The following is a 42,367-nucleotide window of genomic DNA, read 5'->3' as shown; positions in this document are numbered from 1 at the left end:
GAGAGGACAGGTAGCCAAATAATGGCTACCTTCCTACTCGATTGTTATAAGAAGTTTTTATATTCGGTGCATAGCTAAGGAATAAATTGATTTCCCAATAAAAATGAGGCCCGTTGTGCTAGAATCAATAGAGGGTAGAATGATAATTTATGCCGCTGCTGAGTTCAAAGTAATTTGCAAAATAAAAAAAAAGGAGCTTGTGGAAGCATGGCTTTGTATGAATCTTCTTTCCTGTTTTTCCTCCGATGATTGGTCCGATTAAGTAGTTCGTCGATTAAAATCAGCTTTGCGCTTTATTATTACGCAACTTTGCCAAAATAGGGGGCAAAGGGATTTTTATATCACTTTATAAGCCTAGGAATACGCCGTTTTAAAGATGAAAGTTTGACAAGGTGTTTTAAATGATTTTAGATCTGTAAGTGGGTACAGAAGCTGTGAAAATTTGCGATTCTTTGGCAACTTAATCTATTAAAATTAAATATATTTATAAACTTAGGGTTTTATTTACACATCTTTTATGAGTGGCTTAAAGAGGGAATTTGACGCATGGATAGGGAGCGAGTCCCAGTTCTTTAATTTATTGGGGCAAAATGCCTTCGATGGTTTATGGTATTGGGATCTTAAGAATCCTAAGCTTGGCTACTTAAACGATAAACTTTGGCATCTACTAGGCTATGATACTGCCCCGGTAGAAGACCAACCCTTTCAATGGTCCTTACTTTTGGATCAGGATAACCTTCAGCTAATCTTAGAGGCCTATCAAAAACACCAGAGTAACCCCACACAGTTTCCATTTAACGTAGATGTTGTCTGCAAACATGCAAGGGGGCACACCTTGATGGTGAATTTTAAGGGAGCCATTGCATACGATGAGGCGGGGAAACCCAACCGGTTAATGGGGATGGCCATTTGTTTGGATAAATACTTGGAATGTAAGAAGCAGCTCACACAAAAAAACGACCAGTACCATAATGTTATAAAAGGGGCAAAGCTGGGGATTTGGGAAGGAAATCTAAAAACGGGTGCTGTAGTGTGTAATGAGAGATGGGCCGAAATGATTGGTTATACCCTTGAAGAATTAGCACCAACGACCGTCCAGGTTTTCCATAATCTTGTGCACCCAGAGGACAGAAAGGATGTTAAATTAAGTCTGGAGAATCACATAAAGCAAAATGGTGCTTACGAATTGGAGTATCGCATGCGTCATAAAATGGGGCATTGGGTTTGGATACTTTGTCGTGGGGAAATCACTAAGTATGACGCTTACGGGCAAGCAGAAGTGGTTTCTGGGATGCACTACGATATTACCCAAAGAAAGAAAAATGAACTACTTCTGGCAAAATACAAAGACCTCTTGGAGCGATCCAATGAGGCAGCAAAAGTGGGGCATTGGGAAATAGATCTTCAGAACAGCAAAATTTATTGGTGTAAGGTCACCAGACAAATACATGGGGTCTCTGCAGATTATAACCCCTCTATAGAAAATGGGCTAAGCTTTATAGTGGAAGGAGAAAATAGGTCCCGAATAGATGCGCTCATAGAGAAGGCGATGGAGAAACCTATAGAGTTTGAAGAATTGGTCCGTTTAAAGGCCAATGATGGAGTGGTGAAATGGGTGCGCATTATAGGGCTTTCCGAATTTTCCAAGGGAAGTTGCCGAAGGGTATATGGGCTTTTGCAGGATGTAGACCATATAGAAAAGGCGCAGTTAAAAATAAAACTTAGGGAAGAGCAGTTTAGACAAACCTTTAATCACTCTACCATAGGGATGGCTTTTGTAAGTAAGGATGTTAAATTGATGCACGCCAATCCTAGTTTTTGTAGCATTTATGGGTATACTGAGGCAGAGTTACAGCAAATGAATCTGACGGATGTATCCCACCCAGAAGATTTAGAACGCTATAAGGATCGGATAGGCGAATTGATACAGGGCAAACGTCAACATATAGAAATGGATTATAGGTTTATCCATAAACAAGGAACGGTTGTCTGGACCCATACTTCCATGTCTGCCATAACCAATGAAGAGGGGGAGATTATGCATTTTGTTTCCCAGGTGCAGGATATTAGCAAGCGGAAACAGAATGAACTCTTATTGCAGCACAATGCCGAACTTATCAGTAGGATCAATGATGTAGCTAATATCGGGATTTGGGAAATGGATATTGATGAAAACACCCTGTATTGGAGTCCAATGATTAAAGAAATGGCCGGAGTGCCAGAGGACTACGTTCCCACCTTGGAAGATGTTTACGATTTCTTTAAGGAGGGGGAGCATCGGGAAACGATGAAAAAGGCCATGAAAATGGCCATGGAAGAGGGAAAAGGCTTTAATCATGTGCTTCAAGTGATAAATACTACCGGAAAAATCTTTTGGTCTAGAACCATTGGGATACCCGATTATAAGAACGGAAAATGTACGCGATTGTACGGCTTCTTTCAGGATGTGGATAAAGAAACGGTGGCAGCAAAAGAATTGGCCATTAAGGAAGAGGAGTCGCGACTCACTTTTGAACATGCTCCTTTTGGGATGGCTGTCATAGACCTAAAAGGGAGGCTGCAAAGGGCCAATATTACCCTTACCAACATCATGGGCTATTCCGAATCGGAAATGAAAGAATTGTCTTTTTACGACGTTACCCATCCAGACGATATAGAAAGGACGGCAGAGCTGATGGCCGAACTTATGGAAAGAAAAAGGGATTCCTATAAGATGGAAAAACGGTATATTCATAAAAATGGACAAGTTATTTGGGCCAATGTTTCCCTAGCTGCCGTAAAAAATGAAAAAGGAGAGGCGCTACATTTCGTCTCCCAAGTAGAGGATATTACCCAACGGAAAAAGGATCAAATTCTCTTGTTAAATTATAAGAATCGCCTAGAGCAGTCCCATGTAATTGGAAGATTGGGGTCTTGGGAAATGGATCCGGAATCTAAAATTGTGGTGTGGAGTGATAACCTAAGACGAATATTGGAGGTAGATGACTACCTGCCACAGGGAATAGAGTATGTAGTTAACACCTTTGTGCAGGAAAAGGATCGGGCAATGATGTTCAAGACCCTGCAATACGCGATCGATAATGGGGAGAAGTTCGATTTTGAGTTGGAGTTGAAGACAGGGGTAGGTAACCTGAAGTGGATGCGGATGATTGGGGTTCCCGAATTTAAAAATGCGAAATGCGTACGCTTATCAGGCTTGGTGCAGGATATTAATGAAAATAAGCGAACGCAACTAGACCTTATTTTTAGCGAGGAGGTTTTTAGAAAGACTTTTGAGCATGCCGCTATAGGAATGATGGTGCTTAATTTGGACGGGGAACTGCAGAAAGTAAACCCTAAAATCTGTGAGATCCTAGGATACACAGAGCCGGAAATCCTGAACAAGACCATTTTTCAGCTTACCCATGAGGAGGAACGGGAGATGACCTTTGGCTTATTGCAGGAAATTTCAGAGGGGAAACGGGAAAGCTATAGAGTAGAAAAGCGGTACATCCACGCGAGTGGAAGGTATGTTTGGGTGCAGGTTGCCCTGGCGGCGGCGAGGAATGATTCTGGAGAATTTACCCATTTGGTGTCCCAAATTCAGGATATTTCAGACAAAAAACTACTGACCGATAACCTTACCGAACACAATAACCGATTGGTGAATTTTGCACATATTGTATCCCATAACCTAAGGTCCCATACCAGTAATATTTCTATGTTGCTAGATTTGGCAGAGCAAGACGATGAAGCTATATCTGAAAACGAGTATTTTAAAAATATCAAAATGGTTTCGGATAGTATGAATGATACCATCTGCCATTTAAATGAAATAGTAGAGATCAACTCCAAAGTAAGCAATACCCTAAGTTCCCAAAATTTACTGGTAAACGTACAAAACGCAGTAAATTCCATAGAGTCCTTGGCCAAACAAGCGGGGTCCAAGATAGAAATCAACGTGGATAAAGATATTAATGTACTGGCGGTACATGCCTACTTGGAGAGTATTATACTCAACTTCTTAACCAATGCTATTAAATATAAATCTCCAGATCGTCCACTCCTGATTGTGATTACGGCAGGTATGGAAGGAGACTTTGTTTTCTTAAGTGTCAAGGATAATGGATTGGGAATTAACATGGAACGGCACGGTTCTAAATTGTTTGGAATGTACAAAACCTTTCATGATCATCCCGATGCCCGTGGTATGGGGCTATTCCTCTGTAAAAACCAAGTAGAAGCCATGGGGGGTAAAATTGTTGTAGAAAGTGAAGTGGATAGGGGGACGAACTTTATAACCTATTTTAGACATGAAAACAGTTAAAAAAGTCTGTATTATTGATGACGATCCAGTCTTTGTTTTTGGTGCAAAAATATTGCTCAGGAAAAATGACTTTTGCTCGGATGTTAAAGTCTATAAAAATGGAAAAGAAGCATTGGAGCATATTATGCCAGGTGGTGAGGAAAATGAGGATGCTCCCGATGTTATCTTCTTAGATCTGAATATGCCGGTAATGGACGGCTGGGAATTTCTGGATGAAATAAGTAAATTGTCTAAAATAGACAAGAAACCAATTTTTGTAGTAAGCTCTACCATAGACCCCAAGGAGGTGCAAAGGATTAAGTCCTACGATGTGGTTCATGATTTTATTGAAAAACCACTTTCAAAGGAAAAAATTAGGCTGCTAAAAGATAAATTGAAAACCGCTGAGAAATAACCTTGGTGGTAGTTATAAGTATAGCGTATTCATTTCCAGCTTAAAGCCTTGATGCTCAATGCTTAAAAAAAACAGCTGGATTCTTCCCCTTTTTCCAATCTTTTCCAGATTAAATTAAAAATCTTTGTTAGGTTAGTAATTTTAAAGGTGCTGTGGTATTTTAGTATGCTTAAAATTAGGATCCTAGGGGATTTTCCGGAATTGCCTATGGTCCGTTATGAACTATAAATCTGAGGAGCTTAGGTGGTTTTACACGCGTCCTCCCATAAAAACAATGTGAGCGTAATGCGATATTTTTTAATGTTATTGATTATTGTTTCTTGTAAACCCACCTATGAAGAACCAGTAATATCTCTGGAGGATTATATCTTGGAAGATGGCTTTGTACTAGAAGCGGTGGCTTCGGAACCACTACTGGTGGCTCCCGTGGCGATGGATTTTGACGAGAGTGGAAGGATTTGGGTTGCCGAAATGCCTGGGTTTATGCAAAACCTAGAAGGTACAGGCGAAGAAGAGCGTTCGGGTGCTATAAAAATATTGGAAGATAAAGATGGGGACGGAGTAATGGATCATGCCATTCCCTTTTTGGATAGTTTGGTGATGCCAAGAGCGTTGGCCCTAGTTTATGGAGGGCTGTTGTATGTAGAATCTCCCAACTTGTGGTTTGTGGAAATAGCAGGAGATAAGCCTGTAAATAAGGTCTTGGTAGATTCCTTATATGCCACGGTGGGCAATCCGGAACATCAGCCCAATGGTTTAAGGATGAATGTGGATAACTGGATCTATAATGCCAAATCCAATTTCAGATACCGGCGAAAAAACGGAGAATGGATAAAGGAGCCTACTACCCTTAGAGGCCAATGGGGAATTAGCCATGATAATTTTGGCCGACTCTATTACAATAATAATTCTACCCAGTTAATGGGAGATCACGTTTTGCCCAATAGGCTGGTCCGCAATAAATATATGGTGCCGAAACACGGGGTAGCTCAGGTGCTCACCCTGGACCAACGGGTATACCCAGTTCATGCCGCATCGGTAAATAGAGGCTATGAGAAAGGGGTGCTTAACCAAGATAGCCTGTTGATTAATGTAACTGCTGCTTGCGGTCCCCTGGTGTACAGGGGCGGAATGTTCCCAGAGGACTATGATCAAAATGTCTTTGTGTGTATTCCAGAAGTGAATGCCATAAAAAGGAATGTTCTTAGCTTTAATAATGGGAGGGTAACCGCCAAGCAAGCGTGGGAAGGGAAAGAGTTTTTGGCCTCCACAGATGAGGGGTTTAGACCTGTTAATCTCGCCAATGGCCCGGATGGGAATATGTATGTGGTAGATATGCACCGTGGGGTAATTCAACATTACGCCTTCCTAAGCCCTTACCTTAAAAAGGTCTCGGCAGAGAAACAATTGGATACCATATTGGACTATGGAAGAATTTTGAGAGTTAAAAATGCAAATAAACCCGATGGTAAACCTGTAGACCTCAGTAATATAGAGGGGGAAGAGCTTGTGTCATTATTGACCCATGCCAACGGTTGGGTGCGGGACCGAGCCCAGCAATTGTTGATACACAGAAATAACAAGAAGCTTGTCCCGTCTTTACAGCACCTTTTAGGGAATGAAAATGAACCTTTGGGGCAAATACACGCGCTATACACCTTGGAAGGCTTGGAGGAACTTAATTTCGGGTTGCTACAACAGCTGGTGTTGAATTCCGGAGCAGAGGTAGCCGCACATGGTCTGGTGCTCATGGAGGGGTTTGCGAGCGGTAAAAACAAGCTGGAAGCTCATCGACTTTTCAAGGAGCTGCTTGGTCGTGAGGAAGCTGTCCTTGACACCTACCTTGCTTCTACACTGGGAGTTTGGGCCAAGGAAGACCAAGCTTTGTTCTTTCCATTACTTCATAGTTTAGCCCAAAAATATCAGGATAATAAGGTGGTGCAGGAGGCCATAGTTAGTGGATCTGAAGCGGTGTTAGATTCTTTGGATGCCTATGTGCTAAGGAAGGGAATGGAGGCGACCTCTGGTATAGGCTCCCTGTTGGCGGCCACCAAGGAGCGAAAAATTAAGGAGCGTCCAAACTATATCTATTCCGAGCAAATGCCTAAAACCGACTCTAGGACAAAAGGGGCGATGCTCTTTAGGCAAATTTGTGCTGCTTGCCATGCTCCTAGTGGGGAAGGGATTACCGGATTGGCTCCGTCGCTGACTAGTTCCAAGTATATTTCCAAACATGTGGAGCAATTGGGGTTAATTATATTGCACGGTTTAAAAGGACCCTTGGAAATAAACGGGGAAATATATGATGAGAACCACCAAATGCCAGGTCTTATGAATAACAGCAATATTTCGGATCAGGATATAGCCGATATTATTTCCTATGTCACCAATGCCTTTTCCAATCATCCTAGGTCGCTTAATGCATCCAAGATTAAAACCCTGCGAGACCAAAAATCAAAAAGCGGGATGGAATATACCGAGGAGGAGCTAAACCAATTGATCGAAGAGGCGCGTTAAATGAGAATGTATTTTAAAACCTTGGCGGAAATTTTATAAATAGCATAACCGTAAACACCGGCATTAATACCTATATATTATGAAAAACTTTCTAGAGGATGACTTTTTACTGCAGAGCGATTTTGCTAAGCGATTGTACCATGGGTATGCCAAGGATTTACCGATTATAGATTATCACAACCATTTATCTCCCAAGGAAATCGCGGAGAATTATCAATTCAATACAATTAGTGAGGCCTGGCTGGCTGGGGATCATTACAAATGGAGGGCTATGAGGACCCTGGGGATCCATGAAGACTATATTACTGGGAAAGCAAGTGATAAGGAAAAGTTTTTAAAATGGGCCGGTACCGTTCCGTTTACCGTCAGAAACCCATTGTACCATTGGACGCACTTGGAGTTACAGCGTTATTTCGGAATACATGAGCTTTTAGGACCGGATACGGCCGAGGAAATTTATGAAAATACCAATGCGCAATTGGCGCAAAAATCGCATTATGCCCAAGGGTTGCTACAGCAGCAGCAAGTAGAATCCCTGTGTACAACAGATGAGCCAATTGCTTCTTTGGAATATCATAGAATTATTAAGAAGCAAGGGGTTTCACCAAAGGTCTTTCCCACGTTTAGGCCAGATAAGGCCTTTGCCTTAGAGGGAGGCGATGACTATGTTCTGTACTTGGAGCAATTGTCGGAAGTATCTGGGATTGCGATCAAGAATTATGAAGATTTATTGGAGGCCTTGGATAACCGAATTCAGTTTTTCCACGACCAGGGCTGCAGGTTGGCAGACCATGGGTTGGAACAACTATATTTCTTTGAGGAAGGCACCTACAACATACAGGAATGCTTCTTAAAGGTAAAGAATGGAAGGCCTATCCCACAAGACCAGGTAAACTACTTTAAATCTCAAGTATTGCTGTTCTTGGGGAGAAAATACCATGCAATGGGATGGGCGCAACAGTTTCATCTGGGGGCTATTAGGGATAATAATAAAAGGCTGTTGTCCCAATTGGGCCCAGATACGGGATTCGATTCTATTGGCGACTTTTCACAGGCTAGGGCGTTAAGTGGTTTTCTAAATGCCTTGGATAGCACGGACCAATTGGCAAAAACCATCATTTACAACCTCAATCCGGCGGATAATGCGGTTATAGCTACTATGGTTGGGAATTTTAATGACGGTTCGGTAAAAGGGAAGGTGCAATTTGGTTCCGGTTGGTGGTTCTTAGATCAAAAACAAGGTATGGAAGAGCAGATGAATACCTTGTCTAATATGGGCCTTTTAAGTTGCTTTGTGGGTATGTTAACAGATTCTAGAAGTTTCCTTTCCTTTACTAGGCACGAGTATTTTAGAAGAATATTGTGCAACCTTTTGGCACAGGATGTGGTAAATGGGGAATTGCCTGCTGATGAAAAATGGTTGGGCAAGATTGTTTCGGATATCTCCTATTACAATGCCAAATCCTATTTCGATTTTAATAAATAGCTTGTTTTCCTAGCCTACGCTAGGGGGCGCTTTGAATTGTTATAAAAAAATGCACACCAGAAATGGTGCGCATTTTCATTTGTTAAATACTGTTTATACGGTGCGAAACTAGGGTTTGCCTATAGGGCTGTCATCTGCTTTTAGATCCCCAACTACATATTGCAAGCCATCCAAGAAGAACTGTAGCAATGCCGGATTGTCCATGCTTTGAGCGTTATGGGAAGGTGAACTGTAAAACACCCTGCCTTTTCCATGGCGTTTTATCCAAGATACATAAATGGTGTTGTTTTCTACTTTGTGGCGTACATCTTCCAGTTTATCTGCCTCTATATACAGAAGCGGCCTAAAATTATAGTCGAAATAGGCATTCTTAAAAAAGTAGGGTTCGTCTACATGGGTAAAACCCTTGCCGTTGAAAGCCTGTACCAAAGGGTGCTTGGGATCTACCTCCTTCAGGTGCATTTCTTGCTGCTTGGGATGGTAATCAAAACTACCTCCGGTCATTTTGCTAAAGGCTACGGAGTTATTCTGTACGGTAATTGCTCCGTGTAAGATCATTAGACCGCCACCCTTGGCCACAAAATCCAATAAGTTTTGTTCATAAATAGCTGCTCGTTGTTCTATGACCTTATCCGGAAGGCTGCTGTTCTTTTTAAGAAGATCCCAGAACAAGTCGCGCTTAGGTCCGGCCGGATTAGAATTGTTCAGAATGATAGCGTCGTATTGCTTTAGGTTTTTTTTATCGAAACTACTTATGTCATAAGCTATAGTTGCCTCAAATGCACCAGTTTTCCTTGCTAATATTTTTAGCATTTCATTGTTGTGCGGGGTGGTCCAATGGTAGAAACCGGTGTGTTGCGAAAATACAAGTACCTTTTTTGTACTGGCTTTAACACGTGGGGAAGAAGGAGCTATGCTTTCTATTTTGGCGAGCCATTCATCCGTTACCGGAAAGGACTCCAAGCTCTGGGCCCAAAAGGAGCCTGTTAAGAGAGCGCATAGACAAGTGATAATAGTTTTTTTCATGATTGTTATTTATTGTTTAAGGTAGATTCGCGAATAATTAGTTGGTGTCTAAGGGTAATGGTGTTGGCCAACTTAAAATTGATACTTCCTTTTAGTTGACTGATTACACTTTGGCCAGCCAAGACGCCCATCTCGTATCCAGGATAATCTATGGTGCTCAAGGTGGGGGTTACCAGCTCCGAAACGGGATCGTTATTAAACCCGATTATTTTTAGGTCCTCTGGAACTTTATAACCTCCCTGTACCAGCGCCTTAATTAAATGCGCTGCAAAGGTATCACTGGCTACAAAAAGCCCATCAATCTTTCTGTTGGTGCTTTTTAGATGCGCTACGATCATCCCTATGGAATCTCGACTCAAATCCGATTCCAAGTAATAGGAAGCGTCAACCGTAAAATTGTTTTTTAAATGGGCGTCTTTAAATCCCTTAAATCGGTCAGAATATACATTCCTTTGTGGATTGCCTCCTATGTATAACAGGTTCTTGCAGCCTTGTTGTATCAGATGTTCCGTAGCTTCCTCTCCAGCTAATCTATTGTCTATTATTAGAGTGGCGCAGTTGGGGATATGGTGCACACGATCTAAAAATAATAGCGGAATATTGTGCTGGATAAAAGGAGTGAAATGTTCAAAGCTAGAGGTGTCGTATGCCAAGGATACTAATATGGCATCTACGCTACTGCTAAATAAGGTCGCAGCGTTAAGCTTTTCCTTCTCCATGGACTCTAAAGACTGACTGATAATTAAATTATATCCTGCTTCATTTACCGTTTTCTCTATCCCTGCAAGCATGGAAGACATGAAATAAGAGTCTAGCTTAGGGACAATGATCCCTATAGTGTTGGTTTGTTGCTTGCTGAGGTTAGCTGCAAACTTATTGGACTTATAGCCTAATTCGTTGGCTTTGGCAATTACCCTTTCCTTAGTCTTTTTGCTAATGGATGGATGGTCGTTAAGACTTCTACTTACTGTTCCTGGGGATACATTAAGCATTTTAGCCAAATCATAGATGGTAATCCTCTTATTCATGTGGTTTATTGAAAAGTTGCGCAATTGTTGCAGTAAAAGTAAGCAATATTTTTATACCTTAGGCATCATAAAAGCTACTATATGTTATGGTTTCATAGGATAAACGCTATAATTTGCGATATTTTAGGATATAATAAAAGAGGTCGGTAAGGATTTTTTATGCAATCGGTTGCGTAAGAGGATGGAGCTTGTAATGGGGAGAGGATAATCAAGACTTTGTGCCTAGAATACAACAAGAGAAGGGGTCTAATGGAATTAGTAGCTTTATGGAAATGTTCTATAATTAACCCATTAAAATGAAACAAGTCATTATTGCTTGTGTATTGATAATCACCCTATCCTGTAAAGACAACAGCGTCTATAAGTTTGCCGTACTCAATAATGAAGGCGTTTTACATACCTCCCCGATCGCTTTGGATTTGGAGAAATTGGGGAACAATTCTCTGCACGATCCAGAAAACTTGATACTGCTAAATGAGGGGCGTATAATCCCCTTCCAATTAGACAAGAATAGGAGTAAACTGTGGTTTGTTCACACTGCCGAAAATGGGGAGCAGTATACGCTTAAACAGGTAGTGGATGAAAACGAACTAGATGCAGGAGTAAGGGTCATTAAGAGTAAAGGAGATCTTAATTTAACAAAAGGGACTTTACCTTTATTAACCTATAGGTTTGGAATGACTTATCCCCCAGAGGGAGTAGATTCGGTCTTTGGGAAATCTGGATATATTCATCCCTTACTTTCCCCCTCTGGGGACACGCTTAGTCGTATTCAACCTCCAGACCACTATCATCATTATGGTATCTGGGGTCCGTGGACCCGAACCCGGATTAAAGGGGAGCAGGTAGATTTTTGGAATTTGGGAGAGAAGCAAGGGACGGTGCATTTTAAAGAGTTTAATGAACTGTACCAAGGCGCTATCTATGCGGGGTTTTCAGCACAACAACAGCACATCAACTTAACGGCAACCGAGCCAGAAAAACAAATAGCCCTAAACGAAAATCTAGCGGTAAGGGTTTGGGATTTGGGTAGACCAGATCACTATATGGTAGATTATACCACAACTTTTAATACCCCACTAGGGTCTGGAATTCTTTTTGAAGCCTATCGCTATGGGGGTGGACTCGGAATGCGTTTTACAGAACGTTGGCATAAGGACAATGTTACGGTACTCACCTCGGAGGGGAAGGACCGACTCACGGCAGATGGGACCAATGCCCGTTGGTGTATGGTGACAGGTGCATCTGCCAATGGTAAAGGTACCAATGGTATTTTGTTTATGAGTTATCCAAAAAATAGGGCCCATCCAGAACCTATGCGGGTTTGGCCCATAGATGGGAACGGTGGTCGTGGGGATATGTTTTTTGAGTTTTGCCCTATCAGACATGAAGAGTGGACCATAGAACCAAATAAAGAGTATACATTAAATTATAGAATGCTAGTGTTTGAGGGTGAATTGACCAAAGGGGAAGCGGAAGCTTATTGGCAGTCATTTGCAAATCCGCCACAAGTAGAAGAAATAACAAACTAAATTATAATTACCAATGCAAAGAAGAAGTTTTATTAAGAAATCGTCCTTGGGTACAGCGGCGGCAGTGGCATTTCCCACTATAGTTCCCGCAAGTGTATTCGGGAAAAATGCTCCTAGTAACAAGATAAATATTGGGCAGATTGGTTGTGGAAGAATTGCGCGCGACCATGATATCCGCGATACCATCCGTTACGAGCAGACGCGTTTTGTAGGCGTCTGTGATGTGGATGCCAATAGGGCTGCCGATGCCAAAATATTGGTAGATAATTTCTATAAGCAGAAAACGGGACAGGATAATTATATGGATACCAAGGTTTACGACGACTATAGGGAGATGCTCCTCAATAAAGATATAGACGCCGTAGTGATAAGTACGCCCGATCATTGGCATGCCCAACCCGCTATGGAAGCTGCCTTGGCAGGAAAGGATATTTACCTACAAAAACCCACCTCCTTAACGGTTAGGGAGGGGCAGCAGCTTCGAGAAGTAATTCAGAAAACTGGAGCCATTCTACAGGTTGGAACCCAACAACGGGCAATGCCCCAATTTAGAATTGCTGCAGAGTTGGTGCGTAATGGGAGGATAGGAAAGTTGCATACCGTTAAGATTGGACTGCCGGGGGATCCAGCCGGAACAGAGGCACCCCCAATGCCTATACCTTCAAATCTTAATTTTGAGGCATGGCAAGGTTCAACACCAGAAGTGCCCTATACCGAAATTGGCGTGCATCCGCAACAAGGATATGGCAGACCTGGTTGGCTCCGAATTAGGAGCTATGGGGCAGGGATGATCACCGGATGGGGACAGCATCATTACGATTCGGCAGCTTGGGGAATGAATACGGAATTAACTGGGCCAATCTCTGTGGAGGCCTTGGCCGAATTCCCGAAATCTGGTCTTTGGAACGTGCATGGCGATTTTTTTGTGAAACATCAGTATGAAAATAATATTACGGTCTATACCAGTGGAGGGTATCCCAATGGGATAAAATACATTGGTGAGGATGGATGGATATTTGTGTCCAGAGGGGCTTACCAGGCCTCTGCCTCCGACCCTGTGGATAAAGAAAAAAGCAACAAGGCATTAAATGCCTCAGATCCCAAGATTTTGGAATCTGTAATAGGTGAGAATGAAACACATTTATATAAAATAGAAGATCAACACGGAAATTGGTTAGACTGTATTAAATCTAGGGAAACTCCCATCTCTCCTGTAGGAAAAGGACATAAGGCCTGCGTTACCTGCTTAATTAGTGACATTGCCATGCAATTTGATAGAAAGCTAGAGTGGGACAACGAAAAAGAAATGTTTATAAATGACGATGAAGCCAATGCCTTATTACAGAGGGAGCAAAGAGCACCCTACGGAACCAACTATGTAAAGGTGTAATAACCTAAATCCAATTTATCGCAAATTGTACCTCCCTATTGCTACATTCTACCAAACAATGGAGGGGGTAATTGCGTTTATACTTTAAGCTATGAAATACTGTACTATTAGCTTTTTCCTAATTCTTTGTCTAAGCTGCGGGGAAAGCAAAAAAGAAAAACAATTAACCGAGGAACCCGATACGGAAAAGGTGAGGTTGATGACCTTGGACCCTGGGCATTTCCATGCCGCACTGGTGCAAAAAACCATGTATCCAGAGGTAGACTCCACCATGTATGTCTTTGCCCCAGAAGGGCCAGAGGTAAAAGATTTTTTAAGTAAGATAGAAGCTTATAATTCTAGAGCAGATTCCCCTACGGATTGGCAGGTAGAAACTTTTTTGGGAGACGGTTATTTGAAAAAAATGATAGCCGAGAAACCGGGGAATGTTATGATCGTCGCTGGGAAGAACTCCAAAAAGATCGACTATATTCTTGCCGCAGTGAAAGCCGGAATTAATGTTTATGCAGATAAGCCATTGGTGATAAATCCAGAAGGATATCAAAAACTGGAGGAGGCGTTTAAGGTGGCCAAGGAAAATGGGGTGTTGATCTATGATATCATGACCGAACGTTTTGAGGTGACTACGGATGTACAGCGACTTTTATCTGCTTCTCCCAAGGTATTTGGGAAGGTGATAGACGGAAGCCAGGAAACTCCTGCTATCAGTAAGGAAAGTGTACACCATTTTTATAAATACGTTTCCGGGGAGCCCCTAGTACGTCCGGCATGGTTCTTTGATATCAACGAAGAAGGGGAGGGGATGGTAGATGTAACCACGCATTTGGTAGATCTGGTGCAATGGGAGCTATTCCCCGAGCAAATCATCAACCAGTCCGATATAGAGATGGTAAGCGCCAAGCGCTGGTCTACAGATCTTACTTTGGAGGAGTTTAGTAAAGTGACTGGTTTGGATACTTTTCCAGACTACCTTAAAAAAGATTTGGTGGGCGACAAGCTAAAGGTGTATTGCAATGGGGAAATGATTTATAAGATTAAAGGTAAATACGCCAAGGTTTCGGTGATTTGGAATTACCAAGCTCCCGAAGGTACTGGTGATACCCACTACAGTATAATGAGAGGAACTAAAAGTAATCTCATTATAAAACAGGGAGCAGAAGAAGATTATAAGCCAACCCTGTATGTAAGTCTCAAAGAAAAAGGGAATCTAGAAGCTGATATTAATGCGGCATTGCAGGAAGATATTGCTAAAATATATCCAGGAAATACTGCAGAAAAAGTAAATAACCTACTATACAAGATTCACATCCCAGCGAAATATAAAATTGGACACGAAGCACATTTCGCACAAGTAACCCAAAATTATTTACGATATTTAAAGCAGGGACAATTACCTAATTGGGAGGAGCCAAACATGCTAACCAAATATTACACTACTATAGAAGGGTATAAAATGGCGAAGAAGGAATAGGATGCTTCCCTACCCTATTCACGAGGATAAAAGTAATAAATAATAACCATTAGTAATTATAGATGCATATAGCATCCTAAAACAAAGATTGATGAGTGAATTGTTTTCGATAAAAGATAAAATTTATGCCCTGTCTGGGGGTACCGGTACTTTAGGGGGATCCATTGCTACCTATTTAGTAGAACAAGGGGCAAAAGTAATTTTGTTGGGCCGTTCCCAGGATAAATTGGAGGCGAAATGCGAGGAGTTGAATAGCAGGGATTCCGATAGCGCCCATTTTTATGTGGTGGATGTAATGAGTGAAGAGGCATTGACCGAATTACGGGAGAATATAGTAGCCAAATTTGGGAAGCTGCATGGGTTAATCAATCTCGCAGGTGGTAATATCCCAGGAGCTACCTTAAAACCCGAACAGACCATTTATGATATAGAAATTGGGGACACTCAAAAAGTGGTAGACATTAACCTAATGGGAACGGTGATGCCTACTATTGTTCTCAGTAAAATAATGGCCAACCAAGGGTATGGATCTATTATAAATATATCGTCTATGGCAGCTAAACAGACCATCTCTAGAGTGCTGGGCTACTCCTTGGCCAAGGCGGGCGTAGATATCTTTACCAAATGGATGGCAAACGAATTGGCATCCAAGTTCAATGATAAAATCAGGGTAAATGCAATTGCCCCTGGATTTTTTATTGGCAATCAAAATAAACGCCTCCTAACAAACGAGGACGGATCTTTTACGGAAAGAGGGAAAAAAATAATAGGCAATACCCCCATGGCCCGTTTTGGGGATGCTTCAGAACTTAATGGAATGGTCCATTACCTCTTAAGTGATGCTTCTTCCTTTGTTACCGGTGCTGTATATGATGTGGATGGTGGTTTTAGCTCTTTCTCCGGCGTGTAATCCATGGAGTATTTAAAAAGAACAATACGGTGGTTTGGCCCTAATTTTGGCGTGTCTTTGCAAGATATCCGAGAACTTGGGGCAGTAGGAGTGGTGACGGCCTGTCATGAGGTTCCTATAGGGGAGGGGTGGTCCATGCAAGCAATTAGAGCCATAAAAGATGAAATTGCATCCCATGGACTGGAGTGGTCTGTGGTAGAAAGTGTAAATGTCCATAAGGCAATAAAATATGGATTGCCAGAACGTGATAGGTATATCCAGAATTATATACAAACTCTTAAAAATTTAGCCGCTCACGACATAAAAATTGTCTGCTATAATTTTATGCAGCTTATAGATTGGACACGTACCGATTTAAGTTATAATCTCCCCAATGGAGCTATTAGTTTGTGCTACAATCCAACGGCCATCGCAGCTTTCGACCTTTTTGTTTTAAAAAGGGAAAAAGCAAAAGAAACGTATAATGAGGAAGAGTGTAAGGCAGCGGAAGCCTACTTTCAAGCTTTAGATCCCCAACAATCTGCAAGGCTTTTAGATGCTATTTTGGCAGGAATGCCGGGATCTAAAGGAACCATACCCATATCTCAATTTAAAAAGACCCTAGGTGAGGTAAGTGGAATAACAAAAGATGAATTACGGCAAAATCTGGTCTATTTTCTAAAAGCTATACTACCTGAAGCCGAAAAATTGGGGATTAAAATGGCTCTTCATCCAGATGATCCTCCCTTCCCGGTGTTTGGTATACCTAGGATAGCCGCTACCTATCAGGATTTTAGGTTTGTTTTAGACTGTGTTCCCTCTCCCAATAATGGAATCACCTTTTGTACAGGCTCCTTGGGGGCTATTGCCTCCAATAATCTTTTGAAGATGATAGAGGATTTTGGGCCCAATATTCATTTTTTGCATTTAAGGAATGTTTACCGTGAAGCCGATGGCAGTTTTCACGAAGCAGCCCATCTGGATGGGGCTATCCCTATGGGGAAGATAATGAAGGCACTTATTAGAGAGCAACAAAGAAGACATATAAGTGGAAAGGGCGAGGTGGCTATTCCGGTGAGGCCAGATCACGGCCATGTATTACTGGAAGATAAAAAAAGGAGGAAAGAGTTTTATCCTGGATACTCCCTTATAGGAAGGGGGATCGGGATGGCGCAACTCTATGGTTTGGAGAAAGGGTTGCGTGAGCTGTTATTACCAGATGGTGAGCCTTCATAGCGCCTCTAAAAGAAGGTGCATAAAGCGGTGCAGCTATTCTGTTAACATTAGGAAAGGGGGCTAGCAGTTCTTTTAAAGGGTGTTTTTTTGAGATTTTGATATTAAAACGCTAAGGTTGTTATCTTTAGCAGACAGAGTTGTAATAAAAAGATATGTGGGTAACTAATTATTTAAGACGGAAATTATTGGGAATAATGGGGGCAATGGCCTACCTATTTATAACTTCCTGCTCGGAAAGTGCCTCCCATAAAACATTGTTTTTTGCACATTCATTGCCCATTTCCCATCCGGTGCATAAGGGGATAGTAGCAATGCAAGAGACACTTATGGAGAAATCAGGTGGTAAGCTGCAGATTAAAATTTTTCCAGATGGCCAATTGGGGTCAGAACGGGAGATGTTAGAATTGTTGCAGATAGGAAGTCTTGCCATGACCAAGGTGAGCGCTGCTTCCATGTCCAGTTTTGCACCAGAATACAAGGTGTTGGGAATCCCCTACCTGTTTCGAGATACCGAGCATATGTTTAAGGTATTGGAGGGGGAAGTGGGTAAGAAAATCTTGGAAAGCGGTAGCGATCACCTGCTTCGAGGACTCTGTTTTTACGATGCTGGGGCTAGAAGCTTTTACACCTTGGACGGATTTATAAAAACCCCGGACGACTTAAAAGGGAAGAAAATTAGGGTAATGAACGATCAAATGGCCGTTAATATGGTGAATGATCTTGGTGGATCTGCTACCCCCATGGCCTATGGAGAGCTTTATACAGCCCTGCAGCAGCGAGTGGTAGATGGGGCCGAGAACAATGTCCCCTCCTTTGTAACCTCTAACCACTATGAAATTTGTAAATACTACACCATAGACGAACATACCATGGTGCCAGACGTGGTAGTGGTAGGGACCAAATTTTGGGAGACGCTGAATGATGTAGAAAAGGAATGGTTGCAGGAAGCTGCAAATGAGAGTGTTGCTAAACAAAAGGTGTACTGGCAAGAGACCGTCCAAGAAAACATGAAGGTCCTTAAGGAGGCCAAGGTACAAATTTACAATCCGGATAAAAGCCCCTTTATAGCCAAAACCAAACCCATCATGGAAGAGTTGATGAAAGACCCAAACATGAAAAAAATAATCGACCAAATTAAAGACCATTAATGCAGACCATTTATTCTACCTTAAACAAGATCATTGAAGGAATGTTAGTACTTATATTTAGCCTATTGGTGCTAGATGTGGTTTGGCAGGTTGCTTCAAGATATATCATTGGACAATCTAGTTCCTTTACCGAAGAATTTGCCCGTTTTTCCCTTATCTGGTTAACCGTATTGGGGGCCGCCTATATCAACGGACAACCAGAAGGACACCTGTCCATGGACTTCTTACTGGGGAAACTTCCTCCTAAAAGACAGTATAAAAGACATCGGGTTATCCAACTAATTATGGCTGTTTTTGCACTGCTAGTGATGGTGATCGGCGGTGGAAATTTGGTGTATATCACCCTTAAACTAGGGCAGGTTTCACCGGCCTTGTTGCTTCCCTTAGGGTATGTATATGCCATTGTGCCCCTTTGCGGACTCGTAATAATATTCTTTTCCATTTATCATATCAAAATCACTTTTAATCCCAGTCACCATGAGCATTGAAACCATTAGTATTCTTGTATTGTTCGTAAGTTTTCTAGGGTTGTTGGCTTATGGGGTGCCAGTGGCCTACTCCATAGGGATAGCTACAACCATTACCCTCTTGATAAAAATTGCCTATCTGCCAGCTACCACAACGGTAAGTCAAAGAATGACTATCGGGATTGATAACTTTGCGCTTTTAGCGATACCATTTTTTATATTGGCCGGGGAAATAATGAATAGGGGAGGAATTGCCAATAGATTGATTGAATTTGCCAAATCGCTTATTGGAAGTTTGCCGGGAGGTTTGGCCTATGTAAATATTATTTCGGCCATGTTATTTGGGGCTATATCGGGGTCGGCTATTGCAGCAGCCTCCGCTATAGGAAGTACACTAACAGATAAAATGGCAAAAGACGGTTACCCAAGGGAGTTCAGTGCAGCGGTAAATATTAGTTCTTCCACCACAGGACTATTAATTCCCCCTAGTAACGTATTAATTATTTTCGCTTTGGCCAGTGGGGGTACGGCATCCGTGGCGGCCCTCTTTATTGCAGGCTATATTCCGGGAATATTGGTAGGGTTGGTTATTATGGCCGTAGTATACGTATATGCCTTAAGGAAAGGATTGCCAAAGGAGAAACGGGTAAGTTTTAAAAAATTGTTCCGCGATTTTAAGAATGCTATTCTAAGTCTAACCTTATTGGTAATTGTAGTGGGTGGTATTGTAGCCGGAATCTTTACGGCCACAGAAGCGGCTGCCATCGCGGTGGTGTACGCTATTTTACTCGGATTTATAAACCGAGAGCTGAAATTCTCCGATTTTAAACCTATCCTCCTTCGCAGTGCCAAAACAACGGCTATTGTAATGTTCCTCATTGCAACTTCCATGGCCATGTCCTGGTTGTTTTCCTTCGAATCTATTCCTCAGTTATTCACGGGATTCTTGTTAGAGTCGGTAAAAAACCCCCTTATGGTCTTGTTGTTTATCAATTTAACCCTATTGGTGGTGGGTACCTTTATGGATATGACCCCGGCGGTACTTATTTTCACCCCTATTTTCTTGCCAGTGGTAATGGCCTTGGGAATGCACCCCGTGCAATTTGGAATGGTAATTGTCCTTAATCTATGCATTGGAGTTTGTACACCCCCGGTGGGGACACTGTTGTTTGTTGGTAGTGGAGTGGCTAAGGTTCCAGTTACTAAGGTGATAAAGCCATTATTGCCACTATTGGGGGCCATGATTTTCGTTTTGTTGCTCTTAACCTATTTCCCTGAGCTATCCCTATGGTTGCCACGTGCCTTTGGTTTAATAGAATAATAGGGGCCTTTCACAGTAGTGGTACGTGAATAATTGATCGGGTTTCAACTAGGTAGATAAGAATTACTCGTGTTTAGGTTGTCAAAGATGAAATGAAGCCCATTTTTAGATTTTTATTCCAAATGTGTTTCTAGGTCTATGCAACGTTCTTACCATTAGAGTAGGAATAATTTTATTGTTTAGTTGGATAGTCAACTTGTCGGGTACGTGCCAAAAAGTGGAAAATTGATAGTTTGTCGGGCTATTTATCCCTTTTTGTCAGTCGAAATCAAACGCTTTTAGGGTATTTCACTAATTTTCTTGTAATTGTAGGATTTATTCAGCCCCCTTATAGTGGGAGCTGGGCCATGCATATAGACACTGACTATGAGAATGTAATTCCTACAGATAAACTCTATAGTGAAAATTGGGGTTTCGCACTGTTTTTGAGCCTTTAGAGGTGTAAATTAAGTATTAACTAAAAATTTTACATGAGAGTATTAGTAATTGGAGCGGGTAACATGGGACTAACCTATGCGGAGTCTATGTCAAAGTCAAAACTGTTAAAAAAGAAAAATTTAATGATTTTCGACAATTCCCCGGAAAAAACCACCTCCTTAAAAAAGATTTCACATTTTGAGGTTTACGACGATTTGGATAGCTGTCTTCCTAAGGCAGATTTAATCTTTATTGCGGTAAAGCCTTACCATTGCGAAGATCTTTTTAAGAAATTAAAAAACGGAATTAGTGAAGATCAAATTATAATATCCATTATGGCGGGTGTTACAATAAACACCATGCAGGAAGCTTTGGGAATCGATAAAATAGTAAGAGCTATGCCAAATTTACCGGCACAGATCGGAAAGGGGGTAACCTCCTATACAGCTTCCAAACAGGTTTCCAGAATAGAACTTTTAACCATTGAAAGCTTGTTAGACACTACAGGTAGATCTATTTTTGTAAGCTCAGAAAAGTTTATTGATGCCTCTACCGGTATTTCCGGAAGCGGACCGGCCTATGTTTTTTACTTTATGCAAAGTATGATGGAGGCAGCCTTAAAAATGGGCTTTTCCCCAAATGACAGTAAGGTGTTGGTGAGCAAAACTTTTGAAGGTGCCGTAGATCTCTTTAACCAGTCGGACCTTTCTCCCAATTCGTGGATGGAAAGGGTAGCCTCTAAAGGGGGTACTACAAGGGCTGCATTAGACAGCATGGAAGACAATAATGTGAAGGAACTTATTAAAGAAGCAGCTTATTCTGCATTTAATAGGGCTGTAGAACTAGGTAAAGAGCAATAGGATATGTATAAAGAAAGAGTAGTTATAAAAGTAGGTACCAATGTTATTACCAATAAGGACAATAGGATTGTAAAGCCTGTTCTAGATCATTTGGTGCAACAAATCGCAGAACTGTACGAACGCAATATTATGACCGTATTGGTGTCTTCCGGCTCCGTTATAGCGGGGATGGAAGTAATGGGGGAGAGCCATATAGATGATAAGGTGACCCGGCGTCAGGTATTCTCCGCTATTGGTCAACCCAGAATGATGCGCCATTACTACAATCTTTTTCAGGATTATGGAATGAAATGTGCCCAAGTTTTGGCCACAAAACGAGATTTTAATCCTGGGAACCATCGGGATAATATGGTAAATTGCTATGAAGGATTAATGTCCGAGGGTGTAATACCCATCGCTAATGAGGATGATGCAGTTTCGCTTACGAAATCTATGTTCTCCGATAACGATGAACTGGCCAGTCTGGTTGCCGAACTCATTAATGCAGATAAGTTGATTATCCTTACCGATACCAACGGACTCTACACTGGGCACCCGGATGAAAAGGGAACCGAGGTGATTAAAAACGTTAGCGTAGATCAAAACGTGGAAAAATACGTGCAGACCATAGAAAAAGGTGAAGCGGAAGGAAGAGGAGGCATGGGTTCTAAATTGAATATCGCCAAACAGACTGCTTCCAAAAATATTCCGACCTTTATAGCCAATGGAAAGCACAAAAGAGTGATCTTGGATATTGTAGAAGGAAAAAGTGTGGGAACCAAGTTTACCGCATAAGTACGGTTAGAAATTATTTTAAATAGTAAAGAAGAAGATGAAATTATTAAATACAGATATAAAAAATAAAGTATTACAGTCCATGATGAAGCTTCTGGATCGTAATAGAAATAAAATTATTGAAGCTAATAAAAAAGACCTGGATCTTTTTGATGCATCCGATAGGGCAATGTACGACCGACTGATCGTAGATGAAAAAAAAGTGGATGGTATGATCGGTGCCATAGAGGAAATCCTAAGTCAGGACGATCCTGTGGGGAAAATAAAATCGGAGCGAAATCTGGAAAATGGACTTAAGATCCAAAATAAAACAGCACCCTTCGGTACCATTTTAATCATATATGAATCCAGGCCAGATGTAACTATAGAAGCTGCCGTATTGGCATTTAAAGCCAATAATAAAATATTGTTGAAAGGTGGAAAGGAAGCTATAAATAGTAATTTGGCATTGGAAGCTTGTTGGCATGAGGCCCTAGAAGAAAATGGTTTATCTAAGGACTGGATTAAATTGCTTCATATGAATAGGCAGGAAACCCAAGAGTTCCTTAGGAACCCTTCCGAAAAATTGGATTTGATTGTTCCCCGTGGAGGTGAGCGTTTAATCGATTTTGTTAAGGAGCACGCAAAATGTGCAGTCCTAGTAAGTGGTAGAGGGAACAACTTTCTATATGTAGACGAATCGGCAGATTGGGCACAAAGCTTACAAGTAATCCTAAACGCAAAAACCGATAAGATTTCGGCCTGTAATGCTTTAGATAAAATTCTGATCAATGCTAGCATCCAAGACTATCCTAATAAATTAAAGGAGCTAAATGAGGTGCTTACTTCGCAGGGAGTTGATGTTTTGGTAGATCAATCTGCAGCAGAAATCCTAAAGGATAATAAACTGGTTAATGAGGAATCCGTCTGGTACGAGGAGTTTTTAGCGATGAAGTGCGTGGTTGCTCCAGTAGAAGGGCTGGAGGATGCCATAGATCGCATCAATAAATACTCCGGTGGCCATTCGGCAACCATTATGACCGAAGATAAGGAGGTAGCTGGCGCGTTTATGGATCAAGTAGATAGCGCCGCAGTATATCATAACGCCTCCACTAGGTTTACCGATGGGGGACAAATGGGTGTAGGTGCAGAATTGGCAATTAGTACCGATAAATTACACCATAGGGGGCCGTTGGGCTTAGAGCAATTGGTGACCAATAAGTACTATGTTTTTGGCGATGGACAGATAAGAGAGTAATTACTGGGTAGTTCTCATTGCCTCTAGATAATAACGGCAGTTTTACAAACGGATAAGTGTTTGTAGACTGCCGTTTTTATTTTGTTGCTATACCAAACAAAATGGAAAGGTGGTGTTTGCGCACTCGCATTATGAACCGTTTAAATTGCCTTGAACCCTTTTAGAATTTGGTATATAATTTTAGAAACGTTGCGGATTTAAAAATTGGGGAGGATTTAAGATTGGTTGTTTTACGTCTGCCTTAATATATAGTACCTTCGTTCAACATTTCTCGAGATTATTATATTTTAATTGGATTAGATTAATGAAGAAGATTTTTGTTTTTACCATTACAGGACTATTAGTCGGCTTTGCTGCTATTGGGCAAGAGTTTAACCAGGGCACACAACTCCTTAACGTAGGGTTTGGACTTGGAGGACATTATAACACCTTAGGGTCCCCAAACCAAAAAGCCTCCATCTATGCTAGTTACGAATATGGAATGTGGGAGCTTCCAGGTCCCGGTGTGGTGAGCGTTGGAGGTTATTTAGGACATAAGTCCTATAAATACGATAAAGGTGATAAATGGAATTATACGCTATTGGGCGCTAGGGGTGCCTATCATTATGGCGGCTTGGAAATAGATAATCTAGACCTCTACGGCGGCGCCATGCTTTCCTATAATATTTTGTCTTATGACAATACTTTTGTAGCCGCGGGTACCTATGACAATGAATGGGCCCTAAGTGCATTTGTTGGTGGTAGGTGGTACCTTACGGATAATTTTGGAGCCTATGCCGAGTTGGGATTGGGGGTGGCCAATTTTAGTTTAGGAGCTACCTTAAGGTTATAAAAGCAGTGTGGGTGTAATAAACCTTTAGATAGGCACAAGGGGTTTGCCATATATTCTCTAATTACGCCCTATCTTTGTAGGGTGGTGAGACATGGGTTTAATACTGACTAGGAACCGTAATTATTGCTTTTTAACCCTCATGGACAACCCCATATTTTAAATTAGGAGCGTACAATGGAAAGGAATGAACTATACCCTATTTTTTTAAAAGTATCCCAGCTTAATATCCTCATTGTTGGAGGTGGAAATGTAGGATTGGAGAAATTGAGCTTTATGTTAAAATCCAGTCCCCAAGCAAAGGTAGAAATGCTTGCGCCTCATTTTTTGGACGAAACCTTGGCCCTTGCTAGTAAACATAGAGTGAAAATAACCAAAGATTCTTATAATAGTAGGTACTTAGAGGGACGCCAATTAGTTATTGCCGCAACCAATAATACCGAGGTAAATCAGCAGGTATATCACGATTGTAGGGAGCGTCACACGCTAGTAAACGTGGCCGATAATCCGCCATATTGTGATTTCTATATGGGAAGTATCGTTACCAAGGGCAACGTTAAAGTAGCCATCTCTACCAATGGAAAATCTCCTACCACCGCCAAACGCCTACGCCAGTTTTTTGAAGAGGTAATTCCGGATAATATAGATGATTTGGTAAAAAATCTCAACGAATTCCGTAAAACCATCAAAGGTGATTTTGAGGAAAAAGTAGAAACACTGAACGAATTCACCAAAGGACTTATCAATAAGAAGGAATAAACAAAGGATTCCATTACCCTAATTTGCGAAACCGTTTTCGAAAAACAATTTCCTCCTGAGGGTGGACTGTAATCTACTAGTGATGAGTTTGTTGCGCTTTATCTTGTAAAGGCAATTCCAGTAGCATCCCTCCCAGCGTTTTACTCCCTTTTCCGCAAAACCAATTCATTCTGATTGTTTTTAATATATTTGAGAGAGGCTCAAAGGGCCGTTTCAAATAGGGAGGTATGTCCCTCAAACAAACTGATATATGTATTATTTGGGATTGGATATAGGAAGTTCTTCCATTAAAGTTGCTTTAGTTGGAATTGCCAATGGCAGATTGGTAGGCGTGGTACAGGAGCCAGCATCTGAAATGGAAATGATTGCCCTAAAAAATGGATGGGCAGAACAGGACCCAAGGGATTGGTGGCGGTATGTCTGTAAGGGAATAAAGAATATCAAAGAGAAATATAAGGTTTCCCAAAATCAAATTAAGGGGATAGGGATTGCCTATCAAATGCATGGCTTAGTCTTATTGGATAAAGAGGGGAATCCGGTTCGCAACGCCATTATTTGGTGTGATAGCCGGGCAGTGGAAATCGGTAGAAACGCCTATGCCTCCATAGGAGAGGAGAAGTGTAAGAAACACCTACTTAACTCTCCAGCAAATTTTACCGCCTCAAAACTAAAATGGGTAAAGGAGAACGAAGCAGAAACATACCAAAAGGCCCATAAACTTATGTTGCCAGGAGACTATATTGCTTATTGCTTCTCTAGCGTGATGAATACTACTATCTCGGGTCTTTCCGAGGGAATTCTATGGGACTTTAAGGAAGATTCGGTGGCTCATTTAGTACTGGATCACTACGGAATTTCTAACTCCCTAATCCCAGACATCGTAGATACCTTTGGGCTTCAATCTAAAGTAGATGCGCAGGGCGCCAAGGAAAGCGGATTGGCACAGGGTACACCAATCTTATATAGGGCAGGGGACCAGCCTAACAATGCCCTGTCATTAAACGTATTTAAGCCTGGGGAAGTGGCAGCAACTGGTGGAACCTCAGGAGTGGTATATGCTGTTACCGATACGCTTTCGGGAAAGGAAAGTACACGGGTGAATAATTTTGCGCATGTTAATTATACCAAGAAAAACCCACATATTGGTAAACTGTTGAATATTAATGGCGCAGGTATTCAGTATCGGTGGTTGTTAAAAAATTTGGAGGTCGACTCCTATGACGAGATGAATGCCTTGGCTAAAGAAATTCCCGTAGGCTCTGATGGCGTTTGTTTAATTCCTTTTGGAAATGGGGCAGAAAGAATGCTGAATAATAGGGATATAGGTGCTCGTTTATTAAATGTAAACCTAAACAATCACCACAAAGGACATTTATGTAGAGCTGCTTTGGAGGGGATTGCATTTTCCTTTGCGTACGGGATGGAAATATTAAAACAGGATGGAATTGATATTGAAAGCATGCGCGCCGGAAACGATAACCTATTTAGGTCGGAAATATTCTCCAATACCCTCGCCTGCTTGGTTAATCAGGAAATCGAGATTTATGATACCACAGGGGCTATAGGCGCGGCGCGTGCTGCAGGTATATATGAAGGCGGATTTGAGAAGTTTAGTACCTATATCACCCATAATGACCACCTTCATACATTTAAACCATGTGAGGATAACGGGAAATACCTCAAGGCCTATGAGGCTTGGAAAAAGGAACTAGAATTAATTATGAACAGCAATAAATAAGAAAATGGCACTACTAGGAAACAAGGAATATTTTAAGGGTATTGGAGAGATTAAATTTGAAGGCAGGGAGTCAGACAATCCCTTGGCTTTTAAATATTATAACCCAGAACAAGTGGTTGCTGGGAAAACCATGCGAGAACACTTTAAATTTGCCATTGCTTATTGGCACACCTTCTGCGGACAAGGGAGCGACCCATTTGGACCGGGTACACAACGTTTTGAGTGGGATCAGGCTTCAGACCCCATACAGGCTGCTAAGGACAAAGCCGATGCCGCATTTGAGTTTATTAGCAAAATGGGGTTCGATTATTTCTGTTTTCACGATTTTGACCTGATTCAAGAAGGAAACACCTTTGCAGAGTCAGAAAAACGATTAAATATTATTACCGAATATATAAAGGAAAAGAAAGCCGCTTCGGGTATTAAGTTATTGTGGGGAACGGCCAATTGCTTTTCTCATCCTAGGTATATGAACGGGGCTGCCACCAATCCAGACTTTAGAGTGGTGGCTAGGGCAGGCGGACAGATAAAATTAGCCTTGGATGCCACCATCGCCCTAGATGGGGAAAATTACGTTTTTTGGGGAGGAAGGGAAGGATATATGTCCCTGTTAAATACGGATATGGGGAGGGAATTGGATCATATGGCCCAGTTTTTAACGATGGCTAGGGATTATGCCCGTTCCCAAGGATTTAAAGGCAGCTTTTTTATTGAGCCCAAACCCATGGAACCCACCAAACACCAATACGATTTTGATGCGGCAACTGCCATCGGATTTTTAAGGGAGTATGGTCTAGAGAAAGATTTTAAAATTAATGTGGAAGTAAATCACGCTACCCTAGCCCAACATACCTTTCAGCACGAGTTGGCAGTTGCTGCCAAAGCGGGCATGTTGGGAAGTATAGATGCCAATAGGGGGGATTATCAAAATGGATGGGACACGGATCAATTTCCCAATAATATCCAAGAAACCACCGAGGCCATGTTGGTATTCCTAAAAGCTGGAGGACTACAGGGTGGAGGTGTAAATTTTGATGCTAAGATTAGAAGAAATTCCACGGATCTGGATGATGTTTTTCACGCTCACATAGGAGGAGCAGACACCTTTGCACGGGCCTTATTAACAGCCGATAAAATTTTGTCCTCCTCCGCTTATGAAAAAATGCGCCAAGAACGATATAGCTCCTTTGACGCAGGAAAAGGAAGGGAATTTGAAAATGGAAAACTCACCCTAGCGGATTTGTATGAATTGGCAAAGGAGAACGGCGAATTGCCCTTGATCAGTGGAAAACAAGAGCTGTATGAAAATATCATCAATCAGTATATTTAGGGTTTTGGTCTAGGGTACAAGAGATGTTCTAGGGTTTATTGAAAATTAAACCAGTTCTTGCTTCATCTCCCCGTCTATTGCATTGAATACACCTCTTTAGAATAGAGTGGAAAAATAACTAGGAAGAAATGGGATCTAAATACGTAAAGGTTTGACAATCGAACGGGAGTTAAGAAATGGGGTAAAATAGTTTAAAGCTCCTCCCTTTGGTTAAAAGGAGGTGGCTTCGTGATAGCGAAGACGGAGGGATTGGTGGTGCAGACTGTTACGGATGATCCAATATTTTTTTAAGTTCAAACATTGGCGAGTCTAATCTCCCCGTCCAACGCGTTGGACACCCCTCTTTTAAAAAGAGGGGAGCTTTTAAAGTGATTAACCATGAAGAAGATTGTTATCCATAATAGAAAAGAGTTAATAAAATCTAGAAAGGATTTAAGAATGAACTTAACGCCTGCGGAAGCATTTTTATGGAAGTATCTAAGGGCAAAAAAACTTGATGGAAAGAATTTTGTAAAGCAGCATAGTATTGGAAATTATATTGTGGATTTTTATTTGGCATCGGATAAATTGATAATAGAGCTTGACGGAGAAGTACATCAGAATTCTACAGCATGGGAATACGATGAAAGACGAACTGCTTACTTAAGTGGATTAGGTTTCACAGTCATTCGATTCGAGAATAAGATGGTTTTTGATAACTTAGAATCGGTATTAAAAGAAATTAGAATGAATTTTAAGGAAAAAGCAATCAATAAATAAAAGCACCTTCCCCCTAGAAAATGGAGGTGGCTTCGCTTTAGTGAAGACGGAGGGATTTGTGACTGAAACTTTAATTTATAGTAATTACCTCCATTACTGTTAACTTTTATTAGGGCTATCTTGTAGTCCATGAAAAAAATGACCTTAAAAAAGATAGCCCAAGCTTTTAATGTTTCCGTATCAACCGTATCCAAAGCAATTAATGATAACCATGAAATTAGCGCGGAACTAAAGAGTAAGATTCAGCAGTATGCCAAAGAAAATAACTATCGGCCCAATAAATTGGCTTTAAACCTACGTCAGAAGAAGACAAAAACCATAGGTGTGGTAGTGCCTAATATCCTCAATTACTTTTTTACCCAGGTTTTTTCTGGAATCGAAAAAGTAGCCAATGATAGGGGGTATAATCTGTTGAGTTGTATTAGTGACGAGTCTTATGAAAAGGAGGTGAAAACACTCGGGTTTTTAGGGGGTGGTACGGTAGATGGTATCATCATCTCCATGGCAGAGGAAACGCAGTTTAACAATAAGTTAGACCATATTCACAATTTGTTAGAGCAGCAAATTCCCATGGTAATGTTCGATAGGGTCTCCCATGAAATTGAATGTGATAAGGTGGTGGTAGATGATTATGAAGCAGGATTTAGAACCACCAAGTATTTGCTAGATACGGGCTGTGCCAGCATTGCCGTAGTAACCGCTATCGATCATTCTAGCGTAGGGAAACTGCGGGTCTCGGGTTATAAAAAGGCACTGGAGGAGGCTAGCATCCCCTATAATGATCAGTTGGTAGTACGCCTCTCTAAAAATACCGATCTAGAATTGATGATGTCCCTTTTGTTAAGTCACCAAAAAATAGACGGAATCATGGCGTTAGACGAAATTACCGCGGTAGAAGTTTTAAGAATTGTAAAGAGTAGGGGGTATAAAGTTCCGCAGGATATTTCTATAATTGGTTTTACCAATGGGAAATTATCGCAGTATGTAACCCCGTCCTTAACCGCTGTTAGCCAACATGGAACATTCCTCGGCGAAACAGCGGCAAATATCTTGATAGAACGGATGGAAGAAAATACCACAAAGGAATTCGCTACACAAACTATTAAAACAAGTTTGGTAGTGCGGGACTCTACCCAAAAAATGTAATCTACTATGGAGCTATTAGCTGTTGGTTAAGGGGGTTAGCTTTTGCTTAATCACCTCTTGCATAAAATCTATCTCCTGTAGGGCTTTATTGGTAAAATGGAACAAACTTAGGCAACGGTCTAGGTTCTGATTTTCATAAGATACCTTGTAATATATGTTGTTGTTCAGGTAATCCGTCAGTGCCCTAAGACCATGGATAAAGGGCATAAAAACAGCTCCCCATGCCAAAGTATCTAGTTCCTCCTTTTGTAAAAAGGGACCGTTGGCCTCTAGCCCATCTATAAACGCCTCAAATAAGTCGCGCTTAAAGGTGATTTTACTATGGTCTTGCTCATCTTCAATGGCCGTATTGGCAACGGTTCTTATGGCATCCCCAAAATCGTAGTAAAAATATCCTTTCATCAAAGTATCCAAATCGATGAGGCATAAGGCCTTCTGACTTTCCTTGGAGAAGAGAATATTATTCAATTTTGTATCGTTATGACAGATACGTAGGGGGAGCTTGGAGTTGTTAATCACTTTTAATTTTTCCAAGGTGGCTTTGGCAAATTCGATGGAAGCTTTGGAAACCTCCAACTTTTCTGCCTCAGCAGATTTTATGGCATCATTAAACTGCTGCTCCCTTAAAGCAAGATCGTGGAATTGTGGAATGGTATCCACATAGTCGTCCAAAGAGGCCTTCGCCAAAAGTTGATGAAATTTTCCAACCACCCTTCCAGCCTCATGGGCTATATGGATGTTGGTAGCATTATCATAGGCAACGGTATTGTTGATATAGGTCATCAACCTCCAATACCCCTTTTCCTCCTCTTCAAAATAGGGAGCATCCTCCTGGGTTCTTAATAACGCAATAGGGGTATAATCCTGATCTATAAGGTAATTAAAGGCATTGGAAATATTTCCCATTAGCCCCTTAATATCCTTAAAGACATTGCGGTTTACTCGCTGTAAAATATACAACGGCCCGCTCTGGTCCAGTACCAGATAGGTGTCATTGATATACCCCTGGGTTATTTCTTGGAACTGATAGGTCTTTTGATCTATCTTAAAATTGCCCAATACCTTATTGAGCATGCCGGTTTTTTCTTCAATCATCAATGGGTAATTCTATAGGGTATCCCACACTGGAGATGGATATTCGTTATTGTCCGTCATTTTCTGTAATTCTGTAACCGCAGTCTCTTTATCACTGGCATAGGTTACTCCAAACCACTGACTGTCCGAAGCAAGGACATCTACATCTATCAGCTCCTGATCTATCATTTCCTTAATGGCAAATGGAAGGTATATTTCGCCCTTCGCAATGTTGTCGTTATTATTGATGAAATCTGTTAAATAACCTGTGATAAAGGGGAATATGGAAGGCTGACATACCCAGAAGTTCATGCTCACCAATTCCTCACCGTTAAATTCGGTTCCAGTATCCAAATCTTTAATAACATCTCCGTTTTTCTCAATCTGGATGTGTTCATGGATAGAGGTTAATTTGTTGTTTTCAGATTTACACACGCCCCTAGATACGGAACCGTGCTCGGACAACGTATTTTTTAGCGTATAAGCAACCAATCCGTAGGTAGACTCATTATTATTGGATCTTATAAAATCGGAAGCACTTTTATAGGCGTTTTTCCCGTAATAATCATCGGCATTTATAATGGCGAATGGGCCGTCAATCACATTTCTTGCGGTCCAAACGGCATGTGCCGTACCCCAAGGTTTTACACGGTCACCGGTATAGGTTACTCCCTCTGGTAAATCGTCTATTTCCTGTGCAAGTACATCTAGCTTTATGTTCTTTGGTAACCTTTGGGAAAGATGCTCCTTAAGATCTTCTACATTCTCTTTTTTTGTAATGGCAACAACATGCTCAAAACCATTTTTTATGGCGTCGTATAGACTGAACTCCATTAAGAATTCATCCTTAGGACCCAAGGTATCAAATTGCTTAAGTTTTCCATATCGGCTGCCACTTCCCGCGGCCATCAAAAGTAATGTCATAATTTGCTGTTTTTAGGATTGCAAAAATATGGATTATAAAATTAATGACGGAGTAGATTTATGTATTTAAGAAAAATGGGGTAAAAATCCATTTTTATAACGATTGGGGCTAATATATTCCTTAAAGTATAAGGGAAACTCCTTTCTTATTGATGGGTTGGGCGGTGCATTACCTGATAAGCGTCATGTTTTAAGTGGGGAGGCGCACTTAACTTTGCCCAATCATTCACAACAATAACTTTATGAACCCTTTAATTCAAAAATATAATATTCCTGGACCCCGTTATACTAGTTATCCAACTGTTCCGTATTGGGATATGGAAACCTTTTCTGGTGCACAATGGAAATCTACCCTAGTAGATAGTTTTGTTGCGAGCAATACTTCCGAAGGAATTAGTCTTTATATCCACCTTCCATTTTGTGAAAGCCTATGTACATTTTGTGGATGTCACAAACGAATTACAAAACGCCATGAAGTAGAAAACCCATATATCAGCAATGTATTAAGGGAATGGGAGCTTTACTGTGATTTACTACCCGAGAAACCTATTATTAAAGAACTCCATCTAGGAGGGGGAACCCCCACCTTTTTTTCACCTGATAATTTAACCCAATTGATTAATGGGCTTTTTAAGACGGCTAAAAAAGCAGAAGTGTACGAATTCAGTTTTGAGGGGCACCCTAATAACACTACAAAGGAACATTTGCAAGCTCTTTACGATGTAGGATTTAGGCGCGTGAGCTATGGGGTGCAAGACTATAATATGAAGGTGCAGCTAGCCATTCATCGTATTCAGCCATTTATAAATGTGAAAAATGTTACGGATTGGGCTAGGGAAATTGGATATACCTCAATAAGTCACGATATCATCTTTGGCTTGCCTTTTCAGACAGTGGCCCACGTAGAAGAAACTATTATGTGTACCAAGGAATTAATGCCAGACCGATTGGCATTTTATAGCTATGCCCATGTGCCTTGGATAAAAGGGAACGGACAAAGGGGATTCCAGGATGCAGATTTACCCACCCCAGAGGAAAAACGGAGACAATATGAAAAAGGAAAGGCCCTATTGGCAGAAGTAGGTTATACCGAAATAGGAATGGATCACTTCGCTTTACCTAGCGATAACTTATACAAGGCTATGGAAAATGGAGACCTTCACAGAAACTTTATGGGATACACGGCCTCAAAAACCCAAGTAATGATTGGCTTGGGAGTGTCTAGTATTAGTGATAGTTGGGGGAGTTTTGCTCAAAATGTAAAGAGTTTGGAAGAATACGAACACCTTGTGCACAACAATATCATCCCTATTTTTAAGGGACATATTTTAACAGAGGAAGACAAGGTAATTCGCCAACACATCCTAAATTTAATGTGTAGGCTAAAGACTCCTACGGATACCCCGGATATGGTGTTCCCAGAGCTGGCAGAGGTACGGGAAAGATTGAATGAAATGGAGAGGGACGGACTTTTAAAAATAGAGAGTGACGGGATGTTGGTGACGGAGAAAGGCCGACCCTTTGTCAGGAATATTTGCATGGCCTTTGATCTTTTGTTGCATAGGAAAGCTCCCCAGACCAGACTGTTTTCCATGACTATTTAGAGCTGTCTAAGAGAACAACAACTATAATATTAATTATCAACCTTTAAATAATGCCTTATGAAAACCATTATTGTACCTGTCGATTTTTCTGAACCTTCCGAAATAGCCCTTAAAACGGCAGCTTCCATTGCTAAAAAATTTGACTCGGAGATTATTGTATTACACATGTTGGAATTGTCCGATTCTTGGATGACCACTAATGAAGATGTGCTGCAACAACAGGCCGTATTCTTAATAAAACTCGCAGAGTCGCGCTTTAGGGAGTTTTTAGACAAGCCTTATTTAAAAGGAATAAAGGTTACGCCCATTGTTAAACGCTATAAGGTTTACAGTGAGGTAAAACTCATTTCCGAAAAACACAATGCAGATTTAATTGTGATGGGGTCTCATGGAACAGAGGGATTTAAAGGATTGTTTGTGGGTTCTAATGCGGAAAAAATGGTGAGGAACGCCCAAATTCCCGTTCTGGTGATCAAGGATGAGATTGTAGATTTTGAGGTAAAAAGGTTTGTCTTCGCCTGCGATTTTGAACTAGAGAATCTTCCCGCTTTCCATAAGGCAAAGGCTATTGCAGATAAACTTGCTGCAGAGTTGATTTTGGTAAATGTAAATACTCCCGGAGATAATTTTCTGAGTACCAAGGATGCCTTTAAAAAAATCAATAACTTTCTCCACGAGGCCAAAGTCAGCCTAGAAGTGGAAATATTTAATGATTATACGGTAGAACGCGGCATATTAGCCTTTGGTGAAAGTAGGAATGCAGATATTATAGGATTGCCAACACATGGAAGAAAAGGTATTAACCGATTTTTTATGGGGAGTATCGGGGAGGATGTAGCCAATCATGCGAAAACCCCTGTCATGACTTTTAAACTGTAAAAGGATTACCACTTCCCTATGATCTTTAGAGTGAACTCCACATTAACTTTATCGAAAGCATTGGGAGATATTTAGAGATGTGTAACGGTTAAGGGAGTTATAGGAGCACAATTTTGATACTTGGAGCTGGTGCAGTTACCAGTGCTAGGCGGCGCCAAAATACTACCTGTCAAAAAACTAAAATTCCCTTAGTCGTTTAACGCTATTTATCTGTCTAATTAGCTATTCCCATCCCTGTCCCATACGCCCATACATTATTTTATGATTCACTCCTAAGCTTGTGAATCCCTTTAATGTGTAACAAAATCTCCATTTCTGCTACCTATACCAAAAAAAATAAAGGTGGCACCCGTATCTTTTATCTTTCAAATTGTAAATTGGGATTCTAAAATAAAAGGGTATAGGCGCCACTCTTGATAACTGTAAAACCTTAAATCTAAAAGCGAATGAATGCACATGAAATAGATTATCACATTTACGGGGAAGAAATGCAATATGTAGAAATTGAACTAGATCCCCAAGAAGCTGTTGTTGCCGAGGCTGGTAGCTTCATGATGATGGACAGCGAAATTAAAATGGACACTATATTTGGGGACGGTTCCAATCAGGATAGTGGCGTTTTAGGGAAATTATTCTCTGCTGGGAAACGCTTACTTACCGGAGAGAGCTTGTTTATGACGGTATTTCTAAATATTGGTCAGGGTAAAAAACAAGTTAGTTTTGCTTCGCCCTACCCAGGAAAAATCATTCCGATAGACCTTACCGCGTTTGGAGGGAAGTTTATTTGCCAAAAAGATGCTTTTTTATGTGCCGCCAAAGGGGTTTCTGTGGGTATCGAATTCTCAAAGAAACTTGGACGTGGACTCTTTGGAGGAGAGGGGTTTATTATGCAAAAATTGGAAGGAGACGGCATGGCTTTTGTCCACGCTGGGGGTACCACGGCTAAGAAAACACTTGCGGTGGGAGAAACCTTAAAGGTAGATACTGGTTGTATCATCGGTTTTACTCAGGACGTAGATTACGATATAGAATTTGTGGGGGGCATTAGAAATACCGTTTTCGGCGGGGAGGGACTTTTTTACGCAACTCTCAAAGGGCCTGGAACTGTCTATATTCAATCCTTACCCTTTAGTAGGCTTGCAGGTCGTGTACTGGCATCCGTGCCCGGAAAAGGGAAGCAGAAGGGCGAAGGTAGTATTCTTGGGGGATTAGGAGATATTTTGGATGGGGATAATAGATTTTAAGCCTATGATTTCTATCTGGGAGGTTTAAAGGCTTTTATACCCTAACATTTTATAGCTTTGTAAAGGACACCATTAAATAACGAGTTTGAAAAACGAAAAGGTAAGAAACATACAAACGGAAGTGCTTTCCGATAACTGGTATACGCTAACGAAGGTTGACTTTGAGTATAAGAAAGCGAACGGTACTTGGGAAAAACAAATACGGGAAGCGTACGATAGGGGAAATGGCGCCGCCATCTTATTGTACAATAAGAAAAAGGGGACGGTAATTCTAACCAAACAGTTTAGAATGCCCACCTATTTAAATGGCAATAAGGATGGGATGATGATTGAAGTGTGCGCAGGCGTATTGGATGGTGACTCCCCAGAAGTGTGTATAAAAAAAGAAGCGGAGGAAGAGACTGGGTATCGATTAGAGCAGGTAGAAAAGGTCTTTGAATCCTATATGTCCCCAGGCTCAGTAACAGAAATCCTTCATTACTTCATAGGAGCCTATGACGAACATATGAAAGTAGGTGAGGGCGGAGGGGCCAAAAATGAGACCGAGAATATTGAGGTGATGGAGGTGTCCTTTAAAGAGGCCCTAAAGATGGTAGCAACTGGAGAAATTAAAGATGCTAAAACCATTTTGTTGCTTCAATATGCACAGATTAATTCCTTATGTGATTCTTAAACATAAGGGCGAATGATGATGTATGTCTAAAACAAATGAAATTGCTTTTGGAGGTGGATGTCATTGGTGTACAGAGGTTGTTTTTCAGACTTTAAAAGGGGTAGTAAATGTAAAAATGGGGTTTGTGTCGTCCGAGGGAGCGGCCAGTTCATTTTCCGAAGCGGTTGTGGTGGAGTATAACCAGGATCACATTGGATTGTTTCATTTGATTTTGATTCATCTACATACCCATCATTCCACTTCTTCCCATAGCATGCGTACCAAATATAGGTCTGCCATTTATACCTTTAAGGAGGTAGATACAATAAGGTCTAAAGAATACTTACAGCAATTACAAGCTTCTTTTAACGGGCAACTGATTACCCAGGTGCTCCCATTTGTAGCTTTTAGAAGTGCTGATCCCCAGTTTTATAACTATTATCTAACGGATACACAAAAGCCTTTTTGTAAACGTTATATCGCGCCGAAAATAGCGCTATTGCTAAAGCAATTCCCTCAGTTTGTTGATGCCAATAGCTTAGCCACTTAGTAAGAGTCTCTTAGATGCTCAAAGATACGTTGCATGGTCTTTCTTACTTCACTGCCACTTTTTACAAAGTGGTTGTTCATGAAACTAAAAACCAAAATTTTCCCAGAATTGGTAATCAAATATCCGCTTAGGCTATAATTATTACCCAAAGACCCAGATTTAGCATAAATATAAGGAGTAGGGTTCCCGGGAAATCTATTTTTTAGGGTGCCCGAAACTCCGCCTACTGGGAAAAGATTAAGTATTCGTTCTTTAGGATACTCCTCTACCATCTTGGAAAGAACGGCTACCATGGATTCTGGAGAGAATAAATTGTATCGGGAGAGCCCGGATCCATCTACCCAACGGGGCTTCTGGTTTAAATCTGACAAATAGTTTTCCAAAACGTAGTTTCTAGCTTTAGCACTGTTAAGGGTATCGGAAAGGGTGGAAGAAACCAGGATCAGTAATTGTTCGGCTAGGAAGTTATCGCTTTCTAGCATCATTCGTTTGTATAGGGAGTCCGACGGTATGCTATATAAGGTCTGTTTTTCAGCTTCAGGCATCTTTGAAACTATTTTTATTTTCTTCCTCAAAACGGACTCTAATAGTTGCTTCGTTAGGGTGGTATCTACCTTGAAGGGGACGGTTAGGGTGTCTTTTCTGCTGGGGTTGAAATAGAATGTATTATTATCCTCTTCCCTATTCCTGATGTAGGAGATGGGGACTACGTGCTCTTTAAAATAATGAGGAACTACGCGTAGGCTATCCACCAGGTGAATGTTCACTACATTTCCGTATAGGGGAAACCCGCTGCGCTCAGGACTATAATAAGTATCATAATCTTCCCACGCCCAACCTGGACCGTACCTATCTTCTTTAAAATTGTTGAGGTAGAGTGCAACATTATTATATTTCGAGGCCAACTTTATAGCGGTGGAGTCCTTAAAATAGGGATGTAGCAAGGTGGGGTCTCCCGTGCCCTCCAAAAACAGGGTGTCCTTATTAACCGCATAGTTTAAGGATGGGATTTTCGGAGGTAAGGTTTTAAGGGAAGTATATAAGGTGAAGATCTTAGTATTACTTGCTGGAGTAAAGTATTTATTGCTGTTATGGCTATAGATCGTATCACTTTTTATAGGGTCGTAAATTAAGATTCCCTGAAAGTAATCCCGATTGCTGTAGGAGCTCACTTCATTATTTAGCGTGGTGGTAAGCTTGTTGTTTTTCAGTGACTTACAGCTGGTAAATAGAAAGACCGATAGGAGAAATGCCAACGTCCAAAAATGCGTTTTTGGGAGGCGAAACGGGATCAAAAAATGCAAGTTCATCCTTTTTAACATCAATTTGACTATAATTTAACGATTTGTGAGTAATATTATATACCTTATGTGGGTTATATTAGACCTATCAACCAAAAACAAAATTTAAATATGGCAAATGCTATGTTGGAATACACCAAAACAGTACTGCAAAAGGTTAGTTTTGACACTAGATTATTCAGTAAAGAATTGAAGAAAGCAGTAACAAGATTACAACCAAATGAATTGGAAGAACTAAAACACTGGTTACAGCGTTATATTTTTGACAAACCAGAATTGCAGCAAAGTTTAATTTATTTAAAGACATAATTCAAGACCCCCTTTATAGGGGGTTTTTTTATGTTTCTGTGAGGGGGCTTTATAAATTATCCCAAAGCTATTTGGGCAGGGAACCGTCATTTTTATTTATAATTTTATTATTCTTGAAATGGGCTTTGATTATTTTACTGCATACTTCTCATTGACTCGATGACCTTCATTAAGAAAGAAGTTTAGTGCTACTAATTGTTCAGGCTTCTCCATTACCTCTCTAATCTAATTTATAATCCATAACAACTACAAAAGTAGATTACAGCTATTTACTAAGGGGGCTAATGATCTTTACATCCTGAAAGGCGATGGCCCCACGCACCACACTGGAAATAACATCGTATAGTGCATTGGTAATCTGTACCTTTAGTTCGCTTTTGTGATAGATAAGGCTCACTTCCCTGGCAGGGGATGGATTTTGAAACGTTTTTAAGTTTTGTTTTTTGCTTTCATCCAATTCCAAGGTATTTAAATACGGCAAGAGGGTCATGCCTAAGCCTTCATTGGAGAGGTTAATAAGGGTTTCAAAACTGCCACTTTGTAATTGAAAATGGTCATCCTTGAAATTTTTAGGGGTATTGCACAAATTTATAACGTTGTCCCTAAAACAATGACCGTCCCGTAATAATAAGATATCCTTGATGTCTAGATCTTCTGGAACTAGCTGGGTGGCAGCGCCTAATCTATGAGACGATGGTACATAGCCAACAAAGGGTTCATAATATAGGGGACGCTCCTTTATATATTCTATTTCTAAAGGGGTGGCAGCAATAGCAGCGTCCAAATGGCCGTCCTGCAAATTTCTAATCAGGTTTTCCGTACTTTTCTCCTTGATGATCAAGTTGACTTTCGGGTACTTATTAATAAAAATCTTTAAAAACATGGGAAGAAGGGTAGGCATCACCGTAGGGATGATTCCCAAGGTAAACTCACCTCCAATAAACCCCTTTTCTTGATCTACGATATCCTGAATTCGATTGGCTTCGTTAACAATGTTTTTTGCTTGGGCTACTATTTTTTGGCCTACCTCTGTAATAGCGATTGGCTTTTTACTTCTATCAAAGATTAATATGTCCAATTCCTCCTCTAGTTTTTGCACCTGCATACTTAAGGTAGGCTGGGTCACGAAACTTTTTTCTGCTGCAAGAGTAAAATTCTGATGCTCTGCTACGGCAAGGACATATTGTAATTGTGTAATGGTCATACGGTATTATTTAAAACAATAAAATTATGAAAACTATCAACAATACCTATTATGTTTTTGCTTTAGTTGCGGGCCACACAGTATGGGGTTTGTTTTGAAGGACCACCCAGTTGGGTTAGGGTGCATTAATCAAATTCAATATTTTCGGCTACAATCTTCCTGTCATTTATAAAATCGTACAAGGTTAGTTTTCTCAGGGTGTAATAATCTATCCAGAAATCTTCCAAGGAGTTTAGATAATCATATTCGGCCTTGTCTTTTTCTTGTTGGGCCAGATTTAGATCGGTGATGGTGATTTTACCTAAAATATATCTTTCCTTAGTAATTTGATACCGTTTTGTAGCTATTTCTCTTGCCTTCTCTGAAGTTGCCAGGAAATCTCGTTTACTAGACCAGTTTAATATGTGGAGGTAGATTTCTTGCTCAAAAGCTTGTTTTTCTTGCTCTATATTGGTTTCTACCAAGCCAAGATCTGCCTCGCCCATTTTTCGTTTAGATTTGGATACCCCCCAATCAAAAATAGGTATTCCCAAGGTAACGGAAACGTTCTGTTGTTTGTCAAAATCGTGAAACAGCTCCTCATACTCCTCAGACCTTTTGTTTAATCCAAAATTGGCGTTTACGTTTATCTCCAACCTATTACTCCCTTTAATTCTTGCCAGGTTTTGCTCTGCTTCCAATCTACTTCTTCTAAATTCAATTATAGACTTCCTATTGTTGGAAGCTTCATCCAGGGCGGTTTCTATATTCACCTCAAAATCTACCAAACTTTCTGGAATTTCCAATTCAATTTCCTCTGTTTCCAACTCTAAATAACGGGCAAGGTTTTGGGAAGTTCTCTTAAGTAGGATGTTATTAGTAGTTACTTCGTTTTTGGAGTTGAGGTGTCCTAATTCCATTTGTAACAATTCATTCTCCGCAATCTTTCCAATTTCGAACCTGCCTTTAGCTATTTGCAATAGGGTATCCTGGGTAAATAGGTTTTTTTGGGAGTTTTCCAATCGCATTTGTGCCTTCAATAAATCAAAATAACGACGACAACTGCTTACAGCTATATCCTCCATTCGCTCAATAAAGCCGCGTTTGGATTCTTCATAACGCAAAGGTTCTATCATACGGGCCCATTTATAGGGATTGTAGAATAGGGAGTTTTGATAATAGTTAATAGAAATAGGAATTAAGGAGTAGTTGCTAGTCTTATTGGTGCCAAAACGATCTATTCGCTGCATTTGGGAACTCAAGGATAGGGAGCCTCCAGTAAACGGTACTGCCTGTGTAATGGCAAGCCTTCCATCTATCCTAGATTGATTTTGGTTTACAAATATATCTTGGCCCTCGTCATTGGTTATTCTTCTAATGGAATTGGAATACTCGGGTAGGGTGACTATTAGTCGGAACTACGATAAATACTCTGCCACAAAGGTCCGATACCTCCAATAGCTGGCTTGCGACTGGTTAAGGACCGCCTTGTATTCCGGGGAATTCTTTTTAGCCATGTCTATGGCTTCCGAGAGTTGCAATTTTTTTGTCTGTCCTACGACCATCAGATTGGAGCAAAGGAATAATAGAACAATACTTTTCTTCATAATATTAAATGGTTTGATGGGTGGGAAAAAATGGTTTCATTCGTTTTAAGGAGTCTCATTCCCGTCTTATAGCTTCGATGGGATTTTTGTTTGCTGCCGATTTGGCAGGTAGTACCCCAAAAATGAGTCCTATAAACATGGCCACCAAAAAGGACAATACAATAGAATTTAAGGATAGTATGGTTTCTATTCCCGTGGCCAATTGTAAAGCATACGAAGAGACGATACCCAGTAGGATACCTATTATTCCCCCGCCCAAACTGATCAATACAGATTCTGAGAGGAATTGTAGAATCACGTCTTGTTTTGTGGCACCTATGGCCCTCATAATTCCTATTTCTTTGGTGCGCTCCAAGACCGAGGCCAGCATAATATTCATAATTCCAATTCCGCCTATTAGAAGGGAGATTCCTGCAATTACACTGAGCATAATATTGAAGATTTGTTTAGTCTTCTGCTGTTGTTTTAATAAGTGTATTGGAATACTAATTTCAAAGTCGAGCACCTCATTATGTCGCTTCTTAAGAAGTTTACTGAGCACCTCTGCAGTAGATTTTAATTCGTTAGAATTATTTACCTGAACCGTTAGCTTGTCCAATTGATGGTAATTGCCCCTCGGAATTCTCTTTTTGGGACCACTGTCACCTCCGCTCATAATAATCATTCCCCCGCCACTAAAATCTGGTTGCTGGTCTGTAAGTATCTTTCGATCCTGGTAGCGTACCAGGAAAGTTTTAATAGGGATGTAGATATCCTGATTGAGATCTCTGATGCCTAAGTTTTCCTGTGCTTTTTCGGAGATTAGTTTCTCTTCAATAATACCGATTACCTTCAGCCAAACATCCTTCACCTTAATTTGTTTGCCAAGTGCACTCTCTCCAGGGAATAATTTCTTCTCTACTTTTTCTCCAATAATACAGACAGCTGCTGCATTTAAACCCGCATTATTCACCAAGAGTTTTTTCTTCAAGGAATTTGAG

36 protein-coding genes are annotated in these 42,367 nt (G+C 40.8%); 27 read left to right on the top strand and 9 right to left on the bottom strand.

Annotation, left to right across the window (positions count from 1 at the left end; all coding sequences use genetic code 11):
• Nucleotides 1–517: 517 nt before the first annotated feature.
• The 4 genes from BV214_RS00815 (at nucleotide 518) to uxaC (ending at nucleotide 8,703) form a co-directional block, all read left to right on the top strand.
• Nucleotides 518–4,306, top strand: coding sequence for a PAS domain S-box protein (locus BV214_RS00815; RefSeq protein ID WP_086475579.1), 3,789 nt, complete (start codon nucleotides 518–520; stop codon nucleotides 4,304–4,306).
• On the top strand, nucleotides 4,293–4,700 hold the full coding sequence (locus tag BV214_RS00810) for a response regulator (RefSeq protein ID WP_086475578.1): 408 nt from the start codon (nucleotides 4,293–4,295) through the stop codon (nucleotides 4,698–4,700). Before BV214_RS00815 ends, BV214_RS00810 begins: the two co-directional genes overlap by 14 nt.
• A gap of 285 nt (nucleotides 4,701–4,985) precedes the next feature.
• Nucleotides 4,986–7,217, top strand: a complete 2,232-nt coding sequence (locus BV214_RS00805) for a DUF7133 domain-containing protein (protein ID WP_086475577.1) — start codon at nucleotides 4,986–4,988, stop codon at nucleotides 7,215–7,217.
• Nucleotides 7,218–7,296: 79 nt separating this feature from the next.
• A complete protein-coding gene (gene uxaC / locus BV214_RS00800) occupies nucleotides 7,297–8,703 on the top strand; it encodes a glucuronate isomerase (protein WP_086475576.1) in 1,407 nt (468 codons plus the stop codon).
• Between the two features lie 108 nt (nucleotides 8,704–8,811).
• Here uxaC and BV214_RS00795 read toward each other — a convergent pair whose 3' ends face one another.
• Nucleotides 8,812–9,729 carry a ThuA domain-containing protein gene (locus BV214_RS00795; RefSeq protein ID WP_086475575.1) on the bottom strand — a complete coding sequence of 306 codons (918 nt, stop codon included), beginning with the start codon at nucleotides 9,727–9,729 and terminating at the stop codon, nucleotides 8,812–8,814.
• A 5-nt stretch (nucleotides 9,730–9,734) separates the two neighbouring features.
• Nucleotides 9,735–10,757: a LacI family DNA-binding transcriptional regulator gene (locus tag BV214_RS00790; protein WP_086475574.1), complete on the bottom strand. Its 1,023-nt coding sequence runs from the start codon at nucleotides 10,755–10,757 to the stop codon at nucleotides 9,735–9,737.
• A 296-nt stretch (nucleotides 10,758–11,053) separates the two neighbouring features.
• Between BV214_RS00790 and BV214_RS00785 the strand changes: the two genes are divergently transcribed.
• The 17 genes from BV214_RS00785 to BV214_RS00705 all read left to right on the top strand — a co-directional run bounded on the left by BV214_RS00785 (nucleotide 11,054) and on the right by BV214_RS00705 (nucleotide 30,060).
• Nucleotides 11,054–12,289 carry a DUF6807 domain-containing protein gene (locus BV214_RS00785; RefSeq protein WP_086475573.1) on the top strand — a complete coding sequence of 412 codons (1,236 nt, stop codon included), beginning with the start codon at nucleotides 11,054–11,056 and terminating at the stop codon, nucleotides 12,287–12,289.
• Between the two features lie 13 nt (nucleotides 12,290–12,302).
• Nucleotides 12,303–13,679, top strand: coding sequence for a Gfo/Idh/MocA family protein (locus tag BV214_RS00780; RefSeq protein ID WP_086475572.1), 1,377 nt, complete (start codon nucleotides 12,303–12,305; stop codon nucleotides 13,677–13,679).
• A gap of 91 nt (nucleotides 13,680–13,770) precedes the next feature.
• Entirely contained in the window at nucleotides 13,771–15,150 is a 1,380-nt protein-coding gene (locus tag BV214_RS00775) for a putative oxidoreductase C-terminal domain-containing protein (protein ID WP_086475571.1), read from the top strand.
• 91 nt (nucleotides 15,151–15,241) lie between these two features.
• Nucleotides 15,242–16,060 (top strand): SDR family oxidoreductase, encoded by an 819-nt coding sequence (locus tag BV214_RS00770; RefSeq protein WP_086475570.1) that lies wholly within the window; start codon nucleotides 15,242–15,244, stop codon nucleotides 16,058–16,060.
• Nucleotides 16,061–16,063: 3 nt separating this feature from the next.
• Nucleotides 16,064–17,275: a mannonate dehydratase gene (uxuA, locus tag BV214_RS00765; protein WP_086475569.1), complete on the top strand. Its 1,212-nt coding sequence runs from the start codon at nucleotides 16,064–16,066 to the stop codon at nucleotides 17,273–17,275.
• Nucleotides 17,276–17,427: 152 nt separating this feature from the next.
• Nucleotides 17,428–18,423, top strand: a complete 996-nt coding sequence (locus tag BV214_RS00760; RefSeq protein ID WP_086475568.1) for a TRAP transporter substrate-binding protein — start codon at nucleotides 17,428–17,430, stop codon at nucleotides 18,421–18,423.
• Entirely contained in the window at nucleotides 18,423–18,911 is a 489-nt protein-coding gene (locus BV214_RS00755; protein ID WP_086475567.1) for a TRAP transporter small permease, read from the top strand. The genes BV214_RS00760 and BV214_RS00755 overlap by 1 nt, the downstream gene beginning before the upstream one ends.
• Entirely contained in the window at nucleotides 18,901–20,211 is a 1,311-nt protein-coding gene (locus BV214_RS00750; protein WP_176328430.1) for a TRAP transporter large permease, read from the top strand. Before BV214_RS00755 ends, BV214_RS00750 begins: the two co-directional genes overlap by 11 nt.
• A gap of 470 nt (nucleotides 20,212–20,681) precedes the next feature.
• On the top strand, nucleotides 20,682–21,488 hold the full coding sequence (proC, locus tag BV214_RS00745) for a pyrroline-5-carboxylate reductase (protein ID WP_086475566.1): 807 nt from the start codon (nucleotides 20,682–20,684) through the stop codon (nucleotides 21,486–21,488).
• 3 nt (nucleotides 21,489–21,491) lie between these two features.
• Entirely contained in the window at nucleotides 21,492–22,262 is a 771-nt protein-coding gene (gene proB, locus BV214_RS00740) for a glutamate 5-kinase (protein WP_086475565.1), read from the top strand.
• Between the two features lie 37 nt (nucleotides 22,263–22,299).
• Complete coding sequence (locus tag BV214_RS00735) at nucleotides 22,300–23,499, top strand: glutamate-5-semialdehyde dehydrogenase (RefSeq protein WP_086475564.1); 1,200 nt, start codon at nucleotides 22,300–22,302, stop codon at nucleotides 23,497–23,499.
• Between the two features lie 304 nt (nucleotides 23,500–23,803).
• Complete coding sequence (locus BV214_RS00730; protein ID WP_086475563.1) at nucleotides 23,804–24,331, top strand: hypothetical protein; 528 nt, start codon at nucleotides 23,804–23,806, stop codon at nucleotides 24,329–24,331.
• Between the two features lie 174 nt (nucleotides 24,332–24,505).
• Nucleotides 24,506–25,087 (top strand): precorrin-2 dehydrogenase/sirohydrochlorin ferrochelatase family protein, encoded by a 582-nt coding sequence (locus BV214_RS00725; protein WP_086475562.1) that lies wholly within the window; start codon nucleotides 24,506–24,508, stop codon nucleotides 25,085–25,087.
• 250 nt (nucleotides 25,088–25,337) lie between these two features.
• Nucleotides 25,338–26,825 (top strand): xylulokinase, encoded by a 1,488-nt coding sequence (locus BV214_RS00720; RefSeq protein ID WP_086475561.1) that lies wholly within the window; start codon nucleotides 25,338–25,340, stop codon nucleotides 26,823–26,825.
• Between the two features lie 4 nt (nucleotides 26,826–26,829).
• Nucleotides 26,830–28,155, top strand: a complete 1,326-nt coding sequence (xylA, locus tag BV214_RS00715) for a xylose isomerase (RefSeq protein ID WP_086475560.1) — start codon at nucleotides 26,830–26,832, stop codon at nucleotides 28,153–28,155.
• Between the two features lie 378 nt (nucleotides 28,156–28,533).
• Entirely contained in the window at nucleotides 28,534–28,914 is a 381-nt protein-coding gene (locus tag BV214_RS00710) for an endonuclease domain-containing protein (RefSeq protein WP_086475559.1), read from the top strand.
• A gap of 138 nt (nucleotides 28,915–29,052) precedes the next feature.
• Nucleotides 29,053–30,060 carry a LacI family DNA-binding transcriptional regulator gene (locus BV214_RS00705; protein ID WP_245806721.1) on the top strand — a complete coding sequence of 336 codons (1,008 nt, stop codon included), beginning with the start codon at nucleotides 29,053–29,055 and terminating at the stop codon, nucleotides 30,058–30,060.
• A gap of 15 nt (nucleotides 30,061–30,075) precedes the next feature.
• On the opposite strand, the gene BV214_RS00700 is transcribed toward BV214_RS00705, so the two are convergent.
• Both BV214_RS00700 and BV214_RS00695 read right to left on the bottom strand, forming a co-directional pair.
• Entirely contained in the window at nucleotides 30,076–31,155 is a 1,080-nt protein-coding gene (locus BV214_RS00700; protein ID WP_245806720.1) for a phosphotransferase enzyme family protein, read from the bottom strand.
• A gap of 12 nt (nucleotides 31,156–31,167) precedes the next feature.
• Entirely contained in the window at nucleotides 31,168–32,058 is an 891-nt protein-coding gene (locus tag BV214_RS00695; protein ID WP_223883410.1) for a nucleotidyltransferase family protein, read from the bottom strand.
• A gap of 242 nt (nucleotides 32,059–32,300) precedes the next feature.
• On the opposite strand from BV214_RS00695, the gene hemN reads away from it, so the two are divergent.
• The 5 genes from hemN to BV214_RS00670 all read left to right on the top strand — a co-directional run bounded on the left by hemN (nucleotide 32,301) and on the right by BV214_RS00670 (nucleotide 36,987).
• On the top strand, nucleotides 32,301–33,662 hold the full coding sequence (hemN, locus tag BV214_RS00690; protein WP_086475557.1) for an oxygen-independent coproporphyrinogen III oxidase: 1,362 nt from the start codon (nucleotides 32,301–32,303) through the stop codon (nucleotides 33,660–33,662).
• 57 nt (nucleotides 33,663–33,719) lie between these two features.
• Nucleotides 33,720–34,541: a universal stress protein gene (locus tag BV214_RS00685; RefSeq protein ID WP_086475556.1), complete on the top strand. Its 822-nt coding sequence runs from the start codon at nucleotides 33,720–33,722 to the stop codon at nucleotides 34,539–34,541.
• A gap of 446 nt (nucleotides 34,542–34,987) precedes the next feature.
• Nucleotides 34,988–35,785 carry a TIGR00266 family protein gene (locus BV214_RS00680; protein WP_086475555.1) on the top strand — a complete coding sequence of 266 codons (798 nt, stop codon included), beginning with the start codon at nucleotides 34,988–34,990 and terminating at the stop codon, nucleotides 35,783–35,785.
• A gap of 85 nt (nucleotides 35,786–35,870) precedes the next feature.
• Entirely contained in the window at nucleotides 35,871–36,458 is a 588-nt protein-coding gene (gene nudK, locus BV214_RS00675) for a GDP-mannose pyrophosphatase NudK (RefSeq protein WP_086475554.1), read from the top strand.
• A gap of 22 nt (nucleotides 36,459–36,480) precedes the next feature.
• On the top strand, nucleotides 36,481–36,987 hold the full coding sequence (locus tag BV214_RS00670) for a peptide-methionine (S)-S-oxide reductase (protein ID WP_086475553.1): 507 nt from the start codon (nucleotides 36,481–36,483) through the stop codon (nucleotides 36,985–36,987).
• Here the strand turns inward: BV214_RS00670 and BV214_RS00665 are convergent.
• The gene (locus BV214_RS00665) at nucleotides 36,984–38,297 is read right to left on the bottom strand and encodes a D-alanyl-D-alanine carboxypeptidase/D-alanyl-D-alanine-endopeptidase (RefSeq protein ID WP_086475581.1); all 1,314 of its coding nucleotides are present in this window, start codon (nucleotides 38,295–38,297) and stop codon (nucleotides 36,984–36,986) included. The two genes, BV214_RS00670 and BV214_RS00665, sit on opposite strands and share 4 nt — an antisense overlap.
• Before the next feature lie 102 nt (nucleotides 38,298–38,399).
• On the opposite strand from BV214_RS00665, the gene BV214_RS00660 reads away from it, so the two are divergent.
• A complete protein-coding gene (locus BV214_RS00660) occupies nucleotides 38,400–38,597 on the top strand; it encodes a hypothetical protein (protein WP_086475580.1) in 198 nt (65 codons plus the stop codon).
• Between the two features lie 265 nt (nucleotides 38,598–38,862).
• Here the strand turns inward: BV214_RS00660 and BV214_RS00655 are convergent, their stop codons facing one another.
• The 4 genes from BV214_RS00655 to BV214_RS00645 form a co-directional block, all read right to left on the bottom strand.
• Entirely contained in the window at nucleotides 38,863–39,801 is a 939-nt protein-coding gene (locus BV214_RS00655; RefSeq protein ID WP_086475552.1) for a LysR substrate-binding domain-containing protein, read from the bottom strand.
• A 125-nt stretch (nucleotides 39,802–39,926) separates the two neighbouring features.
• On the bottom strand, nucleotides 39,927–41,030 hold the full coding sequence (locus BV214_RS00650; RefSeq protein WP_245806719.1) for a TolC family protein: 1,104 nt from the start codon (nucleotides 41,028–41,030) through the stop codon (nucleotides 39,927–39,929).
• A 168-nt stretch (nucleotides 41,031–41,198) separates the two neighbouring features.
• Nucleotides 41,199–41,387: a hypothetical protein gene (locus tag BV214_RS16940; RefSeq protein ID WP_245806718.1), complete on the bottom strand. Its 189-nt coding sequence runs from the start codon at nucleotides 41,385–41,387 to the stop codon at nucleotides 41,199–41,201.
• A gap of 55 nt (nucleotides 41,388–41,442) precedes the next feature.
• A partial coding sequence (locus tag BV214_RS00645) for an ABC transporter permease (RefSeq protein ID WP_140157695.1) occupies nucleotides 41,443–42,367 on the bottom strand: 925 nt, incomplete at its 5' end.

The sequence above is a fragment of the Arenibacter amylolyticus genome (genome assembly GCF_002150785.1).
Taxonomy (GTDB): domain Bacteria; phylum Bacteroidota; class Bacteroidia; order Flavobacteriales; family Flavobacteriaceae; genus Arenibacter; species Arenibacter amylolyticus.
Note: the sequence above shows the minus strand (reverse complement) of the source record. Positions and strands in the feature narration are given on the sequence as shown.

What these genes read in the sequence shown, in the direction of transcription:
- BV214_RS00775 (WP_086475571.1), top strand. Translation starts at nt 13,771, where the DNA reads ATGAAATACTGTACTATTAGCTTTTTCCTAATTCTTTGTCTAAGCTGC.
- uxaC (WP_086475576.1), top strand. Translation starts at nt 7,297, where the DNA reads ATGAAAAACTTTCTAGAGGATGACTTTTTACTGCAGAGCGATTTTGCT.
- BV214_RS00710 (WP_086475559.1), top strand. Translation starts at nt 28,534, where the DNA reads ATGAAGAAGATTGTTATCCATAATAGAAAAGAGTTAATAAAATCTAGA.
- BV214_RS00660 (WP_086475580.1), top strand. Translation starts at nt 38,400, where the DNA reads ATGGCAAATGCTATGTTGGAATACACCAAAACAGTACTGCAAAAGGTT.
- BV214_RS00685 (WP_086475556.1), top strand. Translation starts at nt 33,720, where the DNA reads ATGAAAACCATTATTGTACCTGTCGATTTTTCTGAACCTTCCGAAATA.
- BV214_RS00720 (WP_086475561.1), top strand. Translation starts at nt 25,338, where the DNA reads ATGTATTATTTGGGATTGGATATAGGAAGTTCTTCCATTAAAGTTGCT.
- xylA (WP_086475560.1), top strand. Translation starts at nt 26,830, where the DNA reads ATGGCACTACTAGGAAACAAGGAATATTTTAAGGGTATTGGAGAGATT.
- BV214_RS00770 (WP_086475570.1), top strand. Translation starts at nt 15,242, where the DNA reads ATGAGTGAATTGTTTTCGATAAAAGATAAAATTTATGCCCTGTCTGGG.
- BV214_RS00760 (WP_086475568.1), top strand. Translation starts at nt 17,428, where the DNA reads ATGTGGGTAACTAATTATTTAAGACGGAAATTATTGGGAATAATGGGG.
- BV214_RS00795 (WP_086475575.1), bottom strand. Translation starts at nt 9,729, where the DNA reads ATGAAAAAAACTATTATCACTTGTCTATGCGCTCTCTTAACAGGCTCC.
- BV214_RS00695 (WP_223883410.1), bottom strand. Translation starts at nt 32,058, where the DNA reads ATGACATTACTTTTGATGGCCGCGGGAAGTGGCAGCCGATATGGAAAA.
- BV214_RS00655 (WP_086475552.1), bottom strand. Translation starts at nt 39,801, where the DNA reads ATGACCATTACACAATTACAATATGTCCTTGCCGTAGCAGAGCATCAG.
- BV214_RS00755 (WP_086475567.1), top strand. Translation starts at nt 18,423, where the DNA reads ATGCAGACCATTTATTCTACCTTAAACAAGATCATTGAAGGAATGTTA.
- proC (WP_086475566.1), top strand. Translation starts at nt 20,682, where the DNA reads ATGAGAGTATTAGTAATTGGAGCGGGTAACATGGGACTAACCTATGCG.
- BV214_RS00670 (WP_086475553.1), top strand. Translation starts at nt 36,481, where the DNA reads ATGTCTAAAACAAATGAAATTGCTTTTGGAGGTGGATGTCATTGGTGT.
- BV214_RS00705 (WP_245806721.1), top strand. Translation starts at nt 29,053, where the DNA reads ATGACCTTAAAAAAGATAGCCCAAGCTTTTAATGTTTCCGTATCAACC.
- BV214_RS00805 (WP_086475577.1), top strand. Translation starts at nt 4,986, where the DNA reads ATGCGATATTTTTTAATGTTATTGATTATTGTTTCTTGTAAACCCACC.
- hemN (WP_086475557.1), top strand. Translation starts at nt 32,301, where the DNA reads ATGAACCCTTTAATTCAAAAATATAATATTCCTGGACCCCGTTATACT.
- BV214_RS00815 (WP_086475579.1), top strand. Translation starts at nt 518, where the DNA reads ATGAGTGGCTTAAAGAGGGAATTTGACGCATGGATAGGGAGCGAGTCC.
- BV214_RS00750 (WP_176328430.1), top strand. Translation starts at nt 18,901, where the DNA reads ATGAGCATTGAAACCATTAGTATTCTTGTATTGTTCGTAAGTTTTCTA.
- uxuA (WP_086475569.1), top strand. Translation starts at nt 16,064, where the DNA reads ATGGAGTATTTAAAAAGAACAATACGGTGGTTTGGCCCTAATTTTGGC.
- BV214_RS00725 (WP_086475562.1), top strand. Translation starts at nt 24,506, where the DNA reads ATGGAAAGGAATGAACTATACCCTATTTTTTTAAAAGTATCCCAGCTT.
- BV214_RS00790 (WP_086475574.1), bottom strand. Translation starts at nt 10,757, where the DNA reads ATGAATAAGAGGATTACCATCTATGATTTGGCTAAAATGCTTAATGTA.
- BV214_RS00730 (WP_086475563.1), top strand. Translation starts at nt 23,804, where the DNA reads ATGAAGAAGATTTTTGTTTTTACCATTACAGGACTATTAGTCGGCTTT.
- proB (WP_086475565.1), top strand. Translation starts at nt 21,492, where the DNA reads ATGTATAAAGAAAGAGTAGTTATAAAAGTAGGTACCAATGTTATTACC.
- BV214_RS00665 (WP_086475581.1), bottom strand. Translation starts at nt 38,297, where the DNA reads ATGAACTTGCATTTTTTGATCCCGTTTCGCCTCCCAAAAACGCATTTT.
- BV214_RS00735 (WP_086475564.1), top strand. Translation starts at nt 22,300, where the DNA reads ATGAAATTATTAAATACAGATATAAAAAATAAAGTATTACAGTCCATG.
- BV214_RS00785 (WP_086475573.1), top strand. Translation starts at nt 11,054, where the DNA reads ATGAAACAAGTCATTATTGCTTGTGTATTGATAATCACCCTATCCTGT.
- BV214_RS16940 (WP_245806718.1), bottom strand. Translation starts at nt 41,387, where the DNA reads ATGAAGAAAAGTATTGTTCTATTATTCCTTTGCTCCAATCTGATGGTC.
- BV214_RS00810 (WP_086475578.1), top strand. Translation starts at nt 4,293, where the DNA reads ATGAAAACAGTTAAAAAAGTCTGTATTATTGATGACGATCCAGTCTTT.
- BV214_RS00680 (WP_086475555.1), top strand. Translation starts at nt 34,988, where the DNA reads ATGAATGCACATGAAATAGATTATCACATTTACGGGGAAGAAATGCAA.
- BV214_RS00650 (WP_245806719.1), bottom strand. Translation starts at nt 41,030, where the DNA reads ATGCAGCGAATAGATCGTTTTGGCACCAATAAGACTAGCAACTACTCC.
- BV214_RS00700 (WP_245806720.1), bottom strand. Translation starts at nt 31,155, where the DNA reads ATGATTGAAGAAAAAACCGGCATGCTCAATAAGGTATTGGGCAATTTT.
- BV214_RS00780 (WP_086475572.1), top strand. Translation starts at nt 12,303, where the DNA reads ATGCAAAGAAGAAGTTTTATTAAGAAATCGTCCTTGGGTACAGCGGCG.